We start from the raw sequence: 57294 nt of genomic DNA, 5'->3' as shown, positions 1-57294 counted from the left end.
AGTAGTGACTGGTGCCGGTCATGCTGATGGCGATGCGCTTGCCGGCCAGCGACGGGATCTCGTCGGCAGCCGCCAGCGTGGCCGTGGCCAGCAGCGGCACCAGCAGGAGGGAACGGAGCAGTGTACGCAGTGACATGGCAGTCCTTTTCTAGTCGGTGATCGTCAGGTGGTGCTCGCCCAGCAGGCGCCGGAGGTCGCGAACGCTCGGTCCGGGCTGACGAGGCGCCGGGGCGTCCGTCAGCCATTCGCGCTGGAGTTCGGCGGCGAGCTGGCGGGCGTGGTCGGTGGCCAGGCGCAGCTGGAGCTGGCGTACCGGTGCGTCCTCGCTGCGGTGCGGACGCTGCAGGGCGCGCGCGGCGGCCAGCCGCACCTGGAGGTCACCCACCGCGGCGATCACCAGCGGATCGCGGGCGCGGACGTCCTGGGGCAGTGCCTCGCGCAGGTGCGCGAGCACCTGTTCGGCGAAGGCGAGTTCGGCGTGGATGGCAGGGGCGAGATCGGTCATGGCTTCAGTTCCAGGCGTGACGGGGCGGCTCGACGCCGTTGAGCAGGTGGTTGCCGATCAGGTGGTACTTCCAGCGCACCGGATCGTGCAGGGTATGGGTGCGCGCATTGCGCCAGTGGCGGTCATGGCCGAAGCGCGCCGAGACGCTGCGGGTACCGCCCAGTTCGCAGAGACGATTGGCGGCGGCCAGGGCGATCTCGGTGGAGGCGACCTTGGCCTGCCCCACCACCACCGAGGCTTCGGCGACGCTGGCCGCGGAGGGCGCCGCCAGTGCCCGGTCGACGGCAGCGCCGGCGTCTTCCAGCAAGGCCTCGGCGGCGGCCAGCCGCCAGCTCAGGTCGCCGATCAGCGCCTGGCTCAACGGATCCTGCCAGCCGTGCTCGAGCCCGCTGTCGGTCCAGGGCCGCGCCAGCCGGGCAGCGGCCAGGCTGGCGGCAAAGGCGCCGCGAGCGATGCCGACATCCACCGCCGCCTGGATGATCTGGGATACCGGGCCGTCCGCCGTCGGCCGTTCGAAGGCCTTCCAGGCCGGCAGCACCGCGCTGCGCCGGACACTGACGCCCTTGAGCTGCACCCGGCCGCTGGCGGTGGTGCGCTGGCCGAAGCCGTCCCAGTCGTCGATCACCGTCAGGCCACCGGCATCGCGCGGGACCAGGGCGAGATGGGCCAAGCCCTCCTCGTCCAGCGCGACCGTGGGGACCACATGGGCGAACAGCGCGCCGGTGCAATAGGCCTTCTCGCCATCGATCCAGGCGGTGTCCCCGGTGAAGCGGATGCGCGTCTCGAACTGGGTGACGGTCTTGCTGCGCGCCTCGGAGAAGGCATTGCCGAAGCGATAGCCCTGGAGCACCAGACCGAGGTAGTGGCGCTGCTGATCCGGACTGCCGGTCAGCAGCAGGTTGTTGACCACGCCCAGGTGATTCTGTGGCAGCTGCCCCAGGGAGGGATCGGCCGCGGAGATACGGGCGATGACTTCGGCGACGGTGCCGAATCCCACCCCGGCGCCGCCGAACGACCGCGGCACGGTGATGGCCCAGAGGCCACTGGCCGAAAAGCGCTCGATCTCGGCCCAGGGCAGGCGTCGCTCCTGATCACGACTGAGCGCATCGCGGGCGAAATCCTCCGCCAGCGCCGCCGCGGCATCGAGGGCCTCGGCGGCGTCGCGCAAGCGCGTGGCGGGACGTTCGGGGACAGCACGGGGAACGGTATTGAGCGAGGTGGCGACGACCATGCAGGGACTCCCTTGGCGGTAACCCCTGAGCCAGAGCACGAGCTGTGCCATCGCCAAAAATACGATCTATATCAGCGACTTATATAAATATCCTGCGATCTGGAAGTCGCTGACCAGACACCTCGGCAGACAACTGTTGCCCAGCGGACAGCCCTGGGCAACAACCCGGGCAAGCCGTGAGACTGCCCGCAGGACGCCGCTCAACCCTCCGGATTCAACATCTCGCTGATCTTGTTGGCCAGGGCGTCGATGGCGAAGGGCTTGGTGATGATCTCCATGTTGGGGGCGAGATAACCCTCCACGTTGGAGCCTTCCGCGTAGCCGGTCGCCAGCAGCACCTTGAGCTCCGGGCGATTGGCCTGGGCCAGGTCCGCCAGCTGGCGGCCGTTCATGCCGGGCAGGCCCACGTCGGAAATCATCAGATCGATGCGCTGGGGATTTTCCAGGAAGGGAATGGCCTCCTGGGCATCCGCTGCCTCGAGGGTCTGGTAGCCCAGTTCGCTCAGTACCTCCAGGATCAGCGAGCGGACCACGACTTCATCCTCGACGACCAGCACCACTTCGCCACCGCCCAGCGGTGCGATTTTCTGCTCTTCGACCGCGAGGAGGCCCACCTCGCCACCCAGGCACGGCATGTAGAGCTCGACGCGGGTGCCCTTGCCCGGCTGCGAGCGAATCCGCACCGCGCCGTTGGCCTGGCGCATGTAGCCATACACCATGGACAGTCCCAGCCCCGTGCCCTGGCCGATCGGCTTGGTGGTGTAGAAGGGCTCGAAGACCTTGGCCAGCACGTCGGGGGTCATCCCCAGCCCGGTATCGGTCACGCTGAGCAGCACATAGTCGCCTTCCCTGAGCTCCAGGGCCGCGCCCTGCTCCGCCGTGAGGTGCACGGCGGCGGTGGTGATGGTGATGGTGCCGCCCTTCGGCATGGCATCGCGGGCGTTGATAGCCAGGTTGATGATGGCGCTTTCCAGCTGGTTGGCATCCATCCGCACCAGCGCCAGGCCCGCCGCCAGCTGCGTCCGGATGCTGATGTTTTCGCGCAGGGTGCGATGCAGTAGGTCTTCCAGCGACGCCACCAGCGGATTGACCTCGAGGGGTTTGAGATCCAGGGTCTGGCGGCGGGAAAACGCCAGCAGCCGCTGGGTGAGCGCCGCCGCCCGCTGCGCCGAGGTGACCGCCGCGTTGATGTAGCGCTCGTCCTCGCTGGAATCCCCGCCGCGCCGGCGCCGCTGCATCAGCTCCAGGCTGCCGATGATGCCGGTCAGCAGGTTGTTGAAGTCGTGGGCGATGCCGCCGGTGAGCTGGCCGACCGCTTCCATCTTCTGCGCCTGGTGCAGGGTGTCTTCCACCCGGGAACGCTCGGCCACCTCGGCGGCGACCCGCGCCTCGAGCGTCTCGTTGAGTTCCGACAAGGCCTTTTCGGCCTGCTTGCGGGCCGTGACGTCGGCGCAGGTGCCGGTCACATAGGAGGGCTGGCCGGCGGCGTCGCGAAAGACCTTGCCCTTGCTCAGCAGCCACTGCTCGCCCGGTCCGCGCTGGAGCCGGAATTCGACGACGAAATCCTTGCCGTCCAGGCAGTCGACCAGGCAACGACGGACCCGCTCCCGGTCATCCACCTGGACGAAGTCCAGGAAGCGCTCGACGGGGTCGGCCGTGAGGACATCGGGCAGGCCGAAAAGCTGCTGCAGCGCGCTATCGCAATAGAAGCGGCATTCGTCGAGGTACCAGTCGAAGATGCCGGCCTCGGAGGCCAGCAGCGCGGCGCGAAAGCGTTCGTCGGCGAGCTTGAGGCTCGAGCGGGAGTGTTGCTGGGCGAGTATCTGCTCGGTGACGTCTTCGGTCTGGTGGATGATGTAGATGACCTCACCGCGGTCGTCCAGCACCGGGACGTTGAGCGGGCTCCAGTAACGCACCTCGAAGCCGCCGCCCTCGCTGTCCGGCCGCGGGATGTCGTACTGGGTGACCGCCATGCGATCCGGCTCGCGGCTCTGGATCACCCGCTCGAAAGAGGCCCGCAGTACCCCGGCGCCGAACTCCGACTTGCCGTCGGGGTTGCGCCCGAACACTTCGAATATCGAGCGCCCGATGCAGTCCTCGCGCCGGGTATTGGTGCCACGCAGGCGCCCTTCGTTGGCCGCCACCATGATGAAGTCGGGGCCTGGAGCAAGCACCAGAACCAGATGAGGAAGGCGTTCGAAGAGCAGTTGGAAGTCTGGATCCTGAGGCATGGGTACCTGCATAGTCGGTCAGCGCGAAACGGGTGGTTGCCGGGTAGACCCCAGGCAACTCGGTCTTTTTCTCCTTCTGTGGAGGCCACTGGCCAGGGCTGGGTTCCACCGCCAAGACGAGACGCCTCCTGGGGCGCGGTCGACCCCCGAGTCAGCCGACCGACCATGCGCGGACGCCGGCTAGGCCCTGACCGCTCCGGGGCGTGACGAACCCTCGGCGCGAGCCGCGCTGGCCTCACCGCCCGCTCAGCGCGCCGCCGAATCTTCTGCGGTAATCCCCCGGACTCAGCCCCACCACGCGGGTGAAGACCTTGCGGAAGGCGCCCGGATCGCTGTAGCCGACCTCCCAGGCGACCCGTTCCAGGGGTAGCCGGCTGGCCTGCAGCAACTCGCGGGCGCGACCGACGCGCAGTTGCTGGCCATAGGCGGTGGTGGTCATGCCGGTGGCCTGGCGAAAGCGGCGCAGAAAGGTGCGCGGCTCGAGTCCGGCGCGGTGGGCCAGGGTGTCCAGGGCGAGATCCTGGGCGCCCGTCGCCTGCAGCCATTCCTGCACGGCGAGGATGGCGCTGTCGCCGTGGTTCAGGCGCGGCGAAAAGGCGCTGTAGTAGCGCTGCTGTCGGCCAGGCGGGTCTATGACCAGGGTCCGCGCGGTGTCGAGCATGCGCCTGGCGCCCAGGTAGCGATCGACCAGGCGCAGGCCGAGATCGGTCCAGGCCATGAGACCGCCGGCGGTGACCAGGTCCTCGCCATCGATGAGCAACTGGTCGGCGTCCAGGCTCACGGCCGGAAAACGGGCGGCGAAGCGCTCGACATGCAGCCAGTGGGTGGTGGCGGTGCGGCCATCGAGCAGACCGGTTTCCGCCAGCAGGAAGGCGCCGGCGCAGATCGAGGCCAGGCGCACGCCCTCGCCATGGCGTTGGCGGAGCCAGTCACGATAGGGCGCGGCGGCAGCGGGTGAAATCGGCTCCGCCAGACTGGGTGGCAGGATCAGCACCTGCAGCGCGCCATCTGCCCCCCGGCAGGGAATCGTAGACCCGCCTGGGTAGCGTCTCGCCCTCCTCCAGCCGCCAGTGGCTGACGCGCAGCCGGGGGCACTCGGCATCCTCCGCGGTCCCGGTGAGGCGTCCGGCGATCTCGAACAGGTCGGTGAGGCCGGGTACCGTCGCCCGTTGCACGCCGGGATAGAGCAGCAGGCCGAGTTCGATCGGTGGTTGATCGTGCATGTGTCGCTGGCGCCCCTGAAGTTGTCGGTCACGCCTCTTCGCCCGCAGGCGCGGCTGGCCAATCATGGCCGGACCCAAACCAGAAGCATCTTCCGAGAGGCTGGACATGAGCAAGCACGCCGTCGTCGTCATCGATCTGCAGAACGAATACCTCCCCCGCGGCAAATTGCCCCTCAGTGGCATCGAGGCGGCGGTCGCCAATGCCGCGCGGATCATCGCCCACGCCCGAGACCAGGGCGTTCCGGTGATCCATGTGCAGCATCTGTCGCTGAGCGCCGAGGCGCCGATCTTCGTGCCCGGCAGCGATGGCGTGGAGTTCCAGGCCGCCGTCGCGCCCCGGGCCGGCGAGCCGGTGGTGGTGAAGCACTATCCCAATGCCTTTCGCGAGACCTCGCTCGAGCAGCTGCTGGACGAGCGCGGTATCGAATCGCTGGTGGTGGTGGGCGCCATGAGCCACATGTGCATCGACGCCGGCGTCCGCGCCGCGGCCGATCTGGGCTATGCCGTGACGGTGATCCATGACGCCTGCGCCACCCTGGAGCTGGAATTCGCCGGGGTCCGGGTGCCGGCGGCCCAGGTGCACGCCGCCCTGATGGCCGCGCTGGCCTTCGCCTATGCGAGCCTGGCGTCCACCGACGGCTATCTCGCCGGCCAAGGCAGGGCGGCGCCCGAAGCGCCTTAAGGCACGCCCTGGTCAACCAGCTCCAGCCGCGCGACCCGGGTGCCCGGCGGCAGCAGCGCGCCCGGCGCGATGACCGCATTGGCGCCCAGCCGGCAACCGTCGCCGATCAGGGCGCCGAACTTGACCACCCCGGTATCGATCACCTGCTCGCCGTGGCGGATGCGGATGACCGCGCCGTCACTTTCGTTGCGGTAGTTGGCGACGATGGCGCCCGCCTCCAGATTCACCCCGCTGCCGATCAGCGAATCCCCGACGAAATTGAAGTGGGCGAGCTTGCTGCCGTCCAGCAGCAGACTGCTCTTCAACTCGCAGGCCGGACCCACCACGCAGTGGGCGCCCAGGTGGACACCGCCGCGCAGATAGGCGCCCGCCGCCACCAGGGTGCCGGGGCCGATGATGACCGGGCCCTTGAGCACCGCGCCCGCCTCCACCACCGCCGTCTCGTGGATGGCGCTGTCGCCCTGGCGCCGATAGCCGGGACCGAGGCGCGCCAGCAGCACCCTGACCTGCTCCTCGCAGGCGCCGGTATGCGTCCAGGGCGCGGCGGGCTCCAGGCCCAGGCCGGGCCAGGCGGTGATGAAGGTGGCGATATCCAGGTCAGGCCTGACGGGCCTCGGCAGTGGTGGAACGCCTGCCGATTCTGACCTGAGTTCCCAGCGGATGCTCGCTCGGGCGGGCGAACGGCTCAGGCGTCGCGCAGACGCCCCAGATGACCGCTGAGCATGGCCGCGACGGTGCGGCAGGTGCTTTCCGCCGGCAGTTCCTCATCGAACAGCAACTCCACGGTGGAGTGGATCAGCTCGACCACGATCCGTGCGACCTGGGCGACGGCGGCCGGCGGCACGCTGGGCAGCAGCAGTACCAGCAACGCGGCCTGCTGCGCCGCCACCCGGCGGTGCGAATCCAGGCGCACGTGCTCCAGCGAGGGCACCGCGCGCAGCGCCTTGAGGATCCACATGCCACCGGCGGTCTCGGCGGTGACCCGGTAGGTATCCAGCAAAAGCCCGGTCAAGACGTCTTCCACCCGCTCCAAAGGACCGGCCAGCAGCTCGGCATTGATCCGCCCGTCTATCTGCGCATTCTGCTTCTCCAGCAGGCGCCGGCCCAGTTCCTCCAGCAGGGCGTACTTGTTGGGAAAGTAGCGGTAGAGCGCCGGCGGGGTCAGCCCCGCGCAGTCGCAGACCAGATTGGTCGACAGCCGCTCGATGCCGACCTGACAGAGCACCTCCGCCGCCGCGGCCAGGATGCGTTCGTAGGTTTCCGCTGCCCGCTGCTGGCTGGGGCGGGCCTTGGGCGTGGCGCGGGAGGATGGAGCGGACTCTTTGGCGACCATGAAAAAGCTCTCGGCTAGACGAAAAAACACCTTGATGGGCAGTAAAATGATAGTTATAACTATCGTGTAGCGATAACTATCATATCAGCAACCGCGTTGCCCTTACTGCCTCCAGCCACAACCACAACAATCAGCAGGAGTCTCTTCCATGAAAACACCCCTCGCGCTCGCCGTCGCCCTCTGGGCGCTACCCCTGGCCCCGGTTCTGGCGGCCGACGCCGCACCGGTCCAGGGTCTCTGGCTGACCGCCGACCAGGGCGCCGCCGTCAGGGTCACGCCCTGCGCCGACAACGCCAGTGCCCTGTGCGGCACCATCGTCTGGGACAAGGACGCCGGCAATGCCCATGACACCTGCGGCACGCGCATCTTCCAGATGAGTCGCGACGACGGCGGCACCTGGCGCGACGGCTGGGTGTTCGATCCGCGCGATGGCAAGAAGTACAAGGGCTACGTCCGCCGCAAGGGCGACGACCTCAACATCCGCGCCTATGTCGGCACCGAGGTGCTCGGCAAGACCGAACAGCTCACCCCGCTGAGCACCCTCCCCGCCACCCCGCACTGCAGCTAAGCCATCGCAAGGAGCGACCCCATGAACCGGATTCTTCACCGCACCCAGGCGGCGGCCCTGCTGTGCCTGAGCGTTCTCGGCAGCGCGGTCCAGGCCGATGACGACCTGGCCAGCTATGCCCTGACCATCACCCCGCGCCTGCTTTCGGATGTGCGCAACCGCAGCATCTCGGATTCGCTCAATCGGCCGGGGGCCAAGGTCACCGTGGAATTCGCCCACGAAAGCGGCCTGATCGGCCTGGCGGAACTCGGCACCGTGAGCAAGAAGCAGTTCCTCGACGGCGATGGCGCCAACGTGCTGCTGGCCGGCGGCTACCGCTTCGGCGATCCGGAGGCCTGGCACTTCGGCGTCGGGCTGGCCGGGGAATTCTTTCCCGGCGCCCACTTCAAGGCGCCCAGCCGCATCGATCCGGAGACCGGCGCCCCCGATGGCTTTCGCAGCACAGACTACAACAGCCAGTTCGCCGTGCTGGAGATCGGCTACGGGGCACTGCAGGGGCGCATCCTCAACGTGCTCTCGGAAAATTATCGCGGTGCCAACACCGCCGGTGTCTGCGGCGCCCAGCTGCAATTCAACCCCGATCCCACCAAGGGCCTGGAGTGCTATGCCAAGGGCGAGCACAACTCCCGCGGCAGCCTGCTCTACGACCTGGACTATCGCTACGAGCTGACCCCGCGCACCAGCCTCAAGCTGCACGCCGGCTACCAGCAGATACGCAATTTCTCCGAGGCCAACTTCAGCGACTACGGCGTCGGCCTGGTGCATCGCCACTGGGGCTTCGACTTCGGCCTGGACTACCTGAGTCCCCATACCCGGGCGCGCGAACTCTACATCGCCGAAGACGGCGACCATCAGCGCGCGACGGACGAGGCCCGCTGGGTGCTGTCCGTGGCCCGTCCCTTCTGAGCCGGCGCCCATGAAACCTCACGTCTTCGCCACGCCGCCCGCGCCGGCCCAGGCCACCGCCCTCGACGGCCTGGTGCTGGTGGTGGACCTCGGCACCTCCGGCTGCAAGAGCGCGCTGGTCACCCTCGGCGGCGAGGTGGTCGCCTGGACCTTCCATGGCGTCACCCTGCACGTCGAAGGGCACAGTGCCGAACAGGAGCCGGAAGACTGGTGGCAGGCCTTCCTGCGCGGCGCCGGCGAATTGCTGGCGGCGGATCCGGCGCGGCGGCGGCGGGTGGTGGCGGTGTGCTGCTCGACCCAGACCGAGGGCACGGTGTGCGTGGACGCCAACGGCCAGGCCCTGGGCCGGGCGCTGCTCTGGCTGGACATGCGCGGCGCCGAATCGGTGGCGCGGCGGGTCGGCGGTGGTCGACTGAAGGTGGCCGGGTATTCGCCGTTCAAGCTGTGGCGCTGGATCCGCCTCACCGGCGGCGCGCCCTCGCTGTCGGGCAAGGATTCCGCCGGGCACATCGCCTATCTGCAGGACCACCAGCCGGAGCGCTATGCGCGCACGGTGAAGTTTCTCAATGTCCTCGACTTCATGAATCTGCGCCTGACCGGTCGCTGCTGCGCCACCGCCGATTCCATCTGCACCGCCTGGATCACCGACAACCGCGATTCGCGCCAGGTGAAGTACGACGCCGGGCTGATCCGCACCCTGGGCTTCGATCGCGACAAGCTGCCCGACCTGGTGGATTCGGCGGAGGTGATCGGCACCCTGACCGGCGCGGTGGCCGACAGGCTCGGGCTGCCGCGCAGCACCCCGGTGGTGGCCGGCTCGGTGGACACCTCGGCGGTGGCGGTGGGCTCGGCGGTGGAAGACTTCGCGCCGCACCTCTACCTGGGCACCTCTTCCTGGCTGGGCGCTCATGTGCCCTTCAAGAAGTCCGATGTCTTGCGCCACATGGCCGCCGTGCCCAGCGCGGTCAAGGGCCGCTACCTGGCCATGGCGCTGCAGACCGCGGCGGGCGCCAACCTGTCCTTCCTGCGCGACAAGGTGCTCTACCACCCGGACGAACTCCTCAGCGACGAACAGCACCCGGATCTCTATGCCCTGCTCGACCGAATCGCCGCCCGGGTGCCGGCCGGCGCCCGCGGGCTGCTCTACACCCCCTGGCTGTATGGCGAGCGCAGCCCGGTGGACGATCCCAGCCTGCGCGCGGCCCTGATCAACCTGTCGCTGGAGCACACGCGGGAAGACATCATCCGCGCCTTTCTCGAAGGGGTGGCGCTCAACACCCGCTGGATGCTGGAACCCTTCGGCCGTTTTCTCGGCCGCCGGCCGGAGCGGATCACCGCGGTGGGCGGCGGCGCCCAGTCCAATCTCTGGTGCCAGATCATGGCCGACGTCACCGGCCACGTGATCGCCCAGCCCGATGCGCCCATCCAGGCCAATGCCCGGGGCTCGGCCTATATCGCCGCCGCCGGCATCGGCGCCCTGGCCTTCAGCGACGTGCCGGGGCTGCAGCGACCGCCGCGTCTCTACCAGCCCTGCCCCCAGGCGCGGGCGCGCTACGACGACAGCTACGCCACCTTTCTCGAAGTCCGCCGGCGCCTGGCGCCGCTCTACCGCCGCCTCAACCCCAACCAGGGAGCCCGACCATGAGCGATACCCTCGAAGCGCGCGAACAGGTGGTCGATCTCTGCCTGCACCTGGTGCGCCGCGGCTTCTTCGCCGCCACCGGCGGCAACCTGGCCCTGCGCCTGGACGCCGAGCGCATCGCGGTGACCCCCTCCGCCCTCGACTACTACCAGATGGGCGCGGAGGACGTCTGCATCCTGCGCCTGGCCGATCTGCACCAGCTCGAAGGCGATCGCGCGCCCTCGGTGGAAACCGGGCTGCATGCCCGGGTGCTGCGGCGCTTTCCGGCCGCGGGCTGCAGCCTGCACACCCACCAGCCGCTGGCCAGCGCCTGCACCCTGCTGGGCGAGGCCCTGACCGTCGACGACCCCGAGCGCTGGCCCGAGCTGGGCCGCCGCCTGCCGCTGGTGGGCTATGCCCCCTCCGGCACCGGCTGGCTGGCCAAGCGCCTGGATCGCGCCCTGAGCGCCGAGAGTCCGGCCTATCTACTGCGCAACCACGGAGTGCTCTGCTACGGCGCCAGCGCGCGCCAGACACTGGCGGTGCTGGAGCAGCTGGAAGCCTTCTGCGAGCACTACCTGGTCGGCCGTATCGCCAGCCGCCCCGGCGTCTCCGCCGCCGACAGCCTGGCGCGCCAGCGCCTGCTGACCACCCTCACCGCCTCCCTCCCGTCCTGAGGTCCGCCATGAATCAGCCCCTGACCACCCCGCCGCCCCTGGTACCCACGCCGCCGGCGATTTCCGCCTGGCCGGATACCGAGACGCTCTATCGCCGTTTCGACGCCCTGGTCAAACAGCCCATGCGCCCGCTGCGCCGCGAGGCGCTGGCCAAGGTCATGGGCTATTTCGACGAGCGCTGCCAGGGCTCGCGGCGACTGGCGGAAGAAGCCAAGCGCTTCATTCCCGGGGGCATCCAGCACAACCTGGCGTTCAACCACCCCTTCCCCCTGGCCATCGCCCGGGCGGAGGGCGCCCACCTCACCGACGTCGACGGCAACCGCTACATCGACTTTCTCCAGGCCGGCGGTCCCACCCTGCTCGGCTCCAATCATCCCGGCGTGCGCGACCAGGTGCAGCGCATCCTCGCCGAGTGCGGCCCGGTCACCGGCCTGCTGCACGAATACGAGGTCAAGCTCGCCGAACTGGTCTGCCAGAGCGTGCCCGGCATCGACCAGGTGCGGCTGCTGGGCTCGGGCACCGAGGCGGCCATGGCCGCGGTACGCCTGGCGCGGGCCTATACCGGTCGCCGCTGGATCATCAAGATCGGCGGCGCCTACCACGGTTGGAGCGATCAGCTGGTGTACGGCATGCGTCTGCCCGGCACCGGGCGCATGGAGGCCCTCGGCATTCCCCGGGGCGCCACCGCCCACACCCAGGAAAGCCCGCCCAACGACCTCGAGGCCCTGCGCCGGCGGCTGCAACTCAATCGCCTGCGCGGCGGCACCGCGGCGGTACTGGTGGAGCCCTTCGGCCCGGAAAGCGGCACCCGCCCGGTGCATCCGCAGTTCAATCGCGAGGTGCGCAAGCTCTGCGACGAATTCGGCGCCCTGCTGATCTTCGACGAGGTGGTGACCGGGTTTCGCGCCGGCATGGGCGGGGCCCAGGGCTACTTCAAGGTGCTGCCGGACCTCACCGTGCTCGGCAAATGCCTCACCGGCGGCTATCCCATGGCCGGGGCCCTGGGCGGCAAGGCCGAGGTCATGCAGCTGCTGGTGGGCGGCATCGGCACCTCGTCGAAGCGCGCCTTCGTCGGCGGCACCCTGTCGGCCAATCCGCTGTGCTGCGTGGCCGGCTACTACGCCCTCAAGGAGATCCAGCGCCTCGACGCCGCTGGCCAGGCCGGCCGTGCCGGCGATCGGCTGCGCCAGGGCCTGGACGAGATCATCGAGCGCCGCAACCTGCCCTATGTCGCCTACAACCTGGGCTCCATCGTCCATCTGCAGACCTCCGGCGTGCTGCTGCTCGACACCGGCAACCCGCTCAAGCTGCTGCGGGTGCGCAACGAGGCCAAGGCGCGGAAGCACATGATGGAAGAGATGGGCGCGGCCTACACCGCCCATGGCCTCATCACCCTGGCCGGCAGCCGCATCTACACCAGCCTGGCCGACACCGACGCCGTGATCGACGACGCCCTGGAGCGTTTCGACCGGGTCTTCCAACTGGTATGAGGCCGCCCATGAAAGCCGAATTGCGCCAGCAATGGCTGGATCTGCAGCACCGTCTGGCCCGCCAGGGCGAACGCTCGGCCCTGGCCCTGTCGGTGCGCATACCGGGGGCCGCGAGCCTCTGGTACGGCACCCTGGGCGATGCCGCCCCCTGCGCGATCGAGCTGACCCGCAGCAGCGGCGGCGCCCTCGATCACGCGCTCATCTACCGGTCGCGACCGGATGTCGGCGCCATCATCCAGGGGGCCGGGCGCTACGGGCAGCATGTGGCGGACTTCGGCGGCCAGTTGCCGCAGCTGTTCGACGAGCAGGCCCGCCACCTGGGGCGGATGGCGCCCGCGGTGGCCAGGGGCGATGCCCTGGCGGAAGCCCTGGCCGACCAGGGCAACGTCCAGCTGCTCGGCGGCCAGCCGCTGTGCCTGGGGACCACCGCCAGTCGCGCCGCCCTCAATGCCGAGCTGTTCGAGAAATGCGCCAAGGCCTACACCCTGGCGCAGGCCACCGGCGCGGTGCTCACCCGCCTGCCCTGGTGGGTGGTGCTGATCGCCACCCGCCGGCTCCAGCGCGACCAGCGCGCCGCCGCCGAGGCCTTCCGCCAGGGCCGGCTGCCGGCGGAAAGCCGCGGTTACTAGCCACTCTTCGAAGGTAGCGCCCATGACCGTCTCCTCGCCCTCTTCGCCCCGCCAGGTCTGCGCCGCACTGCTGCTGGGTTCCCTCGCCCTGCTGATCCTCGGCCTGCAGCCGCTGCTGCTCGGCGAGCTGTTCACCAGCGGCCGGGCCAGCCTCGACGGCCTGGGCCTGGTGGCCATGGGCGAGATCGTCGCCCTGGGCCTGGGCGTGATCGCCGGTGAGGCCCTGGGCCCGCGCCTGGGGCTGCCGGCGGTCCTGCTACCGGCGACGCTGCTGGCGGTCGCCGCCGACCTGGCCAGTGCCCAGGCCAGCGGTGATCTGCCGCTGCTCGGCCTGCGCGCCCTCGCCGGCCTCGGCGAAGGCCTGCTGCTCTGGGCGGCGGTGGCGCTGATCGTGCGCCAGCCTGCCGCCGAGCGGCTATCCGGCCTGTTCATGGCGCTGCAGACCTTTTGCCAGGGCCTGCTGGCCGCTGCTCTGGCGCTGTGGATCCTGCCCCGCCTGGGCAGTTCCGGCGGTTTCCTGCTGCTGGCCGGCGTCACCGCCGTGGCGCTGCCGCTGACCGCCGCCCTGCCACGCCGGCTGGCGGCGATGGAGATCTCTGCCAGTACGCCCGTCCGCCATAGATGGCGGCTGCCCCAGGCCCTGCTGCTGGCCTTCGTCGGCTGCCAGCTGGCCGCGATCGGTGCGCTCTGGGCCTATCTGGAGCCCTATGGCGAAGCCCTCGGACTGGACGCCAGTCAGGCCCAGACCCTGATCGCCGCCAGCTTCGCCGCCCAGTTGCTCGGCGGCCTGGCCGGCGCGGCCCTGGTGGCCTGGCTGCCGGCCGCCAGTACCCTGACCCTGGCGACCCTGCTGCTGGGCAGCCTGGCCGCACTGATCTACGGCCTGGCACCGGGGGCGCACCTGACCTTCGCGCTGCTGTGCCTGAGCTTCACGTTTCTCTGGCAGACCCTCACCCCCTTCCAGATCAGCCTGGCCCTGCGGCTGGACGCCAGTGGCCGCATCGCCACCCTGGTGCCTTCGCTGCAATTGCTCGGCTGCGCCGCCGGCCCGGCGCTGGCGTCCCTCTGGCTGCAGGGCGCCGCGGTCCGGCCCGCCGCCCTCACCAGCGCCCTGCTCGCCCTGCTGGCCCTGGGACTGGCGGCCCTGCTCGCCCTCAGTGCCCCTGCCCCCCGGCCGGTACCGCGCTGGCGCTGGCAGCGCCCAGGCTGAATACTGCCGTCGTCGCCGCGTCGCCTCCTTTCTGCCCCCTTGCGGACTGCTGCCATGAATGCGCCCCTCCCCGATCCCGCTCCCACTCTGGTCGATCCCGAGACCCTGCAGCGACTGTTCGCCGCCCAGGGACCACGCGCCCTGGCCCTGCGCGGTTCCAGCGCCGCCGAGCGCCTGAGCCTGCTGCAGCGCCTGCATGGCGCCCTGGTGGCGCGGCGTGGGGCGCTCTATGCGGCCTTTCGCCAGGACTTCGGCAAACCCGAGGTGGAGGTGGAACTGTCGGAGATCATGCCGGTGCTGGAAGAGATCCAGCACGCGCGCCGCCACCTGCGCCGCTGGATGAAGCCGCGGCGGGTGCGACCGACCCTGACCTCCCTCGGCTGCCCGGCGCACATCCACAGCCAGCCGCGCGGGCGCTGCCTGATCATCGGCCCCTGGAACTACCCGGTCTCCACCCTGCTCGGCCCGCTGGTGTCGGCGCTGGCGGCCGGCAACAGCGTGATGCTCAAGCCCTCGGAATTCACCCCGGCGGTCAATGCGGTGCTGCGCGAGCTGCTGGCCGAGGCCTTCACCGCGGACACCGTGGCCTTCTGCGAAGGCGACGTCAGCACCGCTCAGGCGCTGCTGGCCCTTCCTTTCGATCACTTCTTCTTTACCGGCTCCACGGCCGTGGGCCGCCTGGTGATGCAGGCCGCCGCTCGGCACCTGGCCTCGGTGACCCTGGAACTGGGTGGCAAGTCGCCGGCGATCATCGACGCCAGCGCCGACCTGGACGCCGCCGCCGAGTTGCTGCTCTGGGGCAAGTTCCTCAATGCCGGCCAGTCCTGCGTGGCGCCCGACCATGTCTTCGTCGCCCGCCGCCTGCTACCGGCGTTCAAGGAGCGCTGTCGTGCCCTGCTGGTGCAGCGCTACGGCACCGATGCCGCCGCCAGCCCGGACTACGCCCGGCTCATTCACCAACGCCACGCCAGCCAGCTGATCGGGCTGCTCGAACAGGCCCGGGCCGCCGGTGCCCAGCTGATCCACGGCGGCGCGCACGATGCGGCCGGGCGCTATCTCGCCCCGACCCTGCTGGATTGCTCGGCCATCGATAGCCCCCTGGACAACCAGGAGCTGTTCGGTCCGCTCTTGCCGGTGATCGCCTATGACGACCTGGAAGAGGTACTGCAGCGCATCGACGCCGGTCCCAAGCCCCTGGCGCTCTATCTCTGGAGTCGCGATCGCGCGGTGCAGCGGCGGGTCGTCGCCCGCACCAGCTCCGGCAGCGTCGGCCTCAATCTGTGCATGCAGCAGTACACCCAGCTGCACCTGCCCTTTGGCGGCGTCAATCACTCCGGCAGCGGCAGCGCCCATGGCCAGGCCGGTTTTCGCACCTTTTCCCACGAGCGCAGCGTGCTCGCCGCCGGTCCGCTGCTGGCCGTTCGTCTGCTGCTGCCGCCCTATTCGCCGTTCAAGCTGCGACTGGCGCAGTGGGTGTCGCGCCTGACCGGAGGCGGCTAGAAAACGCCCAGCAGGGCACACCATCCGCCGGGAATGACGCTTCCAAGGATGCACGAGCGGCAAACCAGCCTTTAGAATGACGGGCCGCCAGCCTTGGGCGTGCCAATCTGCAATCGGCGCGGTCCAAGCCCGGCATGGGTTACCCTTGCACGTGAATTCTATTGGAGCGGTGAGCTGAACGATGGGCTTTGAGCAACTAGCTGAACTACGCGACCGCCTGCGGGCCGAAAAAGCGCAGGTAAAGACCGAGAGCAACGAGCGGCCGGCGCGGAGACCTTCACCGAAAGCCAAGCCCCGCGAGCAGAAGCCCCGCGAGCAGGATCCGGTGGTCGAAGGCATCCGCCGTCTGCAGAAGCACTTCCCGCTGGCCTTCCCGGTCAATCCGGCACCCAAGGTGCCGCTCAAGGAAGGCATCCTGAAAGACGCCGAGCAGCACCTGGAGCGCCTGGGCATCACCGGTGACCAGCTCAAGCAGTCGATCGCCACCTGGTGTCGCGGCACCCGCTACTGGGCGGCCATGACCGAAAACGCCCCGCGCCTGGATCTGGATGGCCAGCCGGCTGGCACCGTGACCGCCTCCCAGGCGGTCTATGCCAAGCAGCAGGCACGCCGCCAGCGCGCCCAGGCCCGCCGTGAGCAGGCCAAGGCCAAGGCGGACACCGCCGCGCCGGTCGAAGCTGAGGCGCCGGCAGCGGCCGAAGCCGTCGCCGCCCCGGCGGACGACGCCTCCGCCTGAGTCCAGCTGCCCCTGTCGCCCTGACAGGGGCAGTCGCTCCAGACGCCTGCCGCGCTAGGACCGGCGTCCCGGCAACTCGATCCGCATCACCGTACCCCCACCCTCGCGCCCCAGGGCGACGATGCGGCCCTGATGCGCCGCGCAGATGGCGCGGGCGATGGACAGGCCCAGGCCGCTGCCACCGAGGTGCCGCGCCCGGGAGCTGTCGGCGCGCCAGAAGCGGTGAAAGACCCGCTCGCGATCGGCTTCGGCAATACCCGGGCCGCGATCCCGGAATTCCAGCACCAGCCCCTCTGCCAGGGCGAGCTGGACGATCTCCAGTTCGCCGCCGCTGGCGCCATAACGCAGGAAGTTTTCCAGCAGGATGTTGAGCAACTGGCCGATGCGATCGCGGTCGGCGTACAGCTGTTGACGGGGATCCAGTTCCAGACGGAGTCGTAGCGCCTCGGCCTGCAGCTGGGGCGCGAACCAGGCCAGCCGCTCTTCCACCAGCGCCGCCAGGGCGAAGGGCCGCTGATCCAGCGCCAGTTGCCCGGCCTCGGCCAGCGACAGGGTATGCAGATCGCCCACCAGGGTGTTGAGCAGGTCGAGCTGGCGCTTGACCATCTGCAACTGGCGGGCATCGGCGGGAAAGACCTCGTCGAGGATGCCCTGCACCCGCACCGAGGCGGCGTTGAGCGGAGTGCGCAGCTCATGGGCGAGGATGGCGCTGGAATCGCGCACGTCGCGCTCGTATTGCTGCAGCCGCGCGGTGAGGCTGTTAAAGTCCAGCGCCAGCCGGCGCAACTCCGCCGGTGCCGTGTCGGACACCTCCAGGCGGGTGTCCAGCTCACCGGAGGCCACCCGCCGCGCCGCCGCGGCGATGGCGGAGAACTGGCTCGACAGCGGGCGTGAGAGCCGAAAGCCGGCCAGCAGGATCAGCGGCACGGCCGCCAGCAGCAGCCCGGCCAGCACCCACCAGTCGCGGCTGGCGATACCGGGCAGGAAATAGCGCACCGGATAGTAGTGGCTGAACAGCGCCCAGAGCCGTGCCTCGTTTTCCCGCGGATCGGCGCGCAGCTGGAGGATTTCCGCCCGGGCCGCCTGGGGCACTTGGCGCAGCACCCACCAGTCGCCGAAGAGAAACCAGAGGTACATGCCGGCGGCGATCAGCAGCACCGCGCCCAGGGCCAGCAGGCTCATGCGCCAGCCGACCCAGCGCCCCAGCGGGGCTTGGCGCTTCATGAGAAGCGATAGCCGATGGCGCGCACCGTCACCGGCACGCCGGGAAGGCCCGCCGCTTCCAGCTTGCGCCTGAGGTTGTGCAAATGGGTGTCCACCACCCGCGCCAGGGCTTCGCTCTCCGGCAGACAGCGCTCCAGCAATTCCTCGCGGGTAAAGGCCTTGTGCGGGGTGCGCATCAGGGTGGCGAGCAGGCCGAATTCGGTGGGCGTCAGTTCCAGGACGCGCGCCTCGACGGTGGCGCTGAAACGCTCCAGATCCACCGTCAGGGCACCGTGGCGTAGCCAGCGGTCATCGCGCGGCGCCTGGTGGCAGCGGCGCAGCACCGCGTGCACCCGCGCCACCACCTCCCTGGGGTTGTAGGGCTTGACCACATAGTCGTCGGCGCCATAGCGCAGGGCGCCGAGCTTTTCCGGCTCGTCGCCGATGGCGGTCACCATGATCACCGGGGTATCCCCGGCGCGGCGGATCTGCGCCAGCACCTCGGTGCCACCGAGGCGCGGCAGCATCATGTCGAGCAGCACCAGATCGGGTCGCTCGCGCTGGAACAGCTCCAGTCCCTGGCGGCCATCTTCGGCGAGGATGACCGCGAAGCCGTCGCGCAGCAGGTAGGCCTCCAGCACGCTGGCGCTGTCGGCGTCGTCTTCGACGATGAGTATGAGTTTGTCGCCCACGTCCGCTCTCTTGATCGAATCTCGACAATTCGCCGAAGGAATCTTGATTCGGCGCCCCTAGGCTGCGACCCATGCCTTGCACCGGGTCTGCCTGCCATGCCTTCACTCGCCGCTTCCGCCACCTGCCAGTTGCTGCTGATCGGTCTGCTGGGCCTCAGCGGTTGCTCGCTGATTCCCGACTACCCGTGGCCGGCACTGCCGGTGCCGGCGCACCAGGGGCAGTGGCAACGGCAGGACGCCACGCCCGCGGCGGCCGTAGACCTCAGCCCTGACGAGCGCCAACTGCTGTCCGCGGTCAGCGCCGAAGCCCTGCTGCCAGCGCTGGTGGGCCAGGCGCTGGCGGGCAATCGAGACTACCGGATAACCCAGCTCAGGGTCGAGCAGGCGCGGGCGCAACTGGGGGCGCGCCAGGCCGAACGCTGGCCCACCCTGGGCCTGGCGGTGCAGCGGCCGCGCCAGCGCTTCGCCGACCAGGCGCTGGACGAGCGCTACCAGCAGGACCTGGCCACCGCCACCCTCGGCGTGGACGCCTTCGAACTGGACTTCTTCGGGCGGGTGGCCAGCCTGGGCGAAGAGGCCCGCCACCAGTTGCTGGCCAGCGAACTTGGCCAGCAGGCCGCGCGCGGCGCCCTGGTGGCCGAGGTGGCGCGCCTCTTCCTGGTAGCCCGCGAAGCCGATGCCCAGGTCGCCAGCGCCCAGGCCATGGCCGCGCTCAGCGACCAGCTGGTGCAGCGCACCCAGGCGCGCATCGCCGCCGGCGACCTGGCCCCGGCCGCGCTGGAGCCCCTGACCCAGGCCGCTCTCGAGGCGCGCCAGCAGGTGCAACAGCGACTGAGCCAGCGCGCCCAGGCCTATGGGGCGCTGGCCTGGGTCACCGGCTACCGGCTGGCGCCCTCGCCCAACGCTGCGCCAGTCCTGGCCGGTCCGCCGCCGGAATTGCCCGGCGAGCTGGCGGAGCTGCCCTCAAGTCGCCTGCTGGAGCGTCTCGACGTGCGCGCGGCCGAGGAGCGCCTGCAGGCGGCCAACGCCAGCATCGGCGCCGCCCGCGCCGCCTTTTTCCCGAGTATTCGCCTGAGCACCGCGGTGGGCCTGGCCAGTCCGCAATTGCAGGACCTGTTCAGCGCCGGCCAGGGGCTGCGCCTGCTGACGCCGTCGCTGTCCCTGCCGCTGTTCGACGGCGGGCGCAACAGCGCCAACCTGGATGCCGCCAGGACCGCCCGCGACCTGGCCCTGGCCGCCTACGAGCGCACCCTGCAGGACGCCTTTCGCGAACTGGCCGACGGCCTGGAAGAGCGCCGCCTGCTGCTCGCCCAGCGGCAGACCCTGGACGTCCAGCTGCAGTTGAGCCAGGCGCGCCGCCAGCGCCTGGCGCGCCAGTGGCAGGCCGGGGCCGGCGATCCCGGCGCCAGCCTGCATGCCAGCCTCGACGGGCTGCGCGCCAGCGAGGCGCTGCGCCAGACCGAGCAGGCCCTGCGCCTCAACCGCCTGCGCCTGTACCGCGCCCTGCACGGCCTCGACCACCCTTCCGCCACCTGAGAGGACTCGCCATGACCCGCACCACACTGCTGCCGCTGCTGCTCTGCCTGACGCCCCTGGCCGGCCAGGCGGCCGCCGCCTCGCCCTGGGGCGACCACACCGACGTCAGCCTCGGCCTGGTGGCCGGCGCGGTCAGTCGCTACATGAGTTCGGCGGATTATCGGCCGCAGCTGCTGCCGCTTGTAGTAGTCCAGCGCGGACCCTTCTTTGCCGACACCAGTCGCGGCCTCGGCCTGCAATGGCAGTCGGCCCAGGGGCTGACCCTCAGCGGCGCCCTGAACTACGACTTCGGCCGCGATGATCGCGACAACGCCTCGCGCCCAGGCGCCGACCGGCTGCGGGGTATGGGTGAGGTCGACGGCGCCACGGTGCTGGACCTCACCCTGAGCCAGGCCCTGGCGCCCTGGCTCAGCCTCAACGCCGAGGGCGAATGGCGACTGGCCGGGGCGCAGCGCGGCAATCGCTATCGCCTGGGGGTGGAAGCCATCGGCCTGCACACCGACCAGGACACCCTGGCACTGGATCTCGACGCCCACGCCGGCGACCGTCGCTTCAACCAGACCTATTTCGGCGTCACCGCCGCCCAGAGCGCCGCCAGCGGTTTCACCCCGGCGCGTCTCGAGCGGGGCATCTATGCCTATTCCGCCGCGCTGAACTGGTTGCACGCCTTCGATCCGCACTGGAGTTCGGTGGCGACCCTGACCACCACCTACTACGGCGAGCAGGCGCGCGACAGTCCGCTGCGGCAGCGCGCCACCGCCACCACCGCCCAAGTCGCCCTGACCTACAGCTTCTGATCCTGGAGCCCGCCATGCCCGGCCCGCGCCTGACCTCCGCCCTCACCTTCCTCTTGCTGCTCCCGCTGCTGGGCGGCTGTTCACCGGATGAACGCCCCGGTCCGGTGCCCCTGCGCACCGTCAAGCTCGCGCCGGTCGCCCGGCTGACGGCCCAGGCGCCGCTGCTGCCCGGCCTGGTGCGCCAACCGCGCAGCACGGCGCTGGCCTTCGAGAATGGCGGGCGGGTGCTGCGCGTCGCGGTGGACGTGGGCGCGCGCGTCACGGCCGGGCAGTTGCTCGCCGAGCAGGATGCCGAGCCCGCGCGCCTGCGCCTCGAACAGGCCAGCGCCCGGATGCAGGCCGCCCGGGTGGAGCTGGACCAGCGCCGCGCCGCGCAGCGGCGTGCCCGGCAGCTGTTCGCCGAAGGCAACCTGGCCAAGGCCGAGCTGGAAGCCGCCTGGGCCGCCCTGGGTGCGGCCCAGGCCCAGCAACGCGGTGCCGAAGCGGAGCTGGGCCTGGCGCGCCGCGCCCTGGCCCAGACCCGGCTGATGGCGCCCTTCGCTGGCCAGATCGTCCTGCGCGCGCCGGAACCCCTGCGCCTGATGGGCGCGGGCGAGACCCTGCTCGGGCTGCAGGCCGAGGGTGAACGCCAGGTGGTGGTGCAGGTGCCGGCGGCCCTGGCCCAGGGGCTGGCGCCCGGCGCCCAGGCGCAGGCCTATGCCACGCGCGCTGGCGCGCCCCTGGCGCTCCAGCTGGTCGGTCTTTCACCGCGCGCCGAGCAGGGACTGCTGCAGGAAGCGGTCTTCGCCCTCGACCAGGGGGCACCGGCCCTGCCCAGCGGCAGCCTGCTGGACGTGCGCCTGCCGCTGCCGGCCCAGGCGCAGCTGGCGGTGCCCCTGGGCGCACTGCTGCCCGGTCAGCGCGGCACCGCGGAGCAGGTCTTCGTCTACCAGCCGGAGACCCAGCAGGTGAAGCCGCGCCCGGTCACGGTGGCGGCCCTGCAGCAGGGCCAGGCGCTGATCGCCAGCGGCCTCGCCGAGGGTGAGCAGATCGTGGTGGCCGGCGCCGCCTTCCTGCGCGCGGGCGAGCATGTGCTGCCCTATCGGCCCAGCACCGTGCTCACGGGGGAGTAGGCCATGTCCCTGACCGCTTTCGCCCTGCGCCGGGGTCGCCTGGTGCTCTTTGTCGCCGTGGCCCTGTTACTGGGCGGACTCTATGCCTTTCTCGGCTTTCCCTCCCAGGAGGAACCCAGCGTGACGGTGCGCGACGCCCTGGTCAGCGTCGCCCTGCCCGGCCTGCCCAGCGACCGGGTGGAGGCGCTGCTGGCCAAGCCGCTGGAAGACCGTCTGCGCGAATTGCCCGAACTCAAGACCCTGGTGACTACCCTGAGACCCGGCCAGGCCATCATCCAGCTCACCGCCCGGGACGAGATCAGGGACCTGCCGGCGCTCTGGCAGCGCGTCCGCAACAAGGTCGCCGAGGTGGCGCCAGGCCTGCCCGAGGGCACCCAGGGCCCGCTGGTGGACGATGACTTCGGCCGGGTGGCGGTGGCGTCCATCGCCGTGACCGCGCCCGGTTTTTCGCCGAGCGAACTGCGCCGCGAGGTGGAAGGCCTGCGCCGCGCCCTCTATGGCCTGCCCGGGGTCGACCGCATCGCCCTCTATGGCCTGCAGGACGAGCGCGTCGTCCTGACCCTGGACGCCACCGCCCTGGCGCGCCTGGGCCTGTCGCCCCAGGCATTGCTGGCGCAGCTGCGCACCCGCAACGAACTGGTCAGCGGCGGCAGCCTCCGCGAGGGCGAGCGCGTCCTCAGCCTGGCCATCAGCGGCGAACTGGCCGATCCCGCCGCGCTACGCGCCGTGCCGATCCAGCTGGCCGAAGGCCGCGCCGTACCCCTGGCCGAGCTGGCCCAGGTGCGGGTCGAATCCGAGCAGCCGGTGCGCAGCGCCGCCTTCTATCGTGGCGAACGCGCCCTGGTGCTGGGCATCGCCATGACCCCGGGCCGCAATGTCGAAGCCTTCGGCGCCGCGCTGCACGACCGCCTCGCGGAACTGGCGACAACCCTGCCCACCGGCTTCGCCCTGCATCGGGTGACCTTCCAGGCCGAGGTGGTGCACCACGCCATGGCGCGTATGCAGCACGTGCTGATGGAAACCATGGTGATCGTCATGGCCGTGGTCATGCTATTCCTGGGCTGGCGCCTGGGACTGATCGTTGGCGCCATCGTACCGCTCACGGTACTGGCGACCCTGCTGGTCATGCGCGCCCTGGGCATCGAGTTGCAGACGGTGTCCATCGCCGCGCTGATCCTGGCCCTGGGGTTGCTGGTGGACAACGGCATCGTCATCGCCGAGGACATCGAACGGCGCCTGCGCGCGGGAGAGGCGCGGCGCGCCGCCTGCGAGGCCGCCGGCCGGACCCTGGCCATCCCGCTGCTGACCTCTTCGCTGGTGATCATCCTGGCCTTCTCGCCGTTCTTCCTCGGCCAGACCAGCACCAACGAATACCTGAGGTCCCTGGCCGTGGTGCTGGCGCTGACCCTGCTGGGCTCCTGGGCGCTGAGCCTGACGGTGACGCCGCTGCTCTGCCTGCGCCTGGTGCCGGACCCCAGCCATGTCGGGGCCAACACCGACAGCGCCGTGCACCGGGGCTATCGCCGCCTGCTGGAAGCTCTGCTGCGGCACCGGCTGGCCTATCTGCTGGCCATGCTCGGGCTGCTGGCGCTGGCCACCCTCAAGGTGCTCAGCCTGCCCTACGACTTCCTGCCGCCCTCGGATCGCAACCAGTTCCAGATCCCCCTCCAGCTGGAGCCGGGCACCTCGGCCCAGCGCACCCTGGAACTCATGCAAGGCTTCAGCCGCTGGCTGGGCGAGGATGCCGATATCGTCGAGAGCATCGGCTACGTCGCCGAGGGCGGACCACGCATCGTGCTGGGGCTGAATCCGCCGCTGCCCGGTCCCAATGTCGCCTATTTCACCGTCACCACCCGCCCGGACGCCGATCTCGCCCAGGTCATGGCCCGGGTCGGCGAGCAGCTGGCGCGCGCCTATCCCGAGGTGCGCGCCCAACCCAAGCGCTTTTCCCTGGGCACCACCGAAAGCGGCCTGGCGGTCTATCGCCTGAGCGGTCCGGACGAGGCGGTCCTGCGTCAGCTGGGCGCCGGCCTCGCCGACCTGCTCGCCGCCGTCCCCGGGACCCGCGACATCCAGGACGACTGGGGTCCGCGCCTGCTGCGCTACCAGGTCGAGGTCGACCCGGCCCGGGCCCGCGCCGCCGGACTCGACCGGCGCGACCTAGCCCAGGCGCTGCAACTGGCCGGCGATGGCCTGAGCGGCGCCCAGCTGCGCGATGGCCAGTATCCGGTCGAGATCGCCGCGCGCAGCACGCCCCCCGGCGGGGATCCGGGCAGCCTGCTGGTCCATCCCCAGGGCGGCGGCGCGCCGCTGCCGCTGGCGGCGGTGGCCCGGATCGAGCTGGCCAGCGAGGCCGGGGTCAAGGTCAGGCGCAATCTGCAGCGCACCCTCACGGTCAGCGCGCGCAATCCCGGCATGACCGCCGCCACCCTGGTCGCCACCCTCGTCCCCCAGTTGCCCACCCTGCAGTTGCCGCCCGGCTATCGCCTGGAGCTGGGCGGCGAGAGCGAGGATTCCGCCGCCGCCAACGACGCCCTGCTGCGCTATCTGCCGCTGGCCGCCGTGGCCATGCTGTTGCTGTTCCTCTGGCAATTCGATTCCTGGCGCAAGGTGCTGATCATCGTCGCCAGCATTCCCTTCATCCTCATCGGCGTAGCCCTGGCGCTGTGGCTGAGCGGCCATCCCTTCGGCTTCATGGCCACCTTCGGCCTGCTGTCCCTGGCCGGCATCATCGTCAACAACGCGGTCTTGCTGCTCGAACGCATCGAAGCCGAACGCCAGGCCGGCAAGCCCCTCGTCCCGGCGCTGCTCGACGCCGCCGGCGAGCGCCTGCGGCCGATCATCATGACCAAGCTCACCTGCATCCTCGGTCTCATCCCGCTGATGCTCTTTGCCGGTCCCCTGTGGACAGGCATGGCCATCAGCATGATCGGCGGCCTGGCGCTGGGCACCCTGGTGACCCTGGGGCTGATCCCGGTGCTCTACGGCCTGCTGTACGAAAGCCGCTAGCGGCGCGCCGAGACCGCGACCGGGCCGCTGCGCTGGTGGAAACGGTCAGGCGCATTATGCTTCAGGGACTTGGTGCCGCGCCGCGCGCCGACAAGGAATCGCTCATGACCGGACTCCAGCCCCCATCGGGGGCTGCCGCCTTGCCCCCGCTCGTCGTCATTGGCGCCTCCGCCGGCGGCATCACCAGCATCCAGCAGTTGTTCGAGGCCCTGGGCGCGCCGCTGCCCTTCGCCTTCATCGTGCTGCAGCACCTGCCCCCCGGCAGCCCCAGTGGGCTGTCCGGTCTCCTCGAGCTCTGGACGGCCATGCCGGTCGAGGCGGCCACGGACGGTACCCAACCTAGCGCCGCCACCGTGCACCTGCCCTCGCCCGACGACATCCTCACCCTCGGCGACCAGCGCTTCCGTACCCGCCCCGCCGCGGGTGGCCAGCGCCGACCGGGGGCGGATGCCATCGACGCCTTCCTGGAAAGCCTGTCGCCGCTGGAAGCCGCCCGTACCGTGGCAATAATCCTATCCGGCAGCGGCATGGACGGCACCGCCGGCGCCATCCAGGTACGCCAGGCCGGCGGCACGGTCATCGTCCAGGATCCGCTGACGGCCGCCTACGAGAGCATGCCCAATGCCGTCGTCCAGCGCGGCCTGCACCATCTGGCCCTGCCGGTCGCCGACATCGCCCGCTACCTGCTCGGCTGCGCCGCGCCGGACCATGCCTGGCCGACCACGGCGCTGCAGCAGACGCCCCTTGCCGTCACCCTCGAGCACATTCTGGCGCTGATCCGCCGGCAGGCGGCCTTCGACTTCAGCGGCTACAAGACCTCGCCACTGCTCTGGCGCATCCAGCAACGCATGGAAATCCGCCGGGTCTGGGCGTTCAGCGACTATGCCGACCTGCTGGAAGACGATCCCGCCGAGCTGGTGGCCCTGGTCAAGGGCATCCCGGTCCACGTCACCGAGTTCTTTCGTGACCCTGAGGTCTGGGAGGTCCTCGGCGAACAGGTGCTGCTGCCGCTGCTGAGTCGCCCGGACGCCGAGCCCCTGCGGGTCTGGATCCCCGCCTGTTCCACCGGCGAGGAAGCCTATTCGATGGCCATGCTGCTGGAGGAATTGCGCACGCGCCACGGCTGCACGACGGAGGCGCAGCTGTTCGCCACCGAACCGGTGCCGGAGATGCTCGCCCGGGCCAGCCGTGGTCTCTATCGCGGCAGCGAGCTGGCGACCCTGGCGCCGGCTCGGCGGGAGCGCTTCTTCTATGCGGTCGATGGTGCCTTCCGCGTCCGCCGGTCGCTGCGCGAGCACATGGTGTTCGCCGTCCAGGACCTGCTGCTCGATCCACCCCTGGCCACCATGGATCTGATCAGCTGCCGCAATCTGCTGATCTACCTGGACCCCGAGACCATCGACTTCGTGCTGCAGGTGCTGCACGGCGCGCTGAAACCGGGTGGCTATCTGCTGCTCGGCAAGAGCGAGGCCTATCCGCTGACGCGCCGCGGCTTCGCGCCGGTCGCCCTGCGCTGGAACCTGCACCGCAAGACCGGGCCCCTGCCGGATCAGCCGCCCGCCCTGCCGCAACGCGGCGGCCAGCGGACCCCCTCGTCCGCCGAAGCCCAGCGCAGCGCCCTGGAACAATTCGAACTGCCCTCGGTGCTGGTCGATGTCGAAGGCCAGGTGCTGCGCGTCTACGGCAATACCGAGGCCTTTCTCGGCCTGGCGGCGGGGGAACCGAGCTATCGGCTGCTCGACCTGGTGCCACGGCCCTGGGTGGCCCACCTGCGTCACCACCTGACCCGGGCCCTGCACGGCGGCAAGCCGTCGCTGATCGCCGGCTTGCCCGATCGCTTCGCTGGCCAGCTGAGCGTGACGCTGCGGATCACGCCCCTGGATGGCGCCGGCCAGCACGATCAGGTGCTGGTGTCCTTTATCCGCCAGACCGGCGAGCCGAGCCTACCCGCACTGGCGGCGGGCCCGGGCGCTGTCGTGCGGGTGGAAGAAGCGGACTGGCGCGAGGCCATCCGCCTCTCCCAGGAAGAGCTGGAGGCTTCGCGCGAAGAGCTGCAGGCGCTCAACGAGGAGCTGAAGGCGCTGAACGACGAGCTCAAGGACACCAACGAGAGTCTGCTGCTCAGCAACGCCGATCTGAACCAGGCGAACGGCTCGCTGCAGGAGCATATTGAGCAGTTGCAGATGCAGCGGCGCGTCCTGTCCTCGGGAGCGGTGATGACCCTCTGCCTGGATGAGGCGCTGAAGATCCGCTGGTTCACCCCGGCCATGGCCGAGCTGTTGCCCCTGCGCCAGGCCGATACCGGGCGCCACGTCCGTGATCTGGTGCCGCGCTTCCAGGATCCGGCGCTGTTCGAGGACATCGGCGCGGTGCTCCAGGGCAGCGCGCCGCGTACGGCGGTGGTGCCGTCCCAGGACGAGCGCTGGTTTCTCCGGCGGATCTCTGCGGATCCCGGCGACGTCCGTCCCGTCAGCGGGGTCGTCATCACCTTTGCCGACATCACCTTGCGCACCCGGGCGGAACTGGCGTTGCGCGAGCGGGAGCGCCAGCTCAAGCGCAGCCAGCACTGGCTCCTGGCGCAGAAGGAAGCCTTCCAGTCGGCCATGAAGGGCCAGGCGCTGTGCCTGTCCCTGGGTATTCTCACCCGCGCCCTGATCAGCGAATCGGGCGACCAGCGCCGCTGCGCCTTCTATCTGGCCGAAGGCAAGACCCTGACCCACGTGGTGGGGATGGCCGAGGGCTATGCCCGCGTGGTGAACGGCATGGTCATCTCCTCCGACTCCCTGGCCTGCGGCCTGGCGGTGGCGCAGGGCGAACCGGTCATCACCCGCGATGTGCTGGAGGAGCCGCGCTGGAACGACCTGGCCTGGCTGGCCCGCCAATTCGATTTCCGCGGCTGCTGGTCCTTTCCGGTCAAGACCGCGGCAGGCGAAAGCCTCGGCTCCCTGGCGATGTATTTCGAGCACCCGCACCTGCCGGACGCCGTCGACCTGGAGCTGGCGGCCGCCTTCACCCATACCGCGGCCATCATCATCTGGCGCCATCTGCAGACCGGCGGCGAACAGCCCGCCAGTGCTGAAGCGGTCTATCCGGCGCGCGGGTGACGACTCAGGTGGTGGCGCCCAGTTGCCAGGGGACGAATTCGTTCTGCCCGTAGCCGTGCAACTCGCTGCGGCTACGCTCGCCCGACGCCAGCGCCAGCAGCCGCTCGAAGATGAAGGCGCCACGTTCCTCCAGGGTGGTGCTGCCATCCACCAGGCCACCGCAATCCACGTCCATGTCGTCGCGCTGGCTCTCCCAGAGGCGGGTATTGGTGGCGATCTTCAGCGAGGGCGTCGGCGCGCAGCCATAGGCCGAACCCCGGCCGGTGGTGAAGGCGATGAGGTTGGCGCCGCCCGCCACCTGGCCGGTAGCCGAGACCGGGTCGTAGCCGGGGGTGTCCATGAACACCAGGCCCGGGCTGCGCACCGGCTCGGCGTAGCCATAGACCGCCATGAGATCGGTGGAGCCGGCCTTGATCACCGCGCCAAGGGATTTTTCCAGGATGGTGGTCAGGCCGCCGGCCTTGTTGCCCGCCGAGGGATTGTTGTCCAGGCTGGCGCCGAAGCGCGCGCAATAGTCTTCCCACCAGCGGATGCGTTCCACCAGGCGCTCGCCCACCGCCGGACTGGCGGCGCGCCGGGTGAGCAGGTGTTCGGCGCCATAGATCTCCGGGGTTTCCGAGAGAATGGCGGTGCCCCCGGCGGCGACCAGCAGGTCCACCGCCCGGCCCAGGGCGGGATTGGCGCTGATACCGGAATAGCCGTCCGAGCCACCGCACTGCAGGCCCAGGATCAGATGCCGCGCACTGACCGGCTCGCGCTGCACCGCATTGGCCGCGGGCAGCAACGCCTCGACCGCGGCGATGCCGCGGGCCACGGTGGCGGTGGTGCCGCCGCTGTCCTGGATATTGAGGGTCTGCAGTCCCGCATGCTCGCTGAGGCCCTGGTCGACCAGCAATGAGGGGATCTGGTTGGCTTCGCAGCCCAGGCCGATGAACAGCACGGCAGCGAAGTTGGCGTGGGACGCATAGCCGCCCAGGGTGCGGCGCAGCACCGCCATGCCCTCGCCCTGGGTGTCGATGCCGCACCCGACGCCATGGGTCAGGGCGACCACGCCGTCGACGTTGGGATAGGGCCCCAGCGCCGCGGGATGGACGTCGCGGCGGAAATGGTCGGCCACCGCCCGGGCCACCGTGGCCGAGCAATTCACCGAGGTGAGGATGCCGATGTAGTTGCGGGTCGCTACCCGGCCATCCGGACGGACGATGCCGAGAAAGCTCCGCTCGATGGGCGCCGGGGCGCCACGGGCCTCGATGCCGAAGGCGTGCTCGCGGGTGAAGTCGCCCATGGCCAGGTTGTGCACGTGCACATGGCTGCCGGCGGCGATGGGCTCGCGGGCGAAGCCAATGATCTGGCCATAGCGCCGCACCGGTGCGCCTGCCGCGATGGCACGCACCGCGACCTTGTGACCGGCCGGCACCGGCTCGCGGACCTGCACGCCCTCCTCCGGCAATTCCAGGCCGGGCACCAGCGCCTGGCGGGCGATGAGCACATCGTCTTGCGGATGCAGACGCAGGGTGGCGCGGGCAGCGGCCGCGGCGCCGCTGCGGGTGATCAATTCCATGTAAGTCTCCACGTCAGCATTCGGGGTTGGCCTCGACCGCGCCGATGGCGGGATCGCGCACGGGGTAGTTCTGATAGCCGCCGATCCGCATCAGCCACGTTCCTCTTCCAGCCGCCGCACGGCCTGTTCCACACCCCGCAATTCCGCCAGGCCCTTGAGCCGGCCGATCAGCGAATAGCCCGGATTGGTCCGCCGGCCCTGGTCATCCAGCAGCTGGTGGCCATGGTCCGGCCTCATGGGCAGGCGCGCCCCGCCTGCGCGTTCGCGGCGACGTTCCTCGCGCACCAGTTCGCGGATCACCCCGACCATGTCGACGTCGCCGTCCAGGTGATGGGCCTCGTGGAAACTGCGCGGATCCGCCTCGCGCCGGGTCGCCCGCAGGTGGACGAAGTGAATGCGCGGCGCGAACTGGCGGGCCATGGCCACCAGGTCGTTGTCGGCACGCACGCCATAGGAGCCGGTGCAGAATGTCAGGCCGTTGGCCGGGCTCGGCACCGCGTCCAGCAACCACTGGGCGTCGGCGGCGGTGGAGACCACCCGCGGCAGCCCCAGCAGCGGTCGCGGCGGATCGTCCGGATGCACCCCCAGGCGGATGCCCACCTCCTCCGCCACCGGCACCACGGCTTGGAGAAAGACCGCGAGGTGCTCGCGCAGCCGCGCGGCGTCGATGCCGGCATAGGTGGCCAGCAGGGCGCGCAGGTCGGCGACCGAGTAGCCTTCCTCGGCGCCCGGCAGGCCGGCGATGAGGGTCCGCACCAGTTCTTCGCGCCCGGCGTCGTCGAGCCCGGCGTGATAGCGGCGCGCCCGCTCGATCTCCTCAGCCGTGTACTCGGCCGCGGCGCCCTCCCGCTGGAGGATGCAGAGATCGAAGGCGGCGAAGGCGTCCTGATCGAATCTCAGCGCCCAGCCGCCGTCGGGCAACCGATGCGCCAGCTGGGTGCGGGTCCAGTCCAGCACCGGCATGAAGTTGTAGCAGACCACGTCGATGCCGCACTGGGCGAGGTTGCGCAGGCTCTGGCGGTAATTTTCCAGATAGCGCTCGCGGCCCGGCAGGCCGCGCTTGATGTCCTCATGGACCGGGATGCTTTCCACCACCGACCAGGAGAGCCCCGCCGCCTCGATCAGCGCCTTGCGCTCGGCGATGGCCGCCACCGGCCAGACCTCGCCATTGGCGATCTCGTGCAGCGCCGTGACGATGCCGGTGGCCCCGGTCTGGCGGATGTCGGCGAGGGAGATGGGATCGCGCGGGCCGAACCAGCGCCAGGTGTGTTCCATGTCAGACTCCTCTATCGGTCAGATCGGCGATGGCCGCGGCGATGCCCGCCGTGGTGATGCGCGCGTGGGCCCGGCGCACCGCGGCGCGAAAGACGGGGTGCGCGGCCAGGTCGGGGGGAAAGACCTCGGCCAGCGCCAGCACGGCGTCCACCCGCGCCGCGCCCACAGGCAAGGCGGCCAGGGTGGCGCGCAGGGGATCGTCCAGCGCCTCGCCCTCGCCTTCACCATAGTGGATCCAGGCCGCCACGCCGAGGGCGGTGCAGGCCGGATCGCCGCCCTGCTCCAGCAGCTGCCGGGCACCCAGCAGCCAGCGCTGGGGCAGCTTCTGCGAGCCGTCCATGGCGATCTGCCGCAGGCGGTGCTGCAGGGCGTCGTTACGGAAGCGCGCGACCAGCGCCCGGGCATAGGCCGGCAGATCCACGCCTTCCGGCATGTCCAGGGTCGGCGCCGCCTCGCGACTCATGTAGCGGTGCACCAGGGCCGCCAGGCGTTCATCGGCCATGGCCTCGGCCACGGTGCCGTGACCGGCCAGGCTGCCGACATAGGCCAGCAGCGAATGACTGCCATTGAGCAGGCGCAGCTTCATGGTCTCGAAGGGGCGGACGTCCGCCACCATCTGCACCCCTTCCTGCTCCCAGTCCGGGCGCCCTTGCGGAAAGCGGTCCTCGACCACCCACTGGCTGAAGGCCTCACCCACCACGGCAGCCGGGTCATCGCAGCCGAGATCGCGCAGTCGCGCGAAGGCCGCTTCGTCCATGGCCGGGACGATGCGATCCACCATGCTGCAGGGAAAGGCCACGGCGGTGGCGATCCAGGCCGCCAGTCCGGCGTCCTGGGCCTCGGCCAGGGACACCACCGCCTGGCGGGTCCGCTGGCCGTTGTCCGGCATGTTGTCGCAGCAGAGCACGGTGAAGGGCGCGATGCCGGCCGCGCGACGCCGGCGCAGGCCTTCCACCAGCAATCCCGGCGCGGTGCGCGGCGCCCGCGGTTCCGCCAAGTCGTGGACGATGCCGGGATCATCGCGGCGCAGGGCGCCGCTGGCCGGACTCAGGCAATAGCCTTTCTCCGTCACCGTCAGGGTGACGATGCGCACCCCGGGATCGGCCAGCCGCGCCAGCAGGGCCTCGCGCCCGGCCCCGCCGTCGCCGGCATAGAGCACCTCGCGCAGGGCGCCGATCTCGCGCAATACCCCTTCCCGCCGGTTGCGGTACTCGGCCACGTGATAACGGCCACCACTGGCCTCCAGGGTCTCCACCAGCGCCCGCCCCGATCTGAGGTTGGCGCTGCACAGGCCCCAGGCGCCGCCGCTGTGGCGGGCCAGGTTGCGCTCCAGGTAGACCGCCTGGTGGGCGCGATGGAAGGCGCCCAGGCCCAGGTGAACGATACCGATGGCCGGCGCCGGATAGCGCGAAGGAATACGTTCGAAATCGCTCATCGGGCGCCTCCGGTGGCCAGCGCGGCGGGTGAGTCCGCCGGCCGCTCGGCCAGCGGCTTGACGAAGCGCGCCACGCACAGCGAACCGATCACGGTCAGGGCGCCGGCCAGCAGGAAGGCGCTGGTGAAGGCCCCGGTGAATTGCACCAGGTAGCCGGTCACCGCCGGGCCGATGATGCCCGAGGTGTTGGCCAGGAAGTGCATGAAGCCGCTCACCCCGCCCACCCGCGCCGCCGGTACCGTGTCCTGGATGATCGCCCAGTAGATGGCGCCGGTCAGATAGAGGAAGAACACCGAGAGCGCCACCAGGGCCACCGCGGCATAGAGGGTGCTGACCAGGCCGGCCACGGCGATGCACAGGGCGCAAGCCAGCAGGCAGGTCACCAGCACCACCTTGCGCGAGAACATCAGCCGCCCGGTCTTGCGGAACACCCAGTCGGACAGATAGCCGCCCACCGCCAGGCCGATGAAGCCCAGCACCCAGGGGATCACCGTGGCGATGCTCATGTCCTTCACGTTGAGGCCATAGGCCTGGATCAGGTAGCTGGGAAACCAGGTGAGGAAAAAGAACAGGGTGTAGTTGTAGGCGAAGAATGCCAGGGCGGTGAACAGCACCGTGGGCTGGCGCAGGTAGTACTTGAGCGGCCTGACCTCGGTGTCCACCACGGCCACGGCGCGCTCCTCGGCGGCGATGTCGGCGGCCAGCTGGCCGCTGGGCTTGTCCTTGATCCAGAGGTACCAGACCACCGCCCAGACGAAGCCGATCAGCATGATGACGACAAAGGACACCTTCCAGCCGTAGGTCACCGCGATCACCCCGACGATGGGGCCGGAGATGGCGCCGCCCAGGGGCGTGCCCGACATCGACAGACCCAGGGTGCGACCACGGTTGTGGGGCGCGTACCAGTTATTAACCATCTTGCTGGTGGAGACGCTCAGGGGGCCCTCGGCCATGCCGAACAGCACCCGGATCACGATCAGCGCGGCGAAGCCCGAGGCCAGCACCGTCAGGCCGCTGAACGCCGACCAGAGCACCATGGCCAGCAGTAGAGTGGTCTTGGCGCCATAGCGGTCGGCGGCCCAGCCACCGATGAAATTGAACGCTGCATAGCCGACGAAGAAGGCACTGAACAGCAGCCCCATCTCGCCGGCGCTGAGCGCGAAGTCCTTCTGGATCAGCGGCGCCGCCACCGACAGCGCCGAGCGATCCAGATAGTTGACGACCCCCGCCAGGAACAGCATGACGAGTACCAGTCCACGACCTTGTCCAGCCATTTGTTACCTCCCGCTCATTGTCTTTATTCGGTAAGGCATCGGAGAAGCGCCCCTTGCGGAGCGCGCGTTGTCAGGCGTTGCCACCCCACTGCACCAGCACCTTGCGGGTCTGCTCGGGGTGTCTTTCGATCAGCTCGATGGCGCCCGGCATCTCCTGGCTGGCCACCTGGTGGCTGATCAGCGCCGCAGCATCCAGCCGGCCCGCCGCCAGCAGCTCGATGACCCGCGGAAAGCGGCCGTTGTTGAGCCGCGAACCCACCAGCGTCAGTTCCTTCTTGATGATCTCCAGTTGCACCAGCTCGCTGGGCGTGGCGCTGAAACCCAGCAGGCCGATGCGCCCGGCCGGCGACGCCAGCCGGACGATCTCCGGCAGCAAGGCCGGATGGCAGGCGGCGTCGACGATCAGCGGCACGCCCTCGCCGCCGGTGGCCTCGCGCATGGCCGCCTCGACGCTGGTGTCGCGGCCATTGAGGATGCGGGTCGCGCCCAGGGACCGGGCGGTGGCGAGGCGATCGTCCAGCACATCGGTCACCGTGATGTCGGCGATGCCCAGCGCCCGGGCCATCTGCACCAGGGTCAGGCCGATCACGCCGGCGCCGTAGATCAGCAGAGAATCTCCGGGCAGGAACTGCATCCGCTCCAGCACATTGAGGGCGATGCTGTAGGGCTCGACCAGCGCGGCCTGGGCCAGCGGCAGACCAGGCGGCAGGCGATGGGCATTGGCCGCGGGTACGCAGACCTCTTCGCTGAAACCTCCATCGCGGTGCACCCCCAGCACCTGCAGGCGACTGCAGACATTGGGCCGACCGATGCGGCAGGGATAGCAATGGCCGCAGGCGATCACCGGATCGACGCAGACCGGATCGCCCACCGCCAGCCCGCTCACACCCTCGCCCACCTCGCGCACCACGCCGGCGAATTCATGGCCGGTGACGCGGGGAAAGCGCACGAAGGCGTTCTGCCCATGGATGATGTGCATGTCCGAGCCGCAGATGCCGGCATAGGCCACCCCGACGCGGAGCTCGCCGGGTGCCAGCGTGGGTACCGCGACCTCTTCGATGCTGAATTCGTGGGGCGCTCTGACCTGAAAGGCTTTCATCCTGGATTCCTCGCTCACCAGTGCCACAGGGTGCCATCCACCAGCCGGTTCACCGGCAGGCTGGCGCGTTGGTAGGGATAACGGGCGGCGAGGTCTTCATCGATGTCCACGCCGTGGCCGGGCACCTCGCCCGGGGTGAAATGGCCGTCCGCGAAGCGATAGGCATGGGGAAAGACCTCTTCGATGCGCGCCTCGTGGGGCATATGCTCCTGGATGCCGAAGTTGGGCACCCAGGTGTCGAAGTGCAGCGCCGCGCCCATGCACACCGGCGACAGGTCGGTGGCGCCATGGAAGCCGGTGCGCACCTGGTAGAGCGCCGCCAGATCGGCGATGCGCCTCATGTGGGTGATGCCGCCGGCATGCACCAGGGTGGCGCGGATATAGTCGATCAGTTGCTCCTGGATCAGCTCGCGGCAGTCGTGGATGGAGTTGAACACCTCGCCGACCGCCAGCGGCGTGGTGGTGTGCTGGCGGATCAGGCGAAAGGCCTCCTGGTTTTCCGCCGGGGTGCAGTCCTCCAGCCAGAACAGGTTGTATTCCTCGACCCGCTTGCCCAGCCGTCCCGCCTCGATGGGCGTCAGCCGGTGGTGCACGTCGTGCAGCAGGTGCAGGTCGTCGCCAAAGCGCTCGCGCACCGCGGCGAACAGCTTGGGCACATGATTGAGGTACTTGGCGGTGTCCCATACGTGCTCGGCCGGCAGATCGCTGTCGGCCGGCTCGTAGCGCTCGCCTTCGCGCTTGGCCACGCCGTAGGTGGTGGGAATGCCCGGCACCCCGCACTGCACCCGCACCGCGCGATAGCCCTGCTCCACATGGCGGGCCACCTCGTCCAGGCAGCTATCGATGTCCTTGCCGGTGGCGTGGCCATAGACCATCACCCGCTCGCGACTCTTGCCGCCGAGCAACTGGTACAGCGGCATACCGGCGGCCTTGGCCTTGAGATCCCAGAGCGCCACGTCCACCGCGGCGATGGCGGTCATGGTGACCGGTCCGCGCCGCCAGTAGGCGCCGCGATAGAGGTACTGCCAGATGTCTTCGATGCGGTGGGCGTCGCGACCGATCAGCGCCGGCAGCACGTGCTCTTCCAGATAGGCCACCACCGCCAGCTCGCGGCCGTTGAGGGTGGCGTCGCCGAGGCCATAGAGGCCTTCGTCGGTGACGATCTTGAGCGTGACCAGGTTGCGGCCGGGACAGGTAACGATGACGCGGGCTTCGGTGATCTTCATGGCTTCAGGCCTGGGCAGTGAGCGTGGGAATCAGCGGCGGCAGCGCCGGCATGGCGGCGCGCGGGATGAGCGCGCCGGGATGCTGGATGACCGTGGCGGCGAGGCGATGCCCCCAGGCGGCGGCCACCTCGGGCGCCCCGCCCTGGAGGCGGCAGGCCAGGTAGGCGGCGCTGAAGGAATCCCCGGCGGCGGTAGTGTCCACCACCCGGGCCACGGCTTCGCCGGCCACCTCCTGGCGGCCCTGGCGATGCTGCAGTAGGCAGCTGCACGCGCCGCGCTTGAGCGCCACCTCGGCCACGCCCCACTCGGCGTACTGGGCGAGCAGCGCCGCCTCGTCGGCGAAGCCGAACAGCGCGGCGTCGTCTTCCCAGGTCACCAGCGCCAGGTCGGCGAGCTGCAGCAACCGGTGATAGGCCGTGCGCGCCGCCTGCAGATTCGGCCACAGCCGCGGCCGGTAGTTGTTGTCGAAGACGATGCGGGTGCCGGCGGCGCGGGCCTGGCGCAGCGCCTCCAGCAGCCGCTCGCGGCCGGTGTCGGTCAGCACCGCCAGGCTGATGCCGCTGAGATAGAGCACCTGATACTCGGCCAGGGCCGCCAGCAGCGGCTGGGCCTCGGCGCCATCGAAACACTCCCGCGCTGCCGCCTCGCCGCGCCAGTAGAGAAAGCGCCGCTCGCCGTCGGCATCGGTCTGGATCAGATAGAGTCCCGGCAGGCGCCCGGGCAGCACCCGCACCCGCTCGTCACTCAGCCCCTCCTCCCGCCAGCGGGCGCGCATGGCCTGGCTCAGGCTGTCGTCGCCCACCGCGGTGAGATAATCCACCCGCACCGGGTCCTCGCCGAGCAGCCGCCGCAGATAGACGGCCGCATTGAGGGTGTCGCCGCCAAAGGCCTGGCCCAGTTGGCCATCCCCCTGACTGCGCAACTCGACCATGCATTCGCCAATGAGGCCGATGCGGGTCAGAGGGGACGAAACGAGGGGTAGCGTCATGCAGACTCCTGGAGGCGTTGCGGAACCCGGACGCGGCAGGCGGACACCGCCAGGCCGGTCACACCGGGATCGAGGCGAAAGCTGCGCCCGGCCAGGGGTTGCGCCTGGCGGGCGGACTCATCGAGGCCCACCCGGGCAGTGGTGATCAGCAGCTGCTCCAGGCGCTCGCCATAGAAGGCGCAGGAGGTCACCCGCGCCACCGGCAGCTCCACCCAGGCGAGCAGTTCGCCGTCGGCGCTCCAGCGACTCAGGCGATAGCCGTCCCAGTGGGCGATCCACAGGGCGCCCTCGCTGTCCACGGCCAGCCCATCGGGCACGCCGGGCTGCTCGCCGAAGTCGATGAGGGTGCGCCCGCGACCGAGCTGGCCGCTGGCGAGATCGAAGTCGAAGGCCTGCACCCGGCGGGTGGGCGAATCTATGTAATAGAAGGTCCGGTTGTCCGGGCTCCAGCCCAGGCCGTTGGACACGGTGATGCCGTCGAGTACCTGATGCAGCTGGCCGTCCAGGTCCAGGCGATACAGCCGGCCGCCGCCGGGCGCCTCGTCGAGCAGCGTGGTACCCAACCAGAAGCGGCCGAGCGCATCGCACTTGCCGTCATTGAAACGGTGCTGCGATCCGTGGACCGCCTGGGGCGGCCGCGCGACTGGCGTCGGCTGGGCGGCACCGGCGGCCAGGCGCCAGACGCCGTCGCTCAGCGCCAGCCAGGTGGAGCCGTCGACATGGGGCACGGCGCAGCCCAGCGGTCGGCCGAAGCCCAGTATCTCGACCGGAGCCGCCGGCTGCGGCGCGGCGCGCAACAGCCGACCGGCGAGGATATCCACCCACAGCAAGGTCTGCTGCCGGGCATCCCAGACCGGGCCTTCGCCCAGTTCGTCGCCATGGTCGAACAGGCATTCAGGCCGCGCCATGCTGGGTCTCCTCCACGAAGCGTAGCGGTATCAGCGCCAGCAGGCAGCTCAGGGCGAGCATGGCGTAGCTCCAATGCCAGCCGAAATGCTCGATCACGTAACCGGCCACCGGCCCCACCAGAAAGCCCGCCAGGCCCAGCCCCACGCCAATCAGCAGACCCAGGCCGCTGCCGGCCGCGCGGGGCGAGGAATCCACCGCCAGCGAATAGAGCACCACATAGGGCGAGTTGCGGAACAGGCCCCAGGCCAGCAGCAGGGTCCAGGCCATGGCGCGACTGTCGATGAACATGCACAGCGCCACGCAGACCGAGAAACCGACGGTCAGGATGCCCAGGGCGAACTTGCGGCCGCGGTGATCGCTCAGGGTCCCCCAGAAGATCTGCCCCGCCCAGCCCACCAGCCCCGAGGCGCCGGAGATCACCGCGGCCTCGGCCAGGCTCAGCCCCAGCTGGCTGGTGAGCTGGTAGGTCAGAAAGGTGGCCACGCCCATCTCGGTCCAGAGGAACAGGAAATTCATCACCAGGCAGAGGCGCACGTTGCGCTCGGCGAAGGCCTGGCGCAGGTTGCTCAGCGGATTGAGCGAGACGGGCGCGGCGGTGTCGACCGGCACGGTCAGCCCCTCCTCGCGGATCCAGGCATAGACCTGCTCCTCGTTGCGGCGGCGACCCAGGTAGAGCTGCAGCAGGATGATCGGCAGGCCGATCAGCGGGATCCAGAGGAAGGTGGCGCGCCAGTCGCCATTGGCCAGGATCAGCCCCATCAGGACCGGGCCGACGAATTGCCCCAGGGGCATGCCGGTGTGATGCACACCGAGGGCGAAGCCGCGATTTTCCTTTTGCCAGAATTCGCTGGCCACGGCGATGTTGACCGGCTCCATGGCGCCGGTGCCCAGGCCCATGGTGAATCTCAGCACCTGCAGGGCGCCCAGCGAGCGGGCATAGACGGTGGCGAAGGCCGAGCCTATGGTCAGGGCGCAGGCCCCCACCCAGCTCCAGGCACGGCGGTGGCCGGTGCCGACGCTGTCGGCCAGCACCCCCACTAGCAAGGCCCCTATCAGGGTGCCGACGAAACTCAGCGAACTGAGCCAGCCACCCTGGGCGGCGTCCAGTCCGAATTCCTGCATGATCGCCGGCAACACGGTCGGCAGCAGCTGGCGATCCACCGAGATCATCAGCATCGCCAGGGTGGTGATGCCGAGCATCTGCCAGGACACCGGATGGGCACGGGGCAGCCAGCCGGGGGTACGAGCGGCAGGCGCCAGGGCGCCCGGGACTTTGGTCATGGATTTCATCGTCGCAGGTTCCGTTGTTGTTTTTGTTCGCACCCCTGACGACCGTCAGCGGTGGAATAGAGACCCTTACGCGCGAAATGCTTTGGAACGTTGTTCCATTCGCTGAAGGACAGTGTTGCTGGCCTTTCCTGCATCCGTCAATCAGAATGGAACAGTGTTCCGGCAATCAGGCGACCGGCGGCTCCATGGAAAAGAATCAGAATCTCGGCAATGACATGGTCAGCGCCGTCGGGCGTACCCTGGCGGTGCTCGAAGCCCTCGGCGAGCGCGAGGACGACTGCGGTGTCTCGGAGCTGGCGCAGCAGCTGGACCTGTCGAAGAGCACCGTCCACCGCTTCCTGCAGACGCTCAAGGCGCTGGGCTACGTGGTCCAGGACGCCGAGGACCGCTACCGCCTGAGCGTCAAGCTGTTCGAACTGGGCGCTCGCGCCCTGCCCCAGCTGGAGCTGGTCCGCGAAGCCGAACCGGGCATGCGCCTGCTCAACGACCTCACCGGCGAGACCGTCCACCTCGGCATCTTCGACGAGGGCGCCATCGTCTATGTGCACAAGCTCGACTCGCGCTACACCCTGCGCATGTATTCGCGCATCGGGCGCCGGGCGCCGCTGTACTGCACCGGGATCGGCAAGGTGCTGATGGCCTGGCGAGCTGAAGCCGAGGTCCGGCAGATCCTCGCCCAGGAGACCTTCGTCCGCCGCACGCCCAACACCCTCGACAGCCTGGCCGCCTACCTCGCGGAACTGGCGCGGGTTCGTGAGCTGGGTTTCGCCGAAGACCACGAGGAATTCGAGGCCAACATGAGATGCCTGGCGGCGCCGATCCGCGACCGATTCGGCCAGGTCATCGCCGGCCTGAGCGTGTCCTTTCCCTGCTTCCGCTTCCGCGAAGACCTCAAGGCCGAGTACGTCGAGCAGATGCTCGCCACCACGGCGCGCATCTCGGCGCAGATGGGTGCCCCGGCCAGCTAGCGCCGCCCGGGATCGCCGCGCCTGAAGCGACGGCTGTCTCGCTGCGGCCGCCCCTGTTCAGGGCGCACCGCCATAGTCAGACCAATGGTCCGATGGGTGGCTCAGCCTTAAGCCACCGCTAAGCCACCCCCTATAGCGTGTGATGCACATCACAAATCCAGCCCGATGTCCCGTCGGGCCTCCTTCATGGTGACTGTCATGATGATGCGCACACTCAAGGTGGGTCGCCGGTCGGCCTTGGCCTTCTCAATTATCGTAGCAATCGTCATCGCGCTCGGGGCCATCGCCCTGATCCAGATGCGGCAACTCAGGCAGTCGGAAATCGAGGTGGAAACGGACTGGATGCCCAGCGTCCGCCAGGCCGGGCAGATGACCGCGGCGCTGCTCCAGCTGCGTCTGGAAAGCCTGAGGAGCCTCGGCACCCAGGATCCGGCGCTGCAGCCGGCAACGGCCACGACGCTGGTCGAGCTGCGCCGCCGCTTCGCCACGGTGATAAAGGACTATGCACCGCTGGTGTCCAGCGACGCGGAACAGCAGCTCTACCAGGCCGTGCAGGACGGGGCCGCCAGTTACCTGGGCCTGCTCGACACCTTCGAGACCCGCTACCGCAGCGGTGACCTGCCGGGCGCCGTGGCCCTGGCCGACGGCGGCATGCGCACGGCGGCCGACCAGGTGCAGGCGCAGATCGAAAGCCTGGCCGCGCTGAATGACCGCGGTGCGGTCGCGTCGGGCATCGAGGCGGGCCGGATCTACGACCACGGCCTGGCCTGGGTCTCCGGCCTGATCCTCGCCACCCTGGTGGCCACCGTCGCCCTCGCCTTCCTGCTGACGCGCAGCATCACCGTGCCCATCGGCGAAGCCCTGCGCATCGCCCAGCGGATCGCCAACAAGGATCTCGCCGAAGACATCCAGGTGGTGGGCAGCGACGAGGCCGCCGGCCTGCTGACCGCCCTGGCCGGCATGCAGGCCAACCTGCGTGCCACCGTGGCCCATCTGGCAGACAGCTCCAGTCAGCTGGCCGCCGCCGCCGAGGAGATGACCGCGGTGATCGACGACGGCAATCGCGGCCTGCTCAGGCAAAACGACGAGATCGGCCAGGTGGCCACGGCGGTAACGGAAATGAGCGCCGCGGTGGACGAGGTGGCGCGCCATGCGGAGGAAAGCGCCGGCGCCTCGCAACGGGGCAGCGCCCTCACCCAGGCCGGCCTGGAGCATGTCGCCGCGACCCTGACCGCCATCGAACGACTGGCCAGCCAGGTCGATCAGAGCAGCGGCCAGATCCAGACGCTGTCGGGTCGCGCCCAGGAAATCAGCAATGTCGTCGACGTCATCCGCGCCATCGCCGAGCAGACCAATCTGCTGGCGCTCAATGCCGCCATCGAGGCGGCGCGCGCCGGTGATCAGGGCCGCGGCTTCGCCGTGGTCGCGGATGAAGTCCGGGCACTGGCCCACCGCACCCAGCAGTCGACGCGAGAGATCGAAGCCATGATCGGCACCATCCAGCACGATTCGACGGACGCGGTGAAGGCCATGCAGCAGAGCAGTCAGACCGCCGAGCTATCGCTGTCCGTTGCGCGGGAAGCCAATGGTGCCCTGCGAGCCATCGCCGGCGCCATGGGCGGCATCGACGAGCGCACGGCGCTGATCGCCACGGCTGCCGAAGAACAGGCCCTGGTGGCCAAGGACATCGACCGTGGCCTGATCAGCATCAAGGACCTCTCCGACCAGACCGCCGCGGGCGCCAGCCAGACCTCCAGCGCCAGCAACGAGGTGTCGCGCCTGGCGGCCGGTCTCCGCCAGGTGGTGGCCGAATTCGTGATCTGAACGGGGCCGTCGGTCGATCCTGGAGCAGGCCGCCAGCGCGGCGCCGGCACGCGAACGATCGACAGGCCTTTTCTCCAGGCACAAAAAAAGCTGCCCTGGGGCAGCTTCTCTTGCGTCGTTCGGGCAGTTCAGAGGACCCGGAACAACTCATATGGCGCGGCGGACGGGACTCGAACCCGCGACCCCCGGCGTGACAGGCCGGTATTCTAACCGACTGAACTACCGCCGCGCATTGCGTGAACCTTGCGGAACACTTCCCGAAGAGTTTGGTGGCTGATGACGGGATCGAACCGCCGACCCCCTGCGTGTGATGCAGGTGCTCTCCCAGCTGAGCTAATCAGCCATCCCCTTCGGGTGACGCGCATTCTCCTCGTAGCCCCTTGATCCGTCAAGGATTTTTCCAATTTTATTTTCTACGGGCGCTATTCCAGGTAGATCATCTTGCGGGTCATGCCGCCGTCCAGGGTGATGGCCTCGCCACTGATGAAACCGGCGTTGCCGCTCAGCAGCCAGGCCACGCAGGCGGCGACGTCTTCCACCGTCCCTACCCGCCCGACCGGATGCTGCTCGTGGTCGGCGGCGGACAGCGGCTCGGCCGCGCGGACATGGGCATCGCGCGCATCGATCCAGCCCGGAGAGAGTGCATTCACCCGAACCTCCGGACCCAGGCTGACGGCCAGGGCATGGGTCAGGGCCAGCAATCCGCCCTTGCTCGCGGCATAGGCCTCGCTGTGGGGCTCGGACTGCTGGGCACGGGTCGAGGCGATGTTGACGATGGCGCCCTGCTGCTCGCGCAGATAGGGTGCGCAATGCTTGGCCATCAGCATGGGACCGTCCAGATTCACCCCCAGCACCTTGCGCCACTCGGCCAGTGCCAGGCTTTCCAGCGGCTGGCCCTGGGCGGTGGCGAGACCGGCATTGTTGACCAGGGCATCCAGCCGACCGAACTGGCCGATCACCTGGGCGACGGCGGACTCCACCTGACCCTCGTCAGCCACGTCCAGGGCCACGAACCAGGCGCGCTCGCCGAGTGCGGCGGCCACCTTGGCGCCGCGCTCCTGCTCGATATCGGCCACCACTACCCGCCAGCCCTCGGCCACCAGCCAGGCGGCGATGCCCAGGCCGATCCCACGCGCCGCGCCGGTGACCAGGGCGACGCGCAGTTCCACCGGTGCGAACGTCAGACTCATAGGGCCGCCAGTCCGCGGGCCAGGTCCTGGCGCAGATCGCCCAGGTCTTCGAGACCCACGGCGATGCGGATCAGGCTGTCGCGGATCCCGGCATTGGCGCGCTCGGCCGGCGACAGCCGCCCGTGCGAGGTCGTCGCCGGGTGGGCGATAGTGGTCTTGGTGTCGCCCAGGTTGGTGGTGATGGAGATCATTCGGGTGGCATCGATGAAGCGCCAGGCGGCGTCACGCCCACCGGCGACCTCGAAGCTCACCACGGCACCGAAGGCGCTCTGCTGGCGGCACGCCAGCTCATGCTGCGGATGGCTTTCCAGGCCGGCGTAGTGGACCCGCTCGACGCCGGGCTGGCCTTCCAGCCAGCGCGCCAGCTCCAGCGCGGTCTGGCTGTGCGCCTGCATGCGGATCTTCAGTGTCTCCAGGCCCTTGAGGAACAGCCAGGCGTTGAAAGGGCTCAGGGTCGGACCGGCGGTGCGCAGGAAACCCACCACCTCTTTCATCTGCTCGGCACGACCGGCGACCACGCCGCCCATGCCACGGCCCTGACCGTCGATGTACTTGGTCGCCGAATGGATGACGATGTCGGCACCCAACGCCAGCGGCTTCTGCAGCGCCGGGGTGCAGAAGCAGTTGTCTACCGCCAGCAGCGCGCCCTGGGCATGGGCGATCTCGGCCAGGGCGGCGATGTCCACCAGCTCGGCCAGGGGGTTGGACGGCGACTCGACGAAGAACAGCCGGGTGTTGGGCTTGCAGGCCGCCTGCCAGGCGTCCAGATCGGCCAGCGGCGGATAGTCCACCTCGATGCCGAAGCGCTTGAAGTACTTCTCGAACAGGCTGATGGTCGAGCCGAACACGCTGCGCGAGACCAGCACATGGTCGCCGGCGCTGCACAGGCTCATGACCATCGCCAGGATGGCCGACATGCCCGAAGCGGTGGCCACCGCCTGCTCCGCGCCTTCGAGGGCCGCGATGCGGGTCTCGAAGGTACGGACCGTGGGGTTGGTGTAGCGCGAATAGACGTTGCCCGGCACCTCACCGGCGAAGCGCGCCGCGGCATCCGCGGCGGTCCGGAACACGTAGCTGCTGGTCAGGAACAGGGCTTCGCCATGCTCGCCTTCCGGCGAGCGCTGCTGCCCTGCCCGCACCGCCAAGGTCTCGAAGGCCGCGCCCTCGAGATCACTGTCCAGGCGTCCGGCATCCCAGTCTTGGCTCATGTGCAGCTCCTTAGTCGTTGTAGAGATCGATGATGGCGCTGACCGCCTTGTGCTTGACCTTGGCCGCGTCGTTGCGCGCCTGCTCGATCCGATTCAGATAGGCGGCATCGACGTCGCCGGTGATGTACTCGCCATCGAACACCGCGCAGTCGAACTGCTCGACCTTGGGCGCCTTGCGGGTACGCACGGCTTCCTGCAGGTCCTGCAGATCCTGGTAGATCAGCCAGTCGGCGCCGATCAGCTCGCCGACTTCCTCGGTGGTGCGACCGTGGGCGATCAGCTCGTGCACGCTGGGCATGTCGATGCCGTAGACGTTGGGGAAACGCACCGCCGGGGCCGCCGAGCAGAAATAGACCTTCTTGGCGCCGGCTTCGCGGGCCATCTGGATGATCTGCTTGCAGGTGGTGCCACGGACGATGGAATCGTCCACCAGCATCACGTTCTTGCCGCGGAACTCCAGTTCGATGGCGTTGAGCTTCTGGCGCACCGACTTCTTGCGCGCGGCCTGGCCGGGCATGATGAAGGTCCGGCCGATGTAGCGATTCTTGACGAAGCCCTCGCGGAACTTGACGCCCAGGTGGTTGGCCAGCTCCAGGGCCGCGGTGCGGCTGGTGTCCGGAATCGGGATGACCACGTCGATGTCGTGCTCGGGACGCTCGCGCTGGATCTTCTCGGCGAGCTTCTCGCCCATGCGCAGGCGCGCCTTGTAGACCGAGATACCGTCAATGATGGAGTCCGGACGGGCCAGGTAGACGTGCTCGAAGATGCAGGGCGCGTATTGCGGATTCTGCGCGCACTGGCGGGTGTAGAGCCGGCCGTCTTCGGTGATGTATACCGCTTCGCCGGGCTCCAGGTCACGGATCAGGGTGAAGCCGAGCACGTCGAGGGCGACGCTCTCGGAAGCGATCATGTATTCCACGCCGTATTCGGTGTGACGCTGGCCGAAGACGATGGGACGGATGGCGTTGGGATCGCGGAAGCCGACGATGCCGTAACCCGTCACCATGGCCACCACGGCATAGCCGCCACGGCAGCGCTCATGGACTTCGGAGACCGCGGCGAAGACGTCGTCCTCGGTCGGCTGCAGCTTGTTGCGCACCGCCAGCTCGTGGGCGAAGACGTTGAGCAGCACCTCGGAATCGGAATTGGTGTTGACGTGCCGCAGGTCCGACTCGTAGATCTCGCGGGACAGCTGCTCGACGTTGGTCAGGTTGCCGTTGTGCGCGAGGGTGATGCCATAGGGCGAGTTGACATAGAACGGCTGCGCCTCGGCGGAGCTGGAGCTGCCGGCCGTGGGGTAGCGCACATGGCCAATGCCCATGCGGCCGACCAGATGCTGCATGTGGCGCTGCTGGAAGACGTCGCGGACCAGGCCGTTGTCTTTGCGCAGGAAGAGTTTACCGTCCAGGCTGGTGACGATACCGGCGGCATCCTGACCGCGATGTTGAAGGACGGTGAGCGCGTCGTACAACGACTGGTTGACGTTCGTCTTGCCCACGATACCTACGATGCCACACATGCGACGCGACCCCACTGTTTCAAGTGATGCGACGGCGAACCATCGCAGGATGACCCCGGCAGTGCGAGGCCTGGAAAACCGTTCAAGGAGCCTTGGGCCCCAGCTGTGGCAACAGTTGCAGACTGGGCATGGGCGTCGCGCCCAGCCATTGGCCGGCAAAGCCCAGCAGCAGATTCTTCGACCAATCGGCCACCAGGAGAAAATGTGGAACCAGCACCGACTGCTGCCACCAGCCGTCCTGCTGGACCGGCCCGAGGCTCAGCAGCCCCACCGCCACGGTGATCAGCAAGGCACCGCGAGCAGCGCCAAAGGCCATGCCGAGAAAGCGATCGGTGCCCGACAATCCGGTGACGCGGATCAATTCGCCAAGCAAGAAGCTCACCAGGGCGCCGACGAGCAGTGTCAGCACGAAGAGAATGACACAGGCGGCGATGACCCGTCCGGAGGGTACCTGAATATAGTCCACCAGATAGCTGGACAGCGCCCCGCCGAAGACCCAGGCCACGCCACCGGCAACGATCCAGGTAGCCAGTGACAACGCTTCCTTGACGAAGCCGCGCCTGAGACTGATCAGGCTGGAAACGATGACAACGGCGACGATCGCCCAGTCCACCCAGGTGAAGCCCACGGCAAGGTCCACTTACAAAAAGGCCCTGCATTCTAGCAGAGCCTTGTGACCGGGTTAACCGCGCTCCGGCTGAAAGCGTACGACGAAGCCCTTGACGCCATTCTGCTTGTTGAGCTGGTCGCGCAGGCGATCCGCCTCGCTGCGCTCTATCACCGGCCCGACGAAGACGCGGTTCATGCCGTCGGCGGTGCGGACATAGGCGTTGTAGCCCTGGCTGCGCAGCTTGGCCTGCAGGGCGTCGGCGCTGGGCCGGGACGACAGGCTGGCGAGCTGGACCGACCAGCTGTTGGGCAGATTGGCCGCGCCCAGGCGCGAATCCGGCTTGGCCGCGGGTGCTGGGGTAGGTGCAGGTGCCGCTGGCGCGCTGGCAACGGGCGCAGGGGCAGCGGGCGCCTTGGCGACCGGCGCAGCCGGTTGCGGCTGGGCAGGCGCGGTGGTCACCGGTGCATTCTGCGTCGGTGCCTGGCCGGCGGTACCGGCAATGGGGGTCTGCGGCTTGCCGAGCGGCTTGGCCGGCTCGTCCGGCACCACCACCACGGGCGGCGCCTCAGGCGTCTGCACCGGCTGCACCTCGGTCGCGGGCACGGTGGGTGCGGCCGGCTGGGCCGGCGCCTCGACGGCCACCTTGCGGGCGTCGTCCTGGCGATTGAAGAGCATGGGCACGAAGATGATGATCAGCGCCAGCAGCACCAGCGCTCCGATGACTCTTTGCTTGAGCATGGGTTATGCCTCCGCGGATTCGGATAGGGAAGACAGCTGCGCAAGGACCTCGGCGACGCTGTAGAAGGAGCCGAACACCACCACCTCGTCGTCAGCCGCACTGGCGGCCAGTTGCGCCTCGAAGGCGGCCAGCAGCGAGGCATGGGCCTCGGCCCGGGCACCGCGCGCGGCCATGAGAGCGGCCACCTCGGCACCGTCACGACTGCGCGGGGTCGGCAGACTCGCCACCGCCCAGCTGGCGAACAGGCCTTCCAGGGGCGCCAGGATGCCGTCCAGGTCCTTATCCGCCAGGACGCCGAACACCGCCCGCCGTACGCCGGCGACCGGCTTCATCGCCAGGCGACGGGCCAGGTATTCGGCGGCATGGGAATTATGGGCCACGTCGAGCAGGACGGTGCGCGTCTGCCCGGCCCGCTCGACCTGGCGGCGATCCAGCCGTCCGGCCATGCGCGTCGCCTGGAGCGCCGCCGCGATCTGCTGCGGCAGCCAGGGTTGTTCGAGCAAGGCGTAGGCCTGCAAGGCCAGGGCGGCATTTTCCATGGGCAGGTCCAGCAGCGGCAGGCCGGGCAGCGCCAGGTCGTTGCCCTGAGCATCGCGCCCACGCCAGAACCAGCCGGCACTCTCGATGCGCAGATCGAAGGCTTCGCCGCGCAGCAGCAAGGGCGCGCCCAGGCGCTCCGCGGCTTCGACCAGCGGCGCGGGTGGCTGCAGATCGCCACAGAGGGCCGGCTTGCCGGCCCGGAAGATCCCGGCCTTTTCCACGGCGACGCTTTCGCGGGTGTCGCCCAGCCATTCGGCGTGATCCAGGCCGATGCTGGTGACCAGCGCCAGATCGGCGTCGATCAGGTTGACCGCATCCAGGCGTCCGCCCAGACCGACCTCGAGGACCGCGACATCCAGCCGGGCACGCTCGAACAGCCAGAAGGCGGCCAGGGTACCCACTTCGAAATAGGTCAGGCTGATCTCGCCGCGGGCGGCTTCCACCGCCGCGAAGGCGGTGCAGAGATCGCTATCGCTGGCGAGGGTGCCGTCCACGTCGACGCGCTCGTTGTAGCGCACCAGATGCGGCGAGGCATAGACGCCGACCCGCTGCCCGCTGGCGCGCAGCAGGCTGGCGAGAAAGGCGCAGGTGGAGCCCTTGCCGTTGGTGCCGGTCACGGTCACCACCCGCTGCGCCGGCCGGGTCAGGCCCAGCCGTTGCGCGACCTCGCGCACCCGGTCCAGACCCATGTCGATCGCCGACGGATGCAGCTGCTCGAGATAGGCCAGCCATTGCGCGAGGCTGCGCGAAGCCATCAGGCCGCCGGGACCGGCTGGTGCTGGAAGGTCGCCAGCAGGCGCGCCAGGCGATCACGCAATTCCTTGCGCGAGACGATGAGGTCGACGGCGCCGTGATCCAGCAGGAACTCGCTGCGCTGGAAGCCTTCCGGCAGCTTTTCGCGCACGGTCTGCTCGATCACGCGCGGACCGGCGAAGCCGATCAGCGCCTTGGGCTCGGCGACGATGACGTCGCCCAGCATCGCCAGACTGGCGGAAACGCCACCATAGACCGGATCGGTCAGCACCGAGATGAAGGGAATGCCCTCTTCGCGCAGACGCGCCAGCACCGCAGAGGTCTTGGCCATCTGCATCAGGGAAATCAGGGCTTCCTGCATCCGCGCACCGCCCGAGGCGGAGAAGCAGACCAGCGGGCAGCGCTCTTCCAGGGCCACGTTGGCCGCCCGTACGAAACGCTCGCCGACCACGGCGCCCATGGAACCGCCCATGAAGGAGAATTCGAAGGCGCAGACCGCCACCGGCATGCCCTTGAGGGTGCCGCGCATGGAAATCAGCGCGTCTTTTTCGCCGGTTTCCTTTTGCGCCGCGGTGAAACGGTCCTTGTACTTCTTGCTGTCGCGGAATTTCAGGCGATCCACCGGCTCCAGCTCGGTACCCAGCTCTTCACGACCCTCGGCGTCGAGGAAGATGTCCAGGCGCCGCCGCGCGTTGATGCGCATGTGGTGACCGCACTTCAGGCACACGTCCAGGTTCTTTTCCAGCTCCGGACGGTAGAGGACCGCTTCGCAGGCCGGACACTTGTGCCAAAGACCTTCCGGCACCGAACTGCGCTTCACCTCGGACCGCATGATGGAAGGAATCAGTTTGTCGACCAGCCAATTGCTCATGCATCTCTCTCCACTTGCATGGGCTCCCAGCGTGGCCTGGGCCACGCCTTCCTTGAGCATTTGTAATAGGTTCGGCAGCGCCCGCTGTTTCCCGGGCCGCTACCCGCTTGTCTCATCCCGGCTCCCCGGGAGCCGGACGACAGACCCACACGGGGCGGGTCTGCTTGAATATGTCGCAGGTGTGGACGGCAACCACCCGACGAGGGTCACATCAGGCGACCGGCGCACCCCGCACGGCCGCCACGAAACGGGCGATCTCGGCGGCATCCTTGATGCCCTTTGCCTGCTCTACGCCGCCACTCACGTCCACCCCATAGGGCCGGGACGCGGCGATGGCCGTGGCCACGTTATCCGCCTCGAGCCCACCTGCCACGATCAGCGGCAGCGACAGGTCCTGGGGTACTCGCGTCCAGTCGAAAGCCTGACCGGTCCCCCCGGGCACGCCGGCGACATAGGTGTCGAGCAGCAGCCCGCGGGCGCCGGCATAGTCCCGCGCGATGGCGGCGAGGTCGATGTCCTCGCGCATGCGCAGGGCCTTGATGTAGGGGCGGCGATAGCGGGCGCACTGCGCCGGCGACTCGTCGCCATGGAATTGCAGAAGATCCAGGGGCACGGCGTCGAGCGTCTCCTCGATCTCGCAGGGCGAGGCATCGACGAACAACCCGACACTGGTCACGAAGGGTGGCAGGGCCGCCACGATCTGGCGGGCCTGGGCAGCGCTGACCGCCCGCGGGCTGCGCGCATAGAACACCAGGCCGATGGCATCGGCGCCGGCAGCCGCCGCGGCCAGTGCATCCTCGACCCGGGTGATCCCGCAGATCTTCACTCGAACGTTAGCCAAACCGGAATGACCTCGTTCCAAATCGATGGATGTTAGCAGACCACCCACGCAGCGTCAGCCTTGGGGGTCATCCAGCTCGGGGATATGCCCCAGGAACAGCGGACCCAGCGGCCGCTTCGGCACGGGCGTGCTCTCGGGATACTCGGCGTCCACCAGGTAGAGACCATAGGGATGGGCGGTGACGCCTCCCAGCCGTCGCTCACGCGCGGCCAGGACCTCGCTCACCCACTCCACCGGCCGCTCGCCGCAGCCCACCGCCATCAGCACCCCGGCGATGTTGCGCACCATGTGGTGCAGGAAGGCATTGGCGCGGATGTCGAGGACGATCAGCCGGCCGCTCTGCCAGAGCCGCAGATGGTGGATGGTCTTGATCGCCGACTTCGCCTGGCAGGCCTTGGCCCGGAAGGAGGTGAAATCGTGGGTGCCGAGCAGCACCTGGGCCGCCTCGCGCATCGGCTCGATGCGCAGCGGACGGTGATTCCAGGTGACCTCCTCGGCCAGGTGCGCGGGACGGATGGGATCGTTGTAGATCACATAGCGGTACCGCCGGGCCATGGCGCTGAAGCGGGCATGGAATTCGTTGCTGACCGGCTTGACCCAGGTCACGCTGATATCTGCCGGCAGATTGGCATTGGTGCCCATCACCCAGGCCTTGAGCGGCCGTGCGACGGGCGACTCGAAATGCACCACCTGGCCGGTGGCGTGCACCCCGCAATCGGTACGCCCGGCGCAATGCAGCGCGATGGGCGCCGCGGCAACCTCGGACAGGGCGTCTTCCAGGGTTTCCTGCACGGAGCGCACACCCGGCTGCTGGCGCTGCCAGCCGCGATAGCGGGCGCCCTTGTATTCGACGCCCAGGGCAATGCGCTGCGGCGGGACGATGATCGTGGGGTCTAGAAAATCCAAGACGACGGCCAGGCAAAAAAAGGGGAGGCAGCTTATAGCGCCTCCCCTCCTCTGCCAAGTCCGGCCGCTGTCAGCTGAGCTGGGCGATGATTTCCCGGGCTTCCTGCTGCTGCCCGGCATTCCCCTCGGCGATCACCTCGTCGAGGATGTCGCGGGCACCTTCCGGATCGCCCATGTCGATGTAGGCGCGCGCCAGATCCAGCTTGGTGGCGGTTTCGTCTTCGCCGGACAGGAAGTCGAAGTCGTCCAGACCGTCGCCGCGGGCCGTGCCCCCGGTGGTCTCCGCGTCGAACTGGCGAGAGGCTTCCTGCAGACGGGCGGCGAATTCCTCGTCGCTTTCGCGCTTGGGCGCGGGTTGCTCGTCATCGAAGTCGGACAGATCGAAACTCGCCGGCAGCTCGGCGTCGGCCGCTGGCGGCGTGGACGCATCCAGTGGCTCGTCGAAGGCCGAGCCCGCGCTGGAACCCGCGACCGGCTCGTCGTGCGCCAGGTCGCCCTGCCGCTCGAATTCGCTGAAGTCCAGGGCGAAGTCATCGTCCTTGGCAGCCGGAGTCGCCGCTGGGGTGGCCGCGGGTTCGGCATCGAAATTGAGATCGAAGTCGAAATCGTCGCGCGAGTCGGCCGCCTTGGCTTGGGCATCGGCGAAGGCCTCGCCGAACAGCGGCTCCTCGGCCGGACCGGCAGGCTGATGGCCCTGGGTGTCTTCGCTGCCGAAGTCGTCCAGGGACAGATCGAAGTCCTGGCTGTCCTCGGTGGCCGTGAAGCCCTGGTTGCGGGATTGCTCCTCGCTCAGTTCGTGGGCCGCCGCCAGCGCTGCGGCCCCGACCGCGGCCGAGGCGACCGCGACGGTGGCCATGGCCGGATAGCGCGACTTCAAGTGCTCGACCGCCGGCTGGGCGCCGCCGATTTCCTTGAGCTCGCGCTCTTCGCGTTGGAAGCCGTCCTTGTCGCCCATCTCGGCATAGACCTCCATGAGCTTGAGGCGCAGATCGGCGCGATGGGGCTCCTGGTCGCTGGCCTTCTTGAGCACCTCGGCCGCCTGGCTGAAGCGGCCATAGGCCATGTAGATGTCGGCCTGACCCAGGGCATCGTCCTGGGCGTCGGCGTCTCGCGCCGCGTCCTGACCGCCCTGGTTCAGCTCCAGCCCGGCGAGAGCATGGTGATCACCGAGTTCGGGATCGGCGTCGAACACGGTGTCGTTGCGCGCGGCTTCCGCGTCACGCTCGCGCTCGGCCTCCTTCACCGCGTTGCGGCGCGAGTTGATCATCAGCAGGACCAGCAGCGCCAGCAAGGCGCTGCCGCCGATGATGCCGAGCCAGAGCGGATTGCTGAGGATCTCGTCGAGGAAACTGTTGGTGGCCTCGGTCGGCTCGGTCGCCGGGGTGCTCGGCGTGACCGGGATGACCTTGGGCTCGCTGGCCGCGGGCGGCGCCGAGCCGGTGCCGGCCTCGCTGGCCGGCGGCGTGGCGGCGGGCGCGGTGGCGTCGACAGGCGCGACCGGGGCAGCTGCCGTCGGCGCCTGGGGCGCGGGTGCGGGGGTGTTCTCGGCCGGCGCGGGCGTCACCGGAGCCGCGGCTTCGGGCGTCGCCGCCGGCTGGGCCGGCTGGCCCGCGGCCTGGGGATTGGCCATGTTGGCCTGCATACGCGCCAGCTGGGCGTCCTTGAGCTGCATGATCTTCTGCAGCTTGTCGAGCTGCGACTGCAGATCGCCCAGGCGGCTCTTGAGTTCGTCGTTCTCGCGGCGGGTGGTGTCCAGGCTTTCCTGGGTCACCGCCAGGCGATCGGCCAGCGACTGGTCACTGCCCTTGCCACCGGACGACTCGCCGGCGCGGCCGGCCGGTTGCCCGGAAAGCAGCTTGAGGTTGTCCCTGGGTGCGGCAGGCGTCGCGGCCTCGTTGCCACTCGGCTGGGCGGAAGCATCCACCTGCCGGCGCGGGGTACCGGCGGGTGCGCCGTCGCGACCCTGTTTCCAGGCGCGGGTCTGGCGGGCGATCTCGGCCACCGCCTCGCGCTGGGGTCGCGTGCCGGCCTGGGCCTGATCGGGCAGGCGCAGCACCTGGCCACTCTTCATCAGGTTGATGTTGCGATCGATGAAGGCGTCGGGATTCAGGTCCTGGATCGCCAGCATGGTCTGGTCGACGGTGACGCTGGAGGCCGGACGATTGCGCGCCGCCACTTCCCACAGGGTATCGCGCCGCTCGGTGGTGTAGGTGCCAGGTGTCTGGGTCGCGCTCGGCGCTGGCGCGGCCGGCGGCGGGGCCGGACGCGGTGCGCTCGGCGTGTTGGCGCGTGCTCGCGGCGTGGCCGGGACCTGGGGTGCGAACGGCGCCGCCGCGGCCTGCGGGGTATAGAGCGGCGGATCCAGCAGCACGGTGTACTCGCGCAGGATCCGGCCGCTCGGCCAGTTCACTTCCAGCAGGAAGTTGAGATAGGGCTCGCGCACCGGGCGCGCCGAGGTCACGCGGATGACGGTGCGCCCGTTGCGCACCTCCGGGGTGAACTTGAGGTCGTTGAGAAAGAAGGCGCGGTCGACGCCGGCCTTGCCGAAGTCCTCGACGGACGCCAGATTGGGGCGTAACTCGGCGGTGCCGAGGTCACGCAGGTCCGACAGATCGATGGTGGCATCGAAGGGCTGATTGAGGGCGGAATTGAGGTGGATCTCCCCCAGGCTGAGGGCCTGGGCCGCGCCAGACATCAAGGCGCTCGCCGCTGCAATTGCCCGCACCAGTTTCTGAACTCGAACCATGACCGTCCCTTTTTAGAAGCTGTCGATCGCGCCACCGTGCGGGCGCCTGTGTCCATCGCTGCGTGCCACGTCCACTGCCCTTTTACTCAAGCCAAAAGAGCGAAGCATTTCACGAAGTATCTTTTAGGCCGACTGTTTAAGCAACAATTCGGCCAGCTGAACGGCCGTCAGTGCCGACAATCTGACATTGTCCGCCACCAGCCAGCATTCCAGCCGTCGAGCATCCCGCGGGTGCAGCCTCGCCCGTCCCACCAGCACCTCTTCCCGCCCCAGGGCATCGCCCACGGCAGACGGGCAATCGAGTTCTTCGTCGAGTGCCAGGCCCGGCTCGTCGCCCAGGGCCTCCAATACCTGCTCCAGCTGCCAGGGCGCCTGGCCCCTCAGGCTGAGCACCAGGCTGTCGCCAAAGAACACCGGCGCCTGCACGGCGGTGACGTCCAGCACCGGCAAGGTCGCTCCCAGCACCTGCTGACATTCGTCCAGCAAGCGATGTTCCTGGGCAGTATAGCCATCCGCTGCCGCCGCACCGGTGCGACCGAGCAGATTGAAGGCCAGCTGTCCTTCGAACAGCCGCGCCTCGACCGGTCGACCATTGAGCAATTCGGTGGCCTGCCGCGCCAATTCCTCGACACCCCCACGACCGGCGCCGGAAGCGGCCAGGCACGCCGTCAGGGAAGCATCGTTGAGTGCATTCAAGCGAGCGAGCACGGCTGCCACGCTGGCGGCTGCCTGGGCGGCGGCCAGGGGAACGCCGAGCCAGGCGGCGGCGGGGAGCTGGTCGAGGCGTTCGCCATTGATGCGTGGCAGCACCGACAGCGCGGCCGAGGCACCGCTGAGATCGAGCACGGCACAACCGGCAGCGACCAGTTGCGGCCGCAGGGTTTCGACCACGGCGGCCGGCGCGGCGAGGATGGCGATGCCGACCTGGGCGAAATCGAAGCCGTCGAGGCCGGTGACGCGCAGATTGCTGCCTCGGAAGGGCAGATTCTGCCCCGCCGACTCACCGCTGGCGAGCAGGTGCAGTCGTCCGAGAGGCACGTCGCGTTCGTCGAGGAGTTCGCGAATGGCTTCGCCGTAGGCACTGGTGGCGCCGACGAGGGCGATATCTCTGGCAGTCATGATGGGACGTCCGCAACGAAAGAGGGCCGCACTTTACTGGCGGCCCTCCTCTATAGGCAAACGTTTAGCCGTCGGCTCACTGCTCCAGCAGGATCCGCAGCATGCGCCGCAGCGGCTCCGCGGCGCCCCACAGCAGCTGGTCGCCCACGGTGAAGGCGCCCAGGTACTGGGAACCCATGTTCAGTTTGCGCAGCCGACCGACCGGTACGCTCAGGGTGCCGGTGACGGCAGCCGGGGTCAGGTCGCGCATGCTGACCTCGCGGTTGTTCGGTACCAGCTTGACCCAGGGATTGTGCTGGCTGATCAGGCCGTGGATGTCGGACAGCGGCACGTCCTTGTTCAGCTTGATGGTCAGCGCCTGGCTGTGGCAGCGCATGGCGCCGATGCGCACGCAGATGCCATCCACCGGGATAGGGTTCTTGAAGCGACCGAGAATCTTGTTGGTCTCGGCCTGGGCCTTCCATTCCTCGCGGCTCTGGCCGTTGGGCAGTTCCTTGTCGATCCAGGGGATCAGGCTGCCGGCCAGGGGGACGCCGAATTGCTCGGTGGGGAAGGCGTCGCTGCGCAGGATCTCGGCGACCTGGCGGTCGATGTCGAGGATGGCGCTGGCCGGATCGGCCAGGCTGTCGGCCACGGCAGCGTGGGTCGCGCCCATCTGGCGGATCAGCTCGCGCATGTTCTGGGCACCGGCGCCGGAGGCGGCCTGATAGGTCATGGCGCTCATCCAGTCCACCAGACCGGCTTCGAACAGCCCGCCCAGGGCCATCAGCATCAGGCTGACGGTGCAGTTGCCGCCGATGAAGTCCTTGCGGCCATCGGCCAGGGCCTGGTCGATGACGCGGCGGTTGACCGGGTCCAGCACGATGACGGCGTCATCCTGCATGCGCAGGCTGGAGGCCGCGTCGATCCAGTAGCCTTTCCAGCCGGCCTGGCGCAGCTTCGGGAACACCTCGCTGGTGTAGTCGCCGCCCTGGCAGGTGAGGATGACGTCGAGGGTCTTGAGCTCGTCGATGCTGTAGGCATCCTTGAGCGGCGCCACGCCCTTGCCGATGACCGGGCCTTCGCCGCCAACGTTGGAGGTGGTGAAGAACACGGGCTCGATCAAGTCGAAATCCCGTTCTTCGAGCATGCGCTGCATTAGCACGGAGCCCACCATGCCACGCCAACCGATCAGACCTACACGTTTCATCGCTACTGCACCTTTGTTGTCTTGAGGACGGCCGCCCGCCCTGGCGGCCGATCAGATTAACGCCTAACGAGCGCCGCTACTACTGCTTCGCCCATCTCGCGGGTACCGACCCGCTGCTTGCCTTCCGACCAGATGTCGCCGGTCCGCAGACCCTGGTCCAGCACCTGGCCCACCGCCGACTCGATGGCCTCGGCCGCCGCGGCGGCACCAAAGGTGTATCTGAGCATCATGGCCACCGAGAGGATGGTCGCGAGGGGGTTGGCCACGCCCTGGCCGGCGATGTCGGGTGCCGAGCCGTGGCAGGGTTCGTACATGCCCTTGTTGTGGGCATCCAGGGACGCCGAGGGCAGCATGCCGATGGAGCCGGTCAGCATCGAAGCCTCGTCGGAGAGGATGTCGCCGAACATGTTGTCGGTGACGATGACATCGAACTGCTTGGGCGCGCGGACCAGCTGCATCGCGGCGTTGTCGACGTACAGGTGGCTGAGTTCGACGTCCGGATAGTCCTTGGCCACCTCCTCCACCACTTCGCGCCACAGGCGGCTGGATTCGAGGACGTTGGCCTTGTCCACCGAGCACAGCTTGCGGCCACGCAGACGGGCCATGTCGAAGCCGACACGAGCGATGCGACGGATCTCGCCTTCGCTGTATGGCAGGGTATCGAACGCGAGGCGCTCGCCGTTCTCCAGCACCCGGGTCTCGCGCGGCGAGCCGAAGTAGATGCCGCCGGTCAGCTCGCGGACGATGAGGATGTCCAGGCCGGAGACCACTTCCGGCTTGAGGGTCGAGGCCTCGGCCAGTTGCGGATAGAGGATGGCCGGACGCAGGTTGCCGAACAGGCCCAGGGCGGAACGGATCTTCAGCAGACCGCGCTCGGGACGGATGTCGCGTTCGAGCTTGTCCCACTTGGGACCGCCCACGGCGCCCAGCAGCACGGCGTCGGCGGCGCGGGCACGCTCCAGGGTCTCATCGGCCAGGGGCACGCCGTAACGGTCGATGGCGGCGCCGCCCAGGTCGTCATGGACCAGTTCGAAGCCGAGGTCGTGGTCGCCGTTGACCGCTTCCAGCACCTTGACCGCCTCGGCCATGATTTCCGGACCGATGCCGTCGCCCGGCAGGATGAGGATCTGCTTGCTCATTGTCTTTTCCTGTCTCACATCAGATGGGCTGGGCCCAGAGAACCATGACGTCGACGGTGAAGGAGCCGTCGCGGTCGATT

At 69.2% G+C, this 57294-nt stretch carries 48 protein-coding genes, 2 tRNA genes and 2 pseudogenes (2 of these 52 only partly in view); 18 read left to right on the top strand and 34 right to left on the bottom strand.

The window, feature by feature from the left end; all coding sequences use genetic code 11:
• From FHR73_RS04635 to FHR73_RS04615, 5 genes and pseudogenes are all read right to left on the bottom strand, one after another.
• Positions 1-136 carry the 5' portion of a sugar ABC transporter substrate-binding protein gene (locus tag FHR73_RS04635; RefSeq protein ID WP_183629778.1) on the bottom strand. The gene continues 830 nt to the left of window position 1, outside the view, so only the first 136 of its 966 coding nucleotides appear in the window; it begins with the start codon at positions 134-136; its stop codon lies beyond the left edge, outside the window.
• 12 nt (positions 137-148) lie between these two features.
• Positions 149-505, bottom strand: coding sequence for a hypothetical protein (locus FHR73_RS04630; protein WP_183629777.1), 357 nt, complete (start codon positions 503-505; stop codon positions 149-151).
• Between the two features lie 4 nt (positions 506-509).
• The gene (locus tag FHR73_RS04625; protein WP_183629776.1) at positions 510-1736 is read right to left on the bottom strand and encodes an SfnB family sulfur acquisition oxidoreductase; all 1227 of its coding nucleotides are present in this window, start codon (positions 1734-1736) and stop codon (positions 510-512) included.
• Between the two features lie 200 nt (positions 1737-1936).
• Positions 1937-3967 carry an ATP-binding protein gene (locus FHR73_RS04620; protein WP_183629775.1) on the bottom strand — a complete coding sequence of 677 codons (2031 nt, stop codon included), beginning with the start codon at positions 3965-3967 and terminating at the stop codon, positions 1937-1939.
• Positions 3968-4202: 235 nt separating this feature from the next.
• Positions 4203-5190 (bottom strand): annotated as a pseudogene (locus FHR73_RS04615) (GlxA family transcriptional regulator).
• 106 nt (positions 5191-5296) lie between these two features.
• On the opposite strand from FHR73_RS04615, the gene FHR73_RS04610 reads away from it, so the two are divergent.
• A complete protein-coding gene (locus FHR73_RS04610; RefSeq protein WP_183629774.1) occupies positions 5297-5872 on the top strand; it encodes a cysteine hydrolase family protein in 576 nt (191 codons plus the stop codon).
• Here FHR73_RS04610 and FHR73_RS04605 read toward each other — a convergent pair.
• The gene (locus FHR73_RS04605; protein ID WP_183630191.1) at positions 5869-6492 is read right to left on the bottom strand and encodes a DapH/DapD/GlmU-related protein; all 624 of its coding nucleotides are present in this window, start codon (positions 6490-6492) and stop codon (positions 5869-5871) included. The genes FHR73_RS04610 and FHR73_RS04605 overlap by 4 nt on opposite strands.
• Positions 6493-6557: 65 nt before the next feature.
• Positions 6558-7205, bottom strand: coding sequence for a TetR/AcrR family transcriptional regulator (locus FHR73_RS04600; RefSeq protein ID WP_183629773.1), 648 nt, complete (start codon positions 7203-7205; stop codon positions 6558-6560).
• 148 nt (positions 7206-7353) lie between these two features.
• On the opposite strand from FHR73_RS04600, the gene FHR73_RS04595 reads away from it, so the two are divergent.
• The 9 genes from FHR73_RS04595 (at position 7354) to FHR73_RS04555 (ending at position 16542) form a co-directional block, all read left to right on the top strand.
• Positions 7354-7773: a DUF2147 domain-containing protein gene (locus FHR73_RS04595; RefSeq protein WP_183629772.1), complete on the top strand. Its 420-nt coding sequence runs from the start codon at positions 7354-7356 to the stop codon at positions 7771-7773.
• Between the two features lie 21 nt (positions 7774-7794).
• Positions 7795-8679: a TorF family putative porin gene (locus FHR73_RS04590; RefSeq protein WP_183629771.1), complete on the top strand. Its 885-nt coding sequence runs from the start codon at positions 7795-7797 to the stop codon at positions 8677-8679.
• A 10-nt stretch (positions 8680-8689) separates the two neighbouring features.
• Positions 8690-10324, top strand: a complete 1635-nt coding sequence (locus FHR73_RS04585; protein ID WP_183629770.1) for an FGGY-family carbohydrate kinase — start codon at positions 8690-8692, stop codon at positions 10322-10324.
• Positions 10321-10977 (top strand): class II aldolase/adducin family protein, encoded by a 657-nt coding sequence (locus FHR73_RS04580; RefSeq protein ID WP_183629769.1) that lies wholly within the window; start codon positions 10321-10323, stop codon positions 10975-10977. Before FHR73_RS04585 ends, FHR73_RS04580 begins: the two co-directional genes overlap by 4 nt.
• 8 nt (positions 10978-10985) lie before the next feature.
• Entirely contained in the window at positions 10986-12467 is a 1482-nt protein-coding gene (locus tag FHR73_RS04575; RefSeq protein ID WP_183629768.1) for an aspartate aminotransferase family protein, read from the top strand.
• 8 nt (positions 12468-12475) lie between these two features.
• The gene (locus tag FHR73_RS04570; RefSeq protein ID WP_183629767.1) at positions 12476-13096 is read left to right on the top strand and encodes a class II aldolase/adducin family protein; all 621 of its coding nucleotides are present in this window, start codon (positions 12476-12478) and stop codon (positions 13094-13096) included.
• Between the two features lie 22 nt (positions 13097-13118).
• The gene (locus FHR73_RS04565) at positions 13119-14306 is read left to right on the top strand and encodes a hypothetical protein (protein WP_183629766.1); all 1188 of its coding nucleotides are present in this window, start codon (positions 13119-13121) and stop codon (positions 14304-14306) included.
• A 54-nt stretch (positions 14307-14360) separates the two neighbouring features.
• On the top strand, positions 14361-15806 hold the full coding sequence (locus FHR73_RS04560) for an aldehyde dehydrogenase family protein (protein ID WP_183629765.1): 1446 nt from the start codon (positions 14361-14363) through the stop codon (positions 15804-15806).
• Between the two features lie 181 nt (positions 15807-15987).
• Positions 15988-16542 carry a ProQ/FinO family protein gene (locus FHR73_RS04555; RefSeq protein WP_158896775.1) on the top strand — a complete coding sequence of 185 codons (555 nt, stop codon included), beginning with the start codon at positions 15988-15990 and terminating at the stop codon, positions 16540-16542.
• Between the two features lie 54 nt (positions 16543-16596).
• On the opposite strand, the gene FHR73_RS04550 is transcribed toward FHR73_RS04555, so the two are convergent.
• Positions 16597-17766: a cell wall metabolism sensor histidine kinase WalK gene (locus tag FHR73_RS04550; protein WP_183629764.1), complete on the bottom strand. Its 1170-nt coding sequence runs from the start codon at positions 17764-17766 to the stop codon at positions 16597-16599.
• The gene (locus tag FHR73_RS04545; RefSeq protein WP_183629763.1) at positions 17763-18437 is read right to left on the bottom strand and encodes a response regulator; all 675 of its coding nucleotides are present in this window, start codon (positions 18435-18437) and stop codon (positions 17763-17765) included. The genes FHR73_RS04550 and FHR73_RS04545 overlap by 4 nt, the downstream gene beginning before the upstream one ends.
• Positions 18438-18533: 96 nt before the next feature.
• Here FHR73_RS04545 and FHR73_RS04540 point away from each other — a divergent pair, with 96 nt between their 5' ends.
• The 5 genes from FHR73_RS04540 (at position 18534) to FHR73_RS04520 (ending at position 27995) form a co-directional block, all read left to right on the top strand.
• Positions 18534-19973, top strand: coding sequence for an efflux transporter outer membrane subunit (locus FHR73_RS04540; RefSeq protein ID WP_183629762.1), 1440 nt, complete (start codon positions 18534-18536; stop codon positions 19971-19973).
• An 11-nt stretch (positions 19974-19984) separates the two neighbouring features.
• Complete coding sequence (locus FHR73_RS04535; RefSeq protein ID WP_183629761.1) at positions 19985-20770, top strand: MipA/OmpV family protein; 786 nt, start codon at positions 19985-19987, stop codon at positions 20768-20770.
• 14 nt (positions 20771-20784) lie between these two features.
• Positions 20785-21882 carry an efflux RND transporter periplasmic adaptor subunit gene (locus tag FHR73_RS04530; RefSeq protein WP_183629760.1) on the top strand — a complete coding sequence of 366 codons (1098 nt, stop codon included), beginning with the start codon at positions 20785-20787 and terminating at the stop codon, positions 21880-21882.
• Between the two features lie 3 nt (positions 21883-21885).
• Positions 21886-24891, top strand: a complete 3006-nt coding sequence (locus tag FHR73_RS04525; protein ID WP_183629759.1) for an efflux RND transporter permease subunit — start codon at positions 21886-21888, stop codon at positions 24889-24891.
• A 140-nt stretch (positions 24892-25031) separates the two neighbouring features.
• Positions 25032-27995, top strand: a complete 2964-nt coding sequence (locus tag FHR73_RS04520; protein WP_260175591.1) for a CheR family methyltransferase — start codon at positions 25032-25034, stop codon at positions 27993-27995.
• 4 nt (positions 27996-27999) lie between these two features.
• Here the strand turns inward: FHR73_RS04520 and FHR73_RS04515 are convergent, their stop codons facing one another.
• The 9 genes from FHR73_RS04515 to FHR73_RS04475 form a co-directional block, all read right to left on the bottom strand.
• Positions 28000-29556 (bottom strand): UxaA family hydrolase, encoded by a 1557-nt coding sequence (locus FHR73_RS04515; protein WP_183629757.1) that lies wholly within the window; start codon positions 29554-29556, stop codon positions 28000-28002.
• Positions 29557-29646: 90 nt separating this feature from the next.
• Entirely contained in the window at positions 29647-30831 is a 1185-nt protein-coding gene (gene uxuA, locus FHR73_RS04510; protein WP_183629756.1) for a mannonate dehydratase, read from the bottom strand.
• Between the two features lies 1 nt (position 30832).
• Positions 30833-32266: a mannitol dehydrogenase family protein gene (locus tag FHR73_RS04505; RefSeq protein ID WP_183629755.1), complete on the bottom strand. Its 1434-nt coding sequence runs from the start codon at positions 32264-32266 to the stop codon at positions 30833-30835.
• Complete coding sequence (locus tag FHR73_RS04500) at positions 32263-33540, bottom strand: MFS transporter (RefSeq protein ID WP_183629754.1); 1278 nt, start codon at positions 33538-33540, stop codon at positions 32263-32265. The genes FHR73_RS04505 and FHR73_RS04500 overlap by 4 nt, the downstream gene beginning before the upstream one ends.
• A gap of 70 nt (positions 33541-33610) precedes the next feature.
• Positions 33611-34639 (bottom strand): Zn-dependent oxidoreductase, encoded by a 1029-nt coding sequence (locus tag FHR73_RS04495; protein ID WP_183629753.1) that lies wholly within the window; start codon positions 34637-34639, stop codon positions 33611-33613.
• Between the two features lie 14 nt (positions 34640-34653).
• Entirely contained in the window at positions 34654-35865 is a 1212-nt protein-coding gene (manD, locus tag FHR73_RS04490) for a D-mannonate dehydratase ManD (RefSeq protein WP_183629752.1), read from the bottom strand.
• Positions 35866-35869: 4 nt separating this feature from the next.
• On the bottom strand, positions 35870-36853 hold the full coding sequence (locus tag FHR73_RS04485) for a sugar kinase (protein ID WP_183629751.1): 984 nt from the start codon (positions 36851-36853) through the stop codon (positions 35870-35872).
• Positions 36850-37761 carry an SMP-30/gluconolactonase/LRE family protein gene (locus FHR73_RS04480; protein WP_183629750.1) on the bottom strand — a complete coding sequence of 304 codons (912 nt, stop codon included), beginning with the start codon at positions 37759-37761 and terminating at the stop codon, positions 36850-36852. The genes FHR73_RS04485 and FHR73_RS04480 overlap by 4 nt, the downstream gene beginning before the upstream one ends.
• Positions 37748-39043: an MFS transporter gene (locus tag FHR73_RS04475; RefSeq protein ID WP_260175590.1), complete on the bottom strand. Its 1296-nt coding sequence runs from the start codon at positions 39041-39043 to the stop codon at positions 37748-37750. Before FHR73_RS04475 ends, FHR73_RS04480 begins: the two co-directional genes overlap by 14 nt.
• A gap of 194 nt (positions 39044-39237) precedes the next feature.
• On the opposite strand from FHR73_RS04475, the gene kdgR reads away from it, so the two are divergent.
• From kdgR to FHR73_RS22685, 3 genes and pseudogenes are all read left to right on the top strand, one after another.
• Positions 39238-40020: a DNA-binding transcriptional regulator KdgR gene (gene kdgR, locus FHR73_RS04470; RefSeq protein ID WP_183629749.1), complete on the top strand. Its 783-nt coding sequence runs from the start codon at positions 39238-39240 to the stop codon at positions 40018-40020.
• A 165-nt stretch (positions 40021-40185) separates the two neighbouring features.
• Positions 40186-40989: pseudogene (locus FHR73_RS22690) on the top strand (MCP four helix bundle domain-containing protein); the annotation flags it as partial.
• Positions 40981-41844 carry a methyl-accepting chemotaxis protein gene (locus tag FHR73_RS22685; protein ID WP_409258662.1) on the top strand — a complete coding sequence of 288 codons (864 nt, stop codon included), beginning with the start codon at positions 40981-40983 and terminating at the stop codon, positions 41842-41844. The pseudogene FHR73_RS22690 and the gene FHR73_RS22685, both read left to right, overlap by 9 nt.
• Before the next feature lie 152 nt (positions 41845-41996).
• Here FHR73_RS22685 and FHR73_RS04460 read toward each other — a convergent pair.
• The 16 genes from FHR73_RS04460 to FHR73_RS04385 all read right to left on the bottom strand — a co-directional run.
• Positions 41997-42073 (bottom strand) — tRNA-Asp (locus FHR73_RS04460).
• 38 nt (positions 42074-42111) lie between these two features.
• Positions 42112-42187 (bottom strand) — tRNA-Val (locus tag FHR73_RS04455).
• A gap of 79 nt (positions 42188-42266) precedes the next feature.
• Positions 42267-43034 carry an SDR family oxidoreductase gene (locus FHR73_RS04450; protein ID WP_183629747.1) on the bottom strand — a complete coding sequence of 256 codons (768 nt, stop codon included), beginning with the start codon at positions 43032-43034 and terminating at the stop codon, positions 42267-42269.
• On the bottom strand, positions 43031-44242 hold the full coding sequence (locus FHR73_RS04445; protein ID WP_183629746.1) for an O-succinylhomoserine sulfhydrylase: 1212 nt from the start codon (positions 44240-44242) through the stop codon (positions 43031-43033). The genes FHR73_RS04450 and FHR73_RS04445 overlap by 4 nt, the downstream gene beginning before the upstream one ends.
• Positions 44243-44252: 10 nt before the next feature.
• Positions 44253-45761, bottom strand: coding sequence for an amidophosphoribosyltransferase (gene purF, locus FHR73_RS04440; protein WP_183629745.1), 1509 nt, complete (start codon positions 45759-45761; stop codon positions 44253-44255).
• 82 nt (positions 45762-45843) lie between these two features.
• Positions 45844-46389 (bottom strand): CvpA family protein, encoded by a 546-nt coding sequence (locus tag FHR73_RS04435; protein WP_183629744.1) that lies wholly within the window; start codon positions 46387-46389, stop codon positions 45844-45846.
• Between the two features lie 54 nt (positions 46390-46443).
• Positions 46444-47109 carry an SPOR domain-containing protein gene (locus tag FHR73_RS04430; protein ID WP_183629743.1) on the bottom strand — a complete coding sequence of 222 codons (666 nt, stop codon included), beginning with the start codon at positions 47107-47109 and terminating at the stop codon, positions 46444-46446.
• A gap of 3 nt (positions 47110-47112) precedes the next feature.
• A complete protein-coding gene (gene folC / locus FHR73_RS04425) occupies positions 47113-48405 on the bottom strand; it encodes a bifunctional tetrahydrofolate synthase/dihydrofolate synthase (RefSeq protein ID WP_183629742.1) in 1293 nt (430 codons plus the stop codon).
• The gene (gene accD / locus FHR73_RS04420; protein WP_183629741.1) at positions 48405-49274 is read right to left on the bottom strand and encodes an acetyl-CoA carboxylase, carboxyltransferase subunit beta; all 870 of its coding nucleotides are present in this window, start codon (positions 49272-49274) and stop codon (positions 48405-48407) included. Before accD ends, folC begins: the two co-directional genes overlap by 1 nt.
• 211 nt (positions 49275-49485) lie before the next feature.
• Positions 49486-50115: a phosphoribosylanthranilate isomerase gene (locus FHR73_RS04415; RefSeq protein WP_183629740.1), complete on the bottom strand. Its 630-nt coding sequence runs from the start codon at positions 50113-50115 to the stop codon at positions 49486-49488.
• 54 nt (positions 50116-50169) lie between these two features.
• Positions 50170-51033 (bottom strand): tRNA pseudouridine(38-40) synthase TruA, encoded by an 864-nt coding sequence (gene truA / locus FHR73_RS04410; protein WP_183630189.1) that lies wholly within the window; start codon positions 51031-51033, stop codon positions 50170-50172.
• A gap of 58 nt (positions 51034-51091) precedes the next feature.
• On the bottom strand, positions 51092-53767 hold the full coding sequence (locus tag FHR73_RS04405; protein WP_183629739.1) for a FimV/HubP family polar landmark protein: 2676 nt from the start codon (positions 53765-53767) through the stop codon (positions 51092-51094).
• A gap of 123 nt (positions 53768-53890) precedes the next feature.
• Positions 53891-54886, bottom strand: a complete 996-nt coding sequence (locus FHR73_RS04400; protein WP_183629738.1) for an aspartate-semialdehyde dehydrogenase — start codon at positions 54884-54886, stop codon at positions 53891-53893.
• Positions 54887-54962: 76 nt separating this feature from the next.
• A complete protein-coding gene (gene asd, locus FHR73_RS04395; RefSeq protein ID WP_183629737.1) occupies positions 54963-56075 on the bottom strand; it encodes an aspartate-semialdehyde dehydrogenase in 1113 nt (370 codons plus the stop codon).
• A gap of 56 nt (positions 56076-56131) precedes the next feature.
• Positions 56132-57214, bottom strand: a complete 1083-nt coding sequence (gene leuB / locus FHR73_RS04390; RefSeq protein ID WP_183629736.1) for a 3-isopropylmalate dehydrogenase — start codon at positions 57212-57214, stop codon at positions 56132-56134.
• A 19-nt stretch (positions 57215-57233) separates the two neighbouring features.
• Positions 57234-57294: the 3' portion of a class I SAM-dependent methyltransferase gene (locus FHR73_RS04385; RefSeq protein WP_183629735.1), read on the bottom strand. The gene runs 704 nt beyond the window's last position; 61 of the gene's 765 nt are visible here — the last part of the coding sequence; the start codon falls outside the window, past its right edge — the gene reads right to left on this strand; it ends in the stop codon at positions 57234-57236.

The organism is Pseudomonas sp. AS2.8, assembly GCF_014190935.1.
GTDB lineage: Bacteria > Pseudomonadota > Gammaproteobacteria > Pseudomonadales > Pseudomonadaceae > Chryseomonas.
Note: the sequence above shows the minus strand (reverse complement) of the source record. Positions and strands in the feature narration are given on the sequence as shown.

Excerpts from the sequence above, each read along its gene's own strand:
- FHR73_RS04445 (WP_183629746.1), bottom strand. The coding sequence starts at position 44,242 with ATGAGCCAAGACTGGGATGCCGGACGCCTGGACAGTGATCTCGAGGGC.
- FHR73_RS04555 (WP_158896775.1), top strand. The coding sequence starts at position 15,988 with ATGGGCTTTGAGCAACTAGCTGAACTACGCGACCGCCTGCGGGCCGAA.
- FHR73_RS04405 (WP_183629739.1), bottom strand. The coding sequence starts at position 53,767 with ATGGTTCGAGTTCAGAAACTGGTGCGGGCAATTGCAGCGGCGAGCGCC.
- FHR73_RS04400 (WP_183629738.1), bottom strand. The coding sequence starts at position 54,886 with ATGACTGCCAGAGATATCGCCCTCGTCGGCGCCACCAGTGCCTACGGC.
- FHR73_RS22685 (WP_409258662.1), top strand. The coding sequence starts at position 40,981 with ATGCAGGCCAACCTGCGTGCCACCGTGGCCCATCTGGCAGACAGCTCC.
- uxuA (WP_183629756.1), bottom strand. The coding sequence starts at position 30,831 with ATGGAACACACCTGGCGCTGGTTCGGCCCGCGCGATCCCATCTCCCTC.
- kdgR (WP_183629749.1), top strand. The coding sequence starts at position 39,238 with ATGGAAAAGAATCAGAATCTCGGCAATGACATGGTCAGCGCCGTCGGG.
- FHR73_RS04495 (WP_183629753.1), bottom strand. The coding sequence starts at position 34,639 with ATGAAAGCCTTTCAGGTCAGAGCGCCCCACGAATTCAGCATCGAAGAG.
- FHR73_RS04515 (WP_183629757.1), bottom strand. The coding sequence starts at position 29,556 with ATGGAATTGATCACCCGCAGCGGCGCCGCGGCCGCTGCCCGCGCCACC.
- leuB (WP_183629736.1), bottom strand. The coding sequence starts at position 57,214 with ATGAGCAAGCAGATCCTCATCCTGCCGGGCGACGGCATCGGTCCGGAA.
- FHR73_RS04450 (WP_183629747.1), bottom strand. The coding sequence starts at position 43,034 with ATGAGTCTGACGTTCGCACCGGTGGAACTGCGCGTCGCCCTGGTCACC.
- FHR73_RS04625 (WP_183629776.1), bottom strand. The coding sequence starts at position 1,736 with ATGGTCGTCGCCACCTCGCTCAATACCGTTCCCCGTGCTGTCCCCGAA.
- FHR73_RS04585 (WP_183629770.1), top strand. The coding sequence starts at position 8,690 with ATGAAACCTCACGTCTTCGCCACGCCGCCCGCGCCGGCCCAGGCCACC.
- FHR73_RS04540 (WP_183629762.1), top strand. The coding sequence starts at position 18,534 with ATGCCTTCACTCGCCGCTTCCGCCACCTGCCAGTTGCTGCTGATCGGT.
- FHR73_RS04535 (WP_183629761.1), top strand. The coding sequence starts at position 19,985 with ATGACCCGCACCACACTGCTGCCGCTGCTGCTCTGCCTGACGCCCCTG.
- FHR73_RS04610 (WP_183629774.1), top strand. The coding sequence starts at position 5,297 with ATGAGCAAGCACGCCGTCGTCGTCATCGATCTGCAGAACGAATACCTC.
- FHR73_RS04565 (WP_183629766.1), top strand. The coding sequence starts at position 13,119 with ATGACCGTCTCCTCGCCCTCTTCGCCCCGCCAGGTCTGCGCCGCACTG.
- FHR73_RS04570 (WP_183629767.1), top strand. The coding sequence starts at position 12,476 with ATGAAAGCCGAATTGCGCCAGCAATGGCTGGATCTGCAGCACCGTCTG.
- FHR73_RS04530 (WP_183629760.1), top strand. The coding sequence starts at position 20,785 with ATGCCCGGCCCGCGCCTGACCTCCGCCCTCACCTTCCTCTTGCTGCTC.
- FHR73_RS04630 (WP_183629777.1), bottom strand. The coding sequence starts at position 505 with ATGACCGATCTCGCCCCTGCCATCCACGCCGAACTCGCCTTCGCCGAA.
- manD (WP_183629752.1), bottom strand. The coding sequence starts at position 35,865 with ATGAAGATCACCGAAGCCCGCGTCATCGTTACCTGTCCCGGCCGCAAC.
- FHR73_RS04560 (WP_183629765.1), top strand. The coding sequence starts at position 14,361 with ATGAATGCGCCCCTCCCCGATCCCGCTCCCACTCTGGTCGATCCCGAG.
- asd (WP_183629737.1), bottom strand. The coding sequence starts at position 56,075 with ATGAAACGTGTAGGTCTGATCGGTTGGCGTGGCATGGTGGGCTCCGTG.
- FHR73_RS04575 (WP_183629768.1), top strand. The coding sequence starts at position 10,986 with ATGAATCAGCCCCTGACCACCCCGCCGCCCCTGGTACCCACGCCGCCG.
- accD (WP_183629741.1), bottom strand. The coding sequence starts at position 49,274 with ATGAGCAATTGGCTGGTCGACAAACTGATTCCTTCCATCATGCGGTCC.
- FHR73_RS04595 (WP_183629772.1), top strand. The coding sequence starts at position 7,354 with ATGAAAACACCCCTCGCGCTCGCCGTCGCCCTCTGGGCGCTACCCCTG.
- FHR73_RS04480 (WP_183629750.1), bottom strand. The coding sequence starts at position 37,761 with ATGGCGCGGCCTGAATGCCTGTTCGACCATGGCGACGAACTGGGCGAA.
- FHR73_RS04485 (WP_183629751.1), bottom strand. The coding sequence starts at position 36,853 with ATGACGCTACCCCTCGTTTCGTCCCCTCTGACCCGCATCGGCCTCATT.
- FHR73_RS04475 (WP_260175590.1), bottom strand. The coding sequence starts at position 39,043 with ATGACCAAAGTCCCGGGCGCCCTGGCGCCTGCCGCTCGTACCCCCGGC.
- folC (WP_183629742.1), bottom strand. The coding sequence starts at position 48,405 with ATGGCTTCGCGCAGCCTCGCGCAATGGCTGGCCTATCTCGAGCAGCTG.
- FHR73_RS04505 (WP_183629755.1), bottom strand. The coding sequence starts at position 32,266 with ATGAGCGATTTCGAACGTATTCCTTCGCGCTATCCGGCGCCGGCCATC.
- FHR73_RS04580 (WP_183629769.1), top strand. The coding sequence starts at position 10,321 with ATGAGCGATACCCTCGAAGCGCGCGAACAGGTGGTCGATCTCTGCCTG.
- FHR73_RS04430 (WP_183629743.1), bottom strand. The coding sequence starts at position 47,109 with ATGCTCAAGCAAAGAGTCATCGGAGCGCTGGTGCTGCTGGCGCTGATC.
- FHR73_RS04525 (WP_183629759.1), top strand. The coding sequence starts at position 21,886 with ATGTCCCTGACCGCTTTCGCCCTGCGCCGGGGTCGCCTGGTGCTCTTT.
- FHR73_RS04590 (WP_183629771.1), top strand. The coding sequence starts at position 7,795 with ATGAACCGGATTCTTCACCGCACCCAGGCGGCGGCCCTGCTGTGCCTG.
- FHR73_RS04500 (WP_183629754.1), bottom strand. The coding sequence starts at position 33,540 with ATGGCTGGACAAGGTCGTGGACTGGTACTCGTCATGCTGTTCCTGGCG.
- FHR73_RS04550 (WP_183629764.1), bottom strand. The coding sequence starts at position 17,766 with ATGAAGCGCCAAGCCCCGCTGGGGCGCTGGGTCGGCTGGCGCATGAGC.
- purF (WP_183629745.1), bottom strand. The coding sequence starts at position 45,761 with ATGTGTGGCATCGTAGGTATCGTGGGCAAGACGAACGTCAACCAGTCG.
- FHR73_RS04620 (WP_183629775.1), bottom strand. The coding sequence starts at position 3,967 with ATGCCTCAGGATCCAGACTTCCAACTGCTCTTCGAACGCCTTCCTCAT.
- FHR73_RS04600 (WP_183629773.1), bottom strand. The coding sequence starts at position 7,205 with ATGGTCGCCAAAGAGTCCGCTCCATCCTCCCGCGCCACGCCCAAGGCC.